Raw genomic sequence first — 57671 nt, 5'->3', positions numbered from 1 at the left:
ATCCCCTTCATCGACACCTTCGACCTGCGCTACAACAACCGCACCAAGGTGCCCAAACCGACCACCCAGGCGGTGATGTTCTGCATCATGGACGTGTCGGGCTCGATGGACGAAGAGAAGAAAGCCACCGCCAAGCGCTTCTTCATGCTGCTGTATCTCTTCCTCACCCGCACCTACGAGCACATCGAGGTGGTGTTCATCCGCCACCATACCGTGGCCAAGGAAGTGAACGAGGAAGACTTCTTCCACTCCCGCGAATCCGGCGGCACCGTGGTGTCGAGCGCCCTCGAGCTGATGAAGGACATCCTCCACGAGCGCTACGCCAACGGCGCCTGGAACATCTACGGCGCGCAGGCCTCCGATGGCGACAACTGGGAGAACGATTCGCCCCACTGCCGCGAGGTGCTCGCCAGTTCGATCCTGCCCTTCCTCCAGTATTTCGCCTACATCGAGATCACCCCCGGCGAGCCGCAGAACCTGTGGCGCGAGTACGAAAAGCTGGTCGGCGCGCAGCCCAACTTCGCGATGCAGCACATCGAAGGCCTGCCCGACATCTACCCGGTGTTCCGCGAACTCTTCAAAAAGAAACTGGCATGAGCACAGCGACCAGAACCAAGCGCAGGAAACCCCTGCCCGCCCCCGGCGAATGGACCTTCGAGCTCATCGAGACCTACCACGCCGAGATCGACCGCGTGGCGCGAGGCTTCGGGCTCGACACCTACCCCATCCAGATCGAGGTCATCACCTCCGAGCAGATGATGGACGCCTACTCGTCCGTCGGCATGCCCGTCAATTACCACCACTGGTCCTTCGGCAAGAGCTTCCTGCAGACCGAAAAGGGCTACCGCCGCGGGCAGATGGGGCTCGCCTACGAGATCGTCATCAACTCCAACCCCTGCATCGCCTATCTCATGGAAGAGAACACCATGACGATGCAGGCCCTGGTGATCGCCCACGCCGCCTACGGCCACAACAGCTTCTTCAAGGGCAACTACCTGTTCCGGCAGTGGACCAACGCCGACGCCATCGTCGACTACCTCCTCTTCGCCAAGAACTACCTCACCGAATGCGAAGAGCGCTACGGCGAAGAGGAAGTCGAACTCCTCCTCGACTCCTGCCACGCGCTGATGAACGTCGGCGTGGATCGCTACAAGCGTCCCGCCAAGCTCTCGCTGGATAAAGAGCTCACCCGCCAGCGGGAGCGCCGAATACCTGCAAAGTCAGGTCAATGACCTGTGGCGCACCCTGCCCGCCCAGCAGCAGCGCGCCGCCACCGTCGAGGCCCGGCGCTTCCCGCCCGAACCCCAGGAGAATCTCCTCTACTTCATCGAGAAGAACGCCCCACTCCTCGAACCCTGGCAGCGCGAGATCGTGCGCATCGTGCGCAAGATCGGCCAGTACTTCTTCCCCCAGCGCCAGACCCAGGTGATGAACGAAGGCTGGGCCACCTACTGGCACTACACCCTGCTCAACACGATGTACGACGAGGGGCTGCTCACCGACAGCTTCATGATGGAGTTCCTCCACTCCCACACCAACGTCGTCTATCAGCCCAGCTACAGCGAACCCTGGTACCGCGGTCTCAACCCCTACGCCCTGGGTTTTGCCATGTGGCAGGACATCCGCCGCATCTGCGAAGCCCCCACCGACGAAGACCGCTACTGGTTCCCGGACATCGCCGGCAGCGACTGGCGCGAGACCTTCGACTTCGCCATGCGCAACTTCAAGGACGAAAGCTTCGTCGCCCAGTTCCTGTCGCCCAAGGTAATGCGCGACTTCCGCCTCTTCGCCATCCTCGACGACGACAAGGACAGCAAGCTCAAGATCTCCGCGATCCACGACGAAAGCGGCTACCGCCGCGTGCGCGAAATCCTCTCCGACAACTACAACCTGGGCAGCCGCGAGCCCAACCTGCAGGTCTGGAACGTCGACCTGCGCGGCGACCGCTCCCTCACCCTGCGCCACCAGATGTACCAGCGCCGCCCGCTAGCCGGCGACAACGACGAAGTCCTCAAGCACGTCGCCCGCCTGTGGGGCTTTGCCGTGAAGCTCGAAGTCGCCCAGGAAGACGGCACCGTGCACTGCATCAACGAATGCCGGCAGGACAGGCGGAAGAGCGACCGGAACTGAGCCCACCCGCTCACCCCCCAACAATCGCCCCCCGCCCACCGGCGGGGCCGATTAAAATGGCGGGATGCCCGCCCGCAACGCCCACCAGATCCTAGGGGTCGATCCCGATGCCACCCTCGCCGAAATCAAGCGCGCCTACAAGCGCCTGGCGATGCGCTGGCACCCGGATCGCAACCCCGACCCCCAGGCCCAGGATCAGTTCCGCCTCGTCCGCCAGGCCTTCGAACGCCTCACCCAAAAGCCCGTCGACGCGTCGGACGACGAAGACACCACCCCGGAACCGCCGCGCAAATCCGCCAAGCCCAAAGGCGAGGATCGTCGCCAGGAGGTTTTCGTCGATCTCCTCGACGCTGCCCGGGGCGCCACCGTCACCGTCACCGTAGAAGGCCGCGAGCCCTGCAACGACTGCAACGGCAGCGGCCACCGCAGCTATGGCCGCACCAGCATGTGCAGCCACTGTCACGGCAGCGGCCGGGTGCGCAGCGGCGGTGGGCTCAAGTCCTGCTCGCACTGCCACGGCAAGGGCTTCACCACCGACACCCGCTGCCCGAGCTGCGAAGGCCGCGGCTGGAACCCGGCTGACCGGCAACTGGCCGTCACCGTTCCGCCCGCCATGCTGCCCGGCGAAGAGCTGCGCATCAGTGGCCAGGGCGGCCCCGCACCCGACGACGGCGAGCCGGGCGACCTCTACCTCACCCTGCGCACCCATCCGCACCCGCTGTTCCGCCTCGACGGCCACGACATCCACGTCACCGTGCCGGTGAGCGTTTTCCGCGTGCTGGCCGGCGGCAGCATCGACGTGCCGACCCTCGACGGCGTGCGCGAGGTGCTGCTCCCTGAAGCCGCCACCAGCCCCGAGATCCGCGTGGCCGGCGCCGGCTTTCCGGGCCGCGGCCGCCGCAAGCCCGGCGACCTGCGCGTCCATCTCGACACCCAGCAGCTCCAGTTCCTCGGCAAGGAACAAAAAGCCATGCTCGAGATGGCCGAGCAGATGCTCCAGAACAACCTCAAGGCCCAGAGCCCGGTGCTGGCCCGCTGGAACGCGGTGGTCGACACCTACCGCTGATCCACCCCAAGGCCCACGACAAGACGGCAAAAATTGCCGCATCCGCCCCCAGGCCATTCCCCGAACAGAGATTCCATGTCCCGCAAAAAACCCGAACTCCTCGCCCCCGCCGGCTCCCTGGCGATGCTCGACACCGCCTTCGCCTTTGGTGCCGACGCCATCTACGCCGGCCAGCCGCGTTACTCGCTGCGCGTGCGTAACAACGATTTCGGCGACCTGCCGGTGCTGGCCGACGGCATCCACCGCGCCCACGCCCAGGGCAAGCACTTCTACGTGGTCGCCAACATCTATCCCCACGGCGCCAAGATCAAGACCTTCATCAAGGACATCGCCCCGGTCATCGCCCTCAAGCCCGACGCGCTGATCATGTCCGATCCGGGCCTGATCCTGATGGTCCGCGAGAACTTCCCCGAGATGCCCATCCACCTGTCGGTGCAGTCCAACACGGTCAATGCCGCCGCGGTGCGCTTCTGGAAGATGGCCGGCATCTCGCGGGTGATCCTGTCGCGGGAGCTCTCCATCGACGAAATCGCCAGCATCCGTCAGGATTGCCCCGACACCGAGCTCGAAGTCTTCATCCACGGCGCCCTGTGCATCGCGTATTCGGGCCGCTGCCTGCTCTCCGGCTACTTCAACCACCGCGACCCCAACCAGGGCACCTGCACCAACTCCTGCCGCTGGGATTTCAAGACCCACGAGGCCAAGACCTGCAGCAGCGGCGACGTCTATCTGCTCGAAGAACCGCAAAAGCGCGCCGGCGACTACATGCCCATCGAAGAGGACGAGCACGGCACCTACATCCTCAACTCCAAGGATCTGCGCGCCATCGAACACGTCCAGCGGCTGACCGAGATCGGCATCGACTCCTTCAAGATCGAAGGCCGCACCAAGAGCCCCTACTACGTCGCCCGCACCAGCCAGGCCTACCGCCAGGCCATCGACGACGCCTTCGCCGGCCGCGGCCTCGACCCGGCGCTGCTGGGCCAGCTCGAGGGCCTCGCCAACCGGGGCTACACCGACGGCTTCTACCAGCGCCACACACCCCACGAGATGCAGAACTACCTGCGCGGCCACTCCGAATCCAACCGCAGCCTGTACGTGGGCGACGTGGTGGGCTACGACGCCGAGCGTGGCCTCGCCGAAATCGCCTCGAAAAACGCGTTTTCGGTAGGTGATCGGCTCGAGCTGATCCACCCTTCCGGCAACGCCGAGATCCGCGTCGAACGCCTGATCGACGCCGCCGGCGAGCCTGTCGAGCGGGTGCCCGGCAGCGATCACCGAGTCTGGCTGCCGCTGCCTTCAGGCTGCGTCGGCGCCTTTGTCGCGCGATTTTTATAAATCTTGCCGGTTTTCTTGCCTAAGGCGCTGAAGTAGTTCAGAATGCTGTGTTTTCCGGGTGGCCAAATTCACCACCCACGTGTACTTCCCAAAGGACCAAGCGATGAAAGCCGATACCCACCCGAATTACAAAGAAGTGCAAGTGACTTGCTCCTGCGGCAACACTTTCACCACCCGCTCCACGATGGGCAAGCCCCAGTACCACGTGGAAGTGTGCTCTGCCTGCCACCCGTTCTACACCGGCAAGCAGAAGATCGTTGACACCGCGGGTCGCGTCGAGCGCTTCCGTCAGAAGTACGGTTCCGTGCAGCGCCTGGGCTAATATTCGCCCAACGCCGGCATCGTCCGAAAAAGGCAGCCGAGGCTGCCTTTTTTATTGCCGGTTGCACACCCACCGCACTCAGATCGAGCACCCATGCCCCACGACGCCCCCCGCCTTTCCCTGCCGGCGCCGGTTACCGGCTGGCCTCTGGCCGTGCTCATCGCCGTCTATCTGCTGGTGGGCACCACCGGGCATCTCCCGTGGCGGGGTGACGATCTCACCCACCTCGGCCCGATCCACGCCATCCTCACCCGTGGCAGCTGGCTGATGCCCGAGATCGCCGGCGAAGCCTTCCACGACTTCCCGCCCCTCTACTACTGGGCCGGCGCCATCTTGGCCAAGCTCCTCGGCGGCCTGCTGCCGATCCACGACGCAGCCCGCCTCGCCAGCAGCCTGTTCACCGCCGCCTTCCTTTACTGGACAGGCATCGCCGCCCGTCGCCTGTATGGCGAAACCGCCTTCGCGCCGGCGATCCTGCTGGCCCTCGGCGCCGTCGGCCTCGTCGTCCACGCCCACGAAACCCAGCCCATCCTCGCCCAGCTCGCCGGCATGGCCGTGTGTTACGCCGGCCTTGGCCAGCTGGCTGAACGTCCGATCCGCGGCGGGCTCCAGGCCGGTCTCGGCAGTGGGCTCGCCTTCCTCGCCGGAGGCCTGCCCGGCGTGGTGCTCACCGTGCCCGTGCTGCTGGTCGCACCCATGCTGTGCCCCAGCTGCCGCAACCGCACCGTCGTCACCGGCATCGCCCTTGGTCTGATGACAGGCTGCGCGATCGCCGGCGCATGGCTGGGCTCGGCCGCCCTGTCCGACCCCGACGCCCTCGCCGCCTGGTGGGCCAACGAACTCACCACCAACACGCCCCACGCCTACCATCTGGCCGATTTCGGCAAGCTGCTCCAGCTGGCCGGCTGGTTCGCCTGGCCCCTGTGGCCGATCGCAGGCTGGGCGGTGTGGCGCAACCGGCACACCCTGGCCACGCCACCGCTGGCGCTTCCGCTCATGGCCAGCCTGCTGGCGATCCTGCTGGTTGCCACCACCGGCAACCTGCGCCCGGCCAACATGCTGCCGGTGCTGCCGCCGCTGGCGCTGCTCGCCGCCCTGGGCGTCTCCAGCCTGCGCCGGGGTGCCGCCAATGCCTTCGACTGGTTCGGCATCATGGCCTTCGCCTTCTTCGCCCTGCTGGTGTGGGCGGGATGGAGCGCGCTGCACTTCGGCTGGCCGCCGGGCCTTGCCCGCTCGGTCGCCAAGATGGCCCCGGATTTCCCCCGCGACAGCCTGGTCGGTGGAACGCTGATCGGCGTGCTCATCAGCATTGCGCTGCTGGTCATGCCGCTGTTCGTGCGCCGCACGCCCGCCCGCGGCACCACCAATTGGGCGTTCGGCATCACCTTGCTGTGGTGCCTTGCCGTCATCCTGTGGCAGCCCTGGTTTGCCTACACCAAGAACTACCAGCCGGTCGCCGCCGAGCTGAAGGCCGCCCTGGCAGGCCAGCCCACCAGCTGCATCGCACGACGCGGCCTGGGTGACACCCAGCGGGCCGCCCTCGACTACTTTGCCGGCATCCGCACGGTGCCCAATGCCAGTGGCGGCGAGTGCAAGCTGCTGCTCACCTACGCCACGAGCAGCCAGGCCCAGAAGGTCCGCGGCGAAGGGAGTCTGATCTGGGAGCGGCGCCTCGGTGGTGGCCGTAAGGCCGAGACTTTCAAACTCTACAACCGTGACTGATCGCGCCCATCTCCGGCTCGACACGAGCCGCGCAGCCCAGGCCCTGCAAGGCCACCGTGATGCCATTGGCGACACCACCATGCGCGATCTCTTCGCGGGTGATGCGACGCGCTTCGAGCGCTTCTCGTGTGCTGCCGACGGCCTTCTGCTCGATTACTCCAAGCAGCGCATCACGTCGTCGGCGATGGCCGAACTGCTCGCCCTCGCCGACGAGGCCGGACTGAAGGATGGCATCGCCGCGATGCTGTCCGGCGAGCCGGTCAATTTCACCGAAGATCGCGCCGCCCTGCACTGCGCCGCGCGCATGTTCGAACTCACGCCGGCCGCAGCCCGGGCTGAGATCGCCGCCACCCGCAAGCGCCTCGATGCCTTCGTGGCGCAGGTGCACGCCGGCGAGTTCGTGGGTGCCACCGGCCAGCCGATCCGCCACGTGGTGCATCTGGGCATCGGTGGTTCGGATCTCGGTCCGCGTCTCCTCGCCGAAGCCTTCTCCCCGTCGCAGCCGACGCGGCTTGAACTGTCGTTCGCCGCAAACGTGGACGACACCGAGATCCGCGCGATCCTCGACCGCGCCAATCCGGCCGAAACCCTGTTCATCGTCGCCTCGAAGAGCTTCTCCACCGCCGAGACGCTCTTCAATGCCCGTGCCGCGCGTGCCTGGCTGGCCGCCGCACTGGGCGCCGATGCCGACCTCAGCCGGCATTTCGTGGCGATCAGCAACAACGTGGCCGCGGCCGTTGCCTTCGGCATCGCCGAAGACACCACCTTCCCGATGCCCGAATGGATCGGCGGACGGTTTTCGGTGTGGTCGGCCATCGGCCTGCCGCTGATGCTGGCGTTCGGCACCGAGGTCTTCGACGACTTCCTCGCCGGCGGTCGCAGCATGGACACCCACTTCGCCAGCGCCCCGTTCGCCGCAAACCTACCGGTGATCACCGCCCTCCTCGGCATCTGGAACGCCACCTTCCTCGGGCTCGACGGTCACGCGGTGCTGCCCTACAGCCACCGCCTGCGCAGCCTGCCGGCCTATCTTCAGCAGCTGGAGATGGAAAGCAACGGCAAGTCGGTGGATCACCAGGGGCAACCGGTGAGCTGGCAGACGGCACCGATCATCTTCGGCGGCCCCGGCACCGTGGGCCAGCACGCTTACCACCAGCTGTTCTACCAGGGCACCCGCAAGGTGGCGTTCGACTTCGTGCTGCCCATCTGTGCAACGCCTTCGGCCACCGACCGCAGCCTGTTCGGCAACGCCCTGGCCCAGTCCGCCGCGCTGATGCTGGGTCGCACGCTGGACGAAGCCCGCGCCGAACTGCGCGCCCGTGGCATCGACGATGCCGAGGTGGAGCGTCTCGCACCCCATCTGGTGTGCGCCGGCAACCAGCCCAGCACCACGCTGCTGATGCCGTCGGTCACGCCTTTCACCCTCGGGCAGATCCTGGCGCTCTACGAGCACAAGGTCTTCGTTCAGGGCTGGATCTGGGGCATCAACAGCTTCGACCAGTACGGCGTGGAGCTGGGCAAGAACATGGCCCGGGACATCGAGGCCAGCTCCGACCGCCAGCGCGACGGCTCCACCGTCGGCTTGCTCGCAGCCATCGAAGCGATGAGCCGCAAGGCGGGTTGATCCCGCGCCCGATCACCCGACACACGAACGAACGCATCCCTGCCCGACGGGCCGGGTGAACTTCACTTCAAACCACTTATTTTTGCTGGGGAGTCTGGACGAAGACTTCGTCCGGCTTGGTCAGACCGAGCTCGAAACGGGCTCGTTCCTCGACGGCTTCGTAGCCTGTCTTGAGATCACGCACCTCGGCATCGAGACCGGTGTTTCGCTGTTCCAGCTTGCGATTGCCCTCTTTCTGGGCCGCGAGCTGCTTTTCCACGTCCCAGACACGCAGCCAACCGCCCTTGCCGATCCATAGCGGATACTGCAAGGCAAGCACGAGCAAGGCGAGGATGAGGGTAGGCCAACGCATGGGAGCAGAACAGGAAAACGGGGCCGACCGGGCGGCCGGCCCCAGGCTACAACTTAGCGGTTACGCAGGTTGTAGAAAGCCGACAGGCCCGGGTAGAAGGCGGTATCGCCGAGATCTTCCTCGATGCGCAGCAGCTGGTTGTACTTGGAGATGCGATCGGAACGGGACAGGGAACCGGTCTTGATCTGCATGGCGTTCAGACCCACCGAGATGTCGGCGATGGTGGAGTCTTCGGTTTCACCGGAACGGTGGGAGATCACCGCAGTGTAACCGGCACGCTTGGCCATCTCGACGGCGGCGAAGGTTTCGGTCAGGGTGCCGATCTGGTTGATCTTGATGAGGATCGAGTTGGCGATGCCCTTGTCGATGCCTTCCTTCAGGATGCGGGTGTTGGTCACGAAGAGGTCGTCACCGACGATCTGAACCTTCTTGCCGAGGCGGTCGGTCAGGTGCTTCCAGCCAGCCCAGTCACCTTCGGCCATACCGTCTTCGATCGAGATGATCGGGAACTTGTCGGCCAGGGTGGCGAGGTAGTCGGTGAAGCCTTCGGACGTCAGCGACAGGCCTTCGCCGACCAGCTCGTACTTGCCGTTCTTGTAGAACTCGGAAGCGGCGCAGTCGAGGGCCAGGACGATGTCGCGGCCCGGCTCGTAACCGGCGTTGGCGGCGGCTTCGAGGATCATGTTGAGGGCTTCATCGGTGCCCGAGACGTTCGGGGCAAAACCGCCTTCGTCGCCGACGGTGGTGGGGTAGCCCTTCTTGTCGGTGAGCTTCTTGAGGTGATGGAAGATCTCGGCGCCACAGCGCAGGGCTTCGCGGAAGCTCTTCACGCCAACCGGCATGATCATGCATTCCTGGATGTCCAGGGAGTTGTTGGCGTGGGCGCCACCGTTGATGACGTTCATCATCGGCACCGGCATGGCCATGCCACCGGAACCACCGAAGTAACGATACAGCGGCAGGCCCGCTTCTTCAGCGGCAGCCTTGGCCACGGCCATGGACACGGCCAGCAGCGCGTTGGCGCCCAGGCGCGACTTGTTGTCGGTGCCGTCCAGGTCGATCAGGGTCTTGTCGATGAAGGCCTGCTCTTCGGCGTCGAGGCCGATCAGCGCTTCGGAGATTTCGGTATTGACGTTCTCGACCGCCTGCAGCACGCCCTTGCCCAGGTAGCGGGCGGCATCGCCGTCACGCAGCTCGATGGCTTCGCGGGAGCCGGTGGACGCGCCGGACGGCACAGCGGCACGGCCCATCACGCCGGATTCCAGCAGCACATCGGCTTCAACCGTGGGATTGCCGCGGGAATCGAGGACCTCGCGGGCAATGACATCAACAATGGCGCTCATGAACTTCCTTTCTTATCACTGAATTTACAGCGGCGACCTTCCGGCCGCCTCTAACTTCGAAACCGGAAAATCGCCTGCGGGCTCAGCCTTTCAGCTCTTCAAAACCCTCACCCTTGACCAGCGCGTCGATCGCCTTGAGGGTCGAGAGCAGAGCCTTGAGTTTGGGCAGCGGCCACGCGTTGGGGCCGTCGGAGAAGGCCTTGGCAGGATCGGGGTGGGTTTCCATGAACAGGCCGGCAATGCCGACGGCGACCGCCGCCCGCGCCAGCACCGGCACGAACTCCCGCTGGCCGCCGGAAACCGTGCCCTGCCCACCCGGCAGCTGGACCGAGTGGGTGGCATCGAAAACCACCGGACAGCCGGTGTCGCGCATGATCGCCAGGGAGCGCATGTCGGACACCAGGTTGTTGTAGCCGAAGGATGCACCGCGCTCGCACACCATGATGGTGTCGGCGCCGCCGTTGGCCTCGCGGGCCTTGTCGACGACGTTCTTCATGTCGCCCGGGGCGAGGAACTGGCCCTTCTTGATGTTCACCGGCTTGCCGGACGCCGCGACCGCGTGGATGAAGTCGGTCTGGCGGCACAGGAAGGCCGGGGTCTGCAGCACATCGACGACAGCCGCCACATGGGGCACTTCGGCTTCGGTGTGCACGTCGGTGAGGACGGGCACGCCGACCTTCTCGCGGACTTCGGCGAGGATCTCGAGGCCCTTCTCCATGCCCATGCCACGAAACGACTTGCCGGAACTGCGGTTCGCCTTGTCGTAGCTGGACTTGTAGATGAACGGGATGCCCAGTTCGCCGCAGATGTCCTTGAGCGCCGTGGCGGTCTCGAAGGCCATCTCGCGGGACTCGATGACGCAGGGCCCGGCGATGAGGAAGAAGGGTTTGTCGATGCCGACGTCGAAGCCGCAGAGTTTCATGGGGTTTCCTTTTACTTGCCCTGCTGGTGAGCGAGCGCTGCCTTGACGAAGGCGGTGAACAGCGGGTGGCCGTTACGCGGGTTGGAGGTGAACTCCGGATGGAACTGGCAGCCGACGAACCACGGATGGACGTCGGACGGCAGCTCGATCATCTCGCACAGGTCGGTGCCCGGCGCGCGACCGGCAACCCGCAGACCCTGCTCTTCGAGCTTGGCCAGCAGGGTGTTGTTCACTTCGTAGCGGTGGCGGTGGCGCTCGGTGATCTCGGCCTTGCCGTAGATCTCGCGGGCCAGGGAGCCTTCGGTCAGATTGCAGACTTGGCCACCCAGACGCATCGTGCCGCCCAGGTCGGAATCCTCGCCACGCTTCTCGACCTTGCCGGAGGCGTCGTGCCATTCGGTGATGAGGCCGATCACCGGGAAGCCGGTGTGCTTGTCGAACTCGGTACTGTGGGCGCCGTTCATGCTGGCCACGTCACGGGCGAACTCGACGACCGCCAGCTGCATGCCGAGGCAGATGCCCAGGTACGGCACCTTGTTCTCGCGGGCATAGCGGATCGCGGCGATCTTGCCTTCGGTACCACGACGGCCGAAGCCACCAGGCACGAGGATCGCATCCATCGACTTGAGCACGTCACAGCCGTTCTTCTCGATGTCCTCGGAATCCAGGTAGTGGATGTTCACCTTGCTGCGGGTGTGCATCCCGGCGTGGTTGAGGGCTTCGATCAGCGACTTGTAGGATTCGGTCAGGTCGACATACTTGCCGACGAAGGCGATGTCGAGGCTGTGGTTCGGGTTGTTCAGCGCGTCGAGCAGGCGCTCCCAGATCGACAGATCGGCCGCACGGGCGAGGATGCCCAGCTTGTGGCAGACGATCTCGTCGAGCATCTGGTCGTGCAGCATGCCGGGGATGCGGTAGATCGAATCGGCATCGAGACATTCGATGACGGCTTCGGGCATCACGTTGCAGAACAGCGCGATCTTGCGACGCTCATCGGCCGGAACCGAACGATCGGCACGGCACAGCAGGATGTCGGGCTGGATGCCGATCTCGCGCAGTTCCTTCACCGAGTGCTGGGTGGGCTTGGTCTTGAGCTCACCGGCGGTCGGGATGTAGGGCAACAGCGTGAGATGGATGAAACAGGTGCCCTGACGGCCTTCCTCGATGCCCATCTGGCGGATGGCCTCCAAGAAGGGCAGCGACTCGATGTCGCCGACAGTACCGCCCACTTCGACGATCGCCACGTCGGCACCTTCGGCGCCACGCTTGACGTAGGTCTTGATCTCGTCGGTGATGTGGGGGATGACCTGCACCGTCTTGCCGAGATATTCGCCGCGCCGTTCCTTCTTGATCACCGCCTCGTAGATCTGGCCGGTGGTGAAGTTGTTGCGCTTGCTCATCTTGGCGCTGGTGAAGCGCTCGTAGTGGCCGAGGTCGAGGTCGGTTTCGGCACCATCCTCGGTCACGAAGACTTCCCCATGCTGGAAGGGGCTCATCGTGCCGGGGTCGACGTTGATGTAGGGGTCGAGCTTGAGGTGGGTAACCTTGATGCCGCGGGATTCGAGAATCGCCCCGAGGGAGGCTGCAGCGATGCCCTTGCCCAGAGAGGACACGACACCACCGGTAACAAAGACGTATTTGGTCATGACACGGGGGACTTCTGGAAAGGGGAATGATAGCCGATCCACCCCCCTCTCTTCAACGGGCGAAGCCCCCGGTCGTGACATCAAACCGCTAGTTGTCCCGGATGAAATCCCGGTTTACTTCCCGAAACAGGTCGGTGGCGCTCTCGTGCAGCCATTCGAAGGCCACCATTTCACGGGTGACGACCTCGATCCCATGGCTGCGCATGCGGGCCAGGGCGGCTTCCCGGTCGGCCGGCTTGCGGGAACCGACCGCATCCGCCACCACGAAGACCTCCTTGCCCTGCCAGCGCAGCTCCAGCACCGTCTGCAGCACGCACACGTGGGCTTCGGTGCCGACCACCACCACCTGTCGGCGCGAATCCACGGCGGTGCCTTCAAGGCAGCCGTCGGCCACGCAGGAGAAGTGCGTCTTGGTGACGACCGGCGCATCGCCCACCGCCGCCAGCAGCGGATCGGCGGTACGGCCGAGACCTTCCGGATACTGCTCGGAAACCACCACCGGCACACCAACCCGCCGGGCGACGCCGGCGAGCCATACGCAGTTGCCCAACACCGCCTCGCCATCGGCGATGGCCGGCAGCAGGCGGGCCTGCACATCGACGACCAACAGGCTGCTCTTGTGACGATCCATCAACATTGCCGCACCTCTCCTTCGGTCAGGATTGCAGTTCAGGCCGCGCGCGGAACTCGTCCAGGGCCGCCGGATTGGCCAGCGCCTCGACGTTCTTCACCGGTTCGCCATGCACTACCGAGCGCACAGCCAGTTCGACGATCTTGCCGCTCTTGGTGCGTGGGATGTCCTTCACCTGCACCACCTTGGCGGGCACATGGCGCGGCGTGGTGTTGTCGCGGATGGTCTGGCGGACTCGGGCGATCAGCGCGTCGTCGAGGGCAAGGCCCTCACGCAGCTTGACGAACAGCACCACCCGCACGTCGGCGGCATCACCCGGCGGCCACTGCTGACCGATCACCAGGGCTTCGACCACCTCCTCCAGCTTTTCGACCTGACGGTAGATCTCGGCGGTGCCGATGCGCACGCCACCCGGGTTGAGGGTGGCGTCGGAGCGGCCATAGATGATCAGCCCGTCGTGGGCGGTGATCTCCGAGTAGTCGCCGTGACACCACACATTGTCGAAGCGCGCGAAGTACGCAGCCCGATACCTGGCGCCGTCGTCGTCCTTCCAGAAGCCGATCGGCATCACCGGGAAGGGGCGCGTGCACACAAGCTCGCCCTTCTCGCTGCGCACCGGCGTGCCGGTCTCGTCGAACACATCCACCGCCATGCCCAGGCCCTTGCACTGGATCTCGCCGGCGTAGACCGGCAGCGTGGGATTGCCGAGGACGAAGCAGGAAACGATGTCGGTGCCGCCCGAGATCGACGACAGGCAGAGGTCGGCCTTGATCTCACGATAGACGTACTCGAAGCCCTCCGGCACCAACGGACTGCCGGTGGAGAACATCGCCCGCAGTTTGGTGAGGTTGTGGGTGGAACCCGGACGCAGACCGGCCTTGGCGATGCCGTCGATGAACTTGGCGGAGGTGCCGAAGTGAGTCATCCCTTCGGACTGGGCGTAGTCGAAGAGAATCGCCCCGTTGCCGATCATCGGTGAGCCGTCGTACAGCAGCAGCGTCGCGCCGGCCGCCAGGCCCGAAACCAGCCAGTTCCACATCATCCAGCCGCAGGTGGTGAAGTAGAACAGCTTGTCGCCCGGCTTCACGTCGCCGTGGAGCTTGAGCTCCTTGAGGTGCTGCAGCAGCACCCCGCCGGCGCAGTGCACGATGCACTTGGGCACGCCCGTGGTGCCCGACGAATACATAATGTAGAGCGGGTGATCGAAGGGCAGCCGCACGAAGGGGATCTCCGTCTCGGCCAGGAAGGGCTTGACGAACTCCGCCAGCACGCGCGCGTGATGCACGTGGGAAAGATCGTGCTTTGCATGCACGTAAGGCACCACCACCACCCGCTTGACCGACGGCAGCCCGTCGGTGATCGCCGCGAGACGATCCAGGCAATCCACGATCTTCCCGTTGTAGTAGTAGCCATCCACGGCCACCAGCACCTTGGGTTCGATCTGGCCGAAGCGATCCAGCACGCCCTGCACACCGAAATCCGGCGACGCGGACGAGAAGATCGCCCCGATGCTGGTCGCCGCGAGCATCACCACGATGGTTTCGGGCAGGTTCGGCATCCACGCCGCCACCCGATCGCCCGGCTCCACGCCCATGTCCTTCAGGGCGGCGGCAAAGTGCGCCACCTGACGATACAGATCGCCATGGGAGAGGCGGTTGTGTACGCGATCCTCGCCCCAGAACACCAGCGCGTCGCTGTCGTCCCGCTGGCGCAGGAGGTTCTCGGCGAAGTTGAGGCGCGCGCCAGGAAACCAGCGGGCGCCGGGCATGCGGTCGCCGTCCTCGAGGACGACATCGCCCCGGCTACCCTTCACCTCGCCGTATTCCCAGATCGACGTCCAGAACTCGGCGGGCTGATCGACGGACCACCCATGCAGCGCGGCGTAATCGGCAAAGCTGCGGCCCCAGCGGGCCTCAGCCTGGCGGGTGAAGGCGGTGATGTTGGCGTCCGCGATGCGGGCCGTGTCCGGCACCCACAGCGGGCGCTCGGCGATGGGATAACTCATGAACTTCTCCTCTTACCTTGTCTTATATGCGGATTCCGGCTCGACGTCCGGTTCCGTTGGCACTCAAGCTACTCAGCTTACCTCGGCGCGGATGTCCTCGGGGAGCGGCACCGACTTGCCGGTCCGGGGGTCCATCCACACCACCTTGGACGAACCCTCGGCGTAGATGCGCTCGTCGCCTTCCACGCCCAGCTCGTACCACGTCATCACGCTGCTGCGCCCCGGCTCTCCGCCGTACATCCGCAGCACCACGGTGGCGGGATAGTTGATGGGAATGAGGAAGGTGCAACTGGCGTTGATGATCACCGGCGCCACCGGGTTGTCGGGCGTGACGGCAGAGCCGGACTGTTCCAGCCACTCCACCCGCGCCTGTTCGCAGTAGCGGAAATACACCGTGTTGTTCACGTGACCGTAGGCGTCCATGTCCCCCCAGCGCACCGGGATGCGGGTGGTCAGAAGCAGTTTTCGGTCAGGGTGTGCGTGCGGGGTCGGGTCATTCATTTCAGGCTGTCTCTCCATCCGTTGTTTTTTGATTGCAGTGCCCGGCAGGATGCTATACAACTGCCCCGCGCGGGCCGACTCAATGTAACATACGCTTGCGTATGTTGCCTGCCATCTCCCATGCTGCAGCAGCCTTGCCGGCGCATCGGGAGAAGGAGAATGCGCGGGCTGTGCGCAGACAGAGAACAAATCAAAACAACTCAGGAGGTGACAGCGATGGAACGCGATTCCATGGAATTCGACGTCCTGATCGTCGGCGGAGGCCCGGCTGGCCTCTCGGCAGCGATCCGGCTCAAGCAGCTTGCAGCAGAAAAAGGTCAGGACTTTTCCGTCTGCCTGATCGAAAAGGCCGCCGAGATCGGCGCCCACATCCTCTCCGGCGCGGTGGTCGACCCCTGCGCCATCAACGAACTCTTCCCCGACTGGAAGGAACGCGGCGCACCGCTCAACACGCCGGTCACCGAAGACCGCGTGATCTTCCTGTCGGAAACCGGCGGCCGCCAGGTGCCCAACGGCCTGCTGCCCGATTCCTTCCACAACGACGGCAACTACATCGTCCGCCTCGGTAACCTCGCCAAGTGGCTGGGCGAACAGGCCGAAGCCATGGGCGTCGAGGTCTACCCCGGCTTTGCCGGCGCCCAGCTGCTGTTTGACGACAAAGGCGCAGTCGCCGGCGTCATCACCGGCGACATGGGCGTGCTGAAGGACGGCACCCAGGGCCCCAACTTCCAGCCGGGCATGGAACTGCGCGCCAGGTACACCCTGTTTGCCGAAGGCTGCCGCGGCCACCTGGGCAAGGAACTCGAAGCCCGCTTCAACCTGCGCGACGGCGTCGATCCGCAGACCTACGGCATCGGCATCAAGGAGCTTTGGGAAATCCCCGCGGCCCAGCACGTCCAAGGCCTGGTGGTGCACACCGCCGGCTGGCCGATGGACACCGCCACCTATGGCGGCGGCTTCTGCTATCACCTGGAAGACAACCTCGTGGCCGTCGGCTTCGTGGTCGGCCTCAACTACAGCAATCCCTACCTGTCTCCCTTCGAGGAATTCCAGCGTTACAAGACGCACCCGGAAATCCGCAAGTTCCTCGAAGGCGGCAAGCGTCTCGCCTACGGCGCCCGCGCCATCGCCGCCGGCGGCCTGCAGAGCCAGCCCAAGCTGGTCTTCCCGGGCGGCGCGCTGATCGGTGACGACGCCGGCTTCCTCAACGCCGCGCGCATCAAGGGCACCCACGCCGCGATGAAGTCCGGCATGCTCGCCGCCGAGGCCGCCTACGACGCCCTCGCGGCCGAGCGCAGCCAGGATGAACTCAGCGCCTACCCGGAAGCCTTCAAGGGCAGCTGGCTCCACGCCGAGCTCCACAAGACCCGCAACTTCAAGCCCTACATGAAGAAAGGCCTGTGGCTCGGCTCCGTCCTGTTCGGCGCCGAGCAGGTGCTCTTTGGCGGCAAGGTGCCCTGGACGCTCCACAACCACGCCGATCACACGGCCCTCAAGCCGGCCGCCGAGTGCAGCCCGATTGCCTATCCCAAGCCCGACGGCAAGCTCACCTTCGACCGCCTGTCTTCCGTCTTCCTCTCCAACACCAACCATGAGGAAGACGAGCCCTGTCACCTGCAGCTGAAGGACGCCTCGGTGCCCATCGCCATCAACCTGGCGAAGTACGACGCGCCCGAGCAGCGCTACTGCCCGGCCGGCGTGTATGAGATCGTCCGCAGCCCTGAAGGCGACAATCCGCAACTGCAGATCAACGCCCAGAACTGCGTGCACTGCAAGACCTGCGACATCAAGGACCCGACCCAGAACATCAACTGGGTCACACCCCAGGGGGGCGAAGGCCCGATCTACCAGGGGATGTAAGTTGCGTCGTACAAGAAACCGGGCCCAGCCCGGTTTCTTTTTGTCTGGCACGCGCCGGATGGGCACAAAAAAACGAGGGGGCCAAAGCCCCCTCGTTTCGTTTTCAACAGTTCAAACCGCCGATCAGTCGACCCACTTGCGCGCATTGCGGAACATCCGCAGCCACGGCGAATCCTCGCCCAGATCAGCCGGGTGCCAGCTCATCTGCACGGTGCGGGCGGTCCGCTCGGGGTGCGGCATCATGATGGTGAAACGGCCATCCGGCGTGGTGAGGCCGGTGATGCCATCGGGCGAGCCGTTCGGGTTGAACGGGTAGCGAGTGGCGATGGCGCCGGTGTTATCCACGTAGCGCAGCGCGATCCTGGCATTGTCCTTGTCGTCCACACCCTGGAACACCGCACGGCCTTCGCCGTGGGACACCACGATCGGCATCCGGCTACCCGCCATGCCGGCGAGCAGGATGGACGGGCTTTCCTGCACCTCGACCATCACGAAGCGGGCCTCGAACTGTTCGCTGCGGTTGCGCTGGAAGCGCGGCCAGCAGTCGGCACCCGGAATGATCTCGGCCAGGTTGGACATCATCTGGCAGCCGTTGCACACGCCCAGCGCGAAGGTGTCGGCGCGGTTGAAGAAGGCTTCGAACTGCGAACGCAGCGCCGGGTTGAAGAGGATCGACTTGGCCCAGCCCTGCCCCGCCCCTAGCACGTCGCCGTACGAGAAGCCGCCGCAGGCCGCAAGACCCTTGAAGCCCGACAGATGCACGCGGCCGGCCTGGAGATCGGACATGTGCACGTCGAAGGGCGCGAAGCCCGCGCGCTCGAAGGCGGCGGCCATCTCGGCCTGGGAGTTCACGCCCTGCTCACGCAGGATGGCGACCTTCGGACGGGCGCCGGTGATGATGAACGGCGCGGCGATGTCGTCGGCCGGATCAAAGCTGAGCTTGACCGACAGGCCGGGGTTGGTGACATCGGCCAGGGCCTCGAATTCTTCCTTGGCGCATTCGGCATCGTCGCGCAGGCGGGCGATCTGGTAACTGGTGGCCGACCAGGTTTGCAGCAGCTCGGCGCGGGGCGCGGCAAAAACGATCTTGGCGTTGCGCCAGAAGCGCAGCTCGTCGCGGTCGTTAGGCTCGCCCACGAAGTGGTAGCTGAGACCGGCGGCACGCAGCGGCTCGGTGAAGCGGCTGCGATCCTCACGGCGGATCTGGATGACGGCACCCAACTCTTCGGCAAACAGCGCCTTGAACAGCATGTCGTTGAAGCGACCCTTGAGGGAATCCGGGCGCTTGTCGAGGCCATCCACGTCATTCATGAACTGGTCGTAGGCCACCGTATCGAGCATCACCGACAGGCCGCACCTGGAGGCGAAGGCCATCTCGCACAGGGTGGCGAACAAGCCACCGTCGGCGCGGTCGTGGTAGGCGAGGATCAGTTCATCCTTGCGCCACTGCTGGATCAGATCGAAGAAAGCCTTGAGCTGGGCGGCATCCACGTCCGGCGCGTGTTCGGCGACGGAGTTGTAAGCCTGGGCCAGCACCGAGCCACCGAGGCGGTTGGCGTTGTTGCCGAGGTCGATGAGGAGCAGCTCGGTCTCGACGCCATCCAGCAGCTGCAGCTGCGGCGTGAGGGTGCGGCGCACGTCCTGCACCGGCGCGAAGGCAGTGACGATCAGCGACAGCGGCGAGACGACCTGCTTGGATTCATCTTCGTCGTGCCAGGCGGTGCGCATCGACAGGGAATCCTTGCCCACCGGGATCGCGATGCCGGCCTGCTGGCAGAACTGCGACACGGCCTCGACCGTCTTGTAGAGCTTGACGTCCTCGCCCCGATGGCCGGCAGCGGCCATCCAGTTGGCGGAGAGCTTCACGTCGCCCAGCGAACGGATGTCGGCGGCGGCGATGTTGGTGATGGATTCGCCGATCGCCATGCGGCCCGAGGCCGGCGCATCCAGCGTGGCGACCGGGGTGCGCTCGCCCATCGCGAAGGCTTCGCCCAGGTAGCCGTGGAAGCTCATGGTGGTGACGGCCACGTCGGCCACCGGCACCTGCCACGGGCCAACCATCTGGTCGCGGGCGGTCATGCCGCCCACCGAGCGGTCACCGATGGTGATGAGGAAGTTCTTGCTGGCCACGGCCGGCATCGACAGCACGCGGCGACAGGCGTCGTCGAGGCTGATGTCAGTCACGTCGAAGGGCGGCACGAAGACCTGACGGCTGGACACGTTGCGGGTCATCTTGGGCGGTTTGCCCAGCAGCACCTGCATTTCCATGTCGACCGGCTTGTTGTCGAAGTGGCGGTCGGAAACGACCAGATGGCCGTCGTCAGAAGCCGAGCCGACCACCGCGAACGGGCAGCGCTCGCGTTCGCAGATGGCCTGGAAGACCGGCAGGCTCTCGGGGGCGATCGCCAGGACGTAGCGTTCCTGGGATTCGTTCGACCAGATCTCGCGCGGGCTCATGCCCGGCTCTTCGATGTGCACTTCGCGCAGCTCGAAGCGGGCGCCCAGCTCGGCGGAATCGGCGAGCTCGGGGAAGGCGTTGGAAAGGCCGCCGGCGCCCACGTCGTGGATCGACAGGATCGGGTTGGCTTCACCCTTTTGCCAGCAGGCGTCGATGACTTCCTGGCAGCGGCGCTGGATTTCGGGGTTGCCGCGCTGGACGGAGGCGAAGTCGAGGTCGGCAGTGTTGGTGCCGGTGGCCATGGACGAGGCGGCGCCGCCGCCAAGGCCGATCAGCATGCCGGGGCCGCCCAACTGGATCAGCAGCGTGCCGGGGCCGAACTTGATCTTGAAGGACTGCTGATCCTGGATGCTGCCCAGGCCACCGGCGATCATGATCGGCTTGTGGTAGCCGCGCACTTCGTCCTGCACGCTCTGTTCAAAAGTACGGAAGTAGCCGGTGAGGTTGGGACGGCCGAATTCGTTGTTGAACGCGGCGGCGCCCAGGGGGCCTTCGATCATGATGTCGAGGGCCGAGGCGATGCGCTCGGGCTTGCCGTAGTGCCGCTCCCAGGGCTGCTCGAAACCGGGGATCTCGAGGTTGGAGACCGAGAAGCCGGCGAGGCCCGCCTTGGGCTTGGAGCCGCGGCCGGTGGCGCCTTCGTCGCGGATCTCGCCGCCGGAGCCGGTGGACGCACCCGGGAAGGGCGAGATCGCCGTCGGGTGGTTATGGGTCTCGACCTTGGCCAGGATGTGGGTGAGTTCGTTGCGGAACTGCCAGGCGCCGTTCTCGTCCGGGTAGAGCTTGTCCACCGCCGCGCCTTCGATCACCGAAGCGTTGTCGGAATACGCGACGACGGTGCCTTCCGGGTGGGCCTTGTGGGTCTCGCGGATCATGCCGAAGAGGGTCTTCTCCATCGGACGGCCGTCGATCACCCAGTCGGCGTTGAAGATCTTGTGGCGGCAGTGCTCGGAGTTCGCCTGGGCGAACATCATCAGCTCGACGTCGGTCGGGTTGCGGCCCATACGGGTGAAGTTTTCAACCAGGTAGTCGATCTCGTCTTCCGACAGCGCCAGACCCAGCTCGGAGTTGGCGATCACCAGTGCGTCGCGGCCGCTGGCGATGATGTCGACGGTGGTGAGCGCCTGCGGCTGATAGTGGTGGAACAGCGCGTGGGCGGCGTCGGGGTTGTCGAGCACCGACTCGGTCATGCGATCGTGGATCACCGGGAAGACGGCTTCGCGGTCGCGGGCGTCGAGGACGCCACGCACATCGAAGGAGAACGCCGTGCCGCGCTCGACGCGGATGACCTTGTCGAAACCGCACTGATGAGCGATGTCCGTCGCCTTCGAGGACCACGGGGAAATGGTGCCCAGACGGGGCGTGACCACCAGCATCGAACCGGCCGGCGCGTCGCCTTCCGGGTGAGCGCCCAGCAGATCCGCGAGCCGGGCCAGTTCGTCCACATCGAGCGGAGCACTGACCTCCGCGAAATACCAGTGCTCGGCCGCCAGCCCCTTCAGGCGTGGCAGGGCGGATTTGACCGCGTCGTTGAGCCGGGCAAGGCGGGAACTGGAGAAGGCGGGCGCACCGCGCAGCTTGAGGATTTCGGACATGGCAGGGATGGGCGCGAAGTTGAAACCGGCCCGGATCGGGCGTGAACGGCGATCCAGACACGTAAAGACCGGGCATTATACCCGAGCACTGCCAGTGCTCCGACCGCGCGTTTGATTGGCGCATTGCAACAACCGCCAAAATGGGAAGCGCCGGAATGTGAGATAATTATCGGTCGCCTCCATTTTACATTCGTGGCCCATGACAACCCGTCGCTCCAACTTCCTGTCGTCGCGCGTTTTCTGGGCCATCGCGGTGGTCTTCTGCGCCATCGAAGGAGCGATCCTCGCCCTGGCCTACGAACGCAACATCGACCAGATCGAACTCTCCGACCAGGTTGCGCTGGTGCGCGAATCGACCATCGTCGTGTGGCGGCTGGTAGCCGGTTCCAGCGTCGTGTCCGGCAGCCAATTCCCCGACAACCCGACCGTCACCGACCCCCAGTTCGTGTGGCTGACCGCAGCCTTGCAGGGCCTGCGCACCGGGGGTGAGGTGCAGGGGCTCGACGGTACCGTCTTCCATCTCTTCCCGATCGAAGCCGCTGACACCCGACACACCCTCACCGACGCCATCGTCCGCTGGAGCAGCTTCCTGCGCCTGCACACCCACGCCCCGGGCTCCAGCACCGCCTACGAAGAACTTCGCGCCCTCGGCCCCACCCTCGCCGGGCTGGGCATCCATCTGGCCGAAAAACGCGACGAGGCGAGCCGCGCCGCCATGCGGCTGGTGATCCTCGCCCTCGGCACCAGCGTGCTGGCCTTCGTGATCGTCGGCACGCTGCTGATCCGCCAGACCCGCCGCTTCGAGCGCTCCGGCCAGCTGATGCGCTCGATGATGAACCAGATCGGCGCGGGGGTCTGCATCCTCGGCAGCACCGACAAGATCGCCGACGCCAACCGGGCCGCCTGCCGGATGCTCGGCCGCCCGCGCCGCGAGCTGCGCGGCAAACGCCTCGACGAGATACTCCAGGAGGAGGACGGCGTCTGGACGGGGGAGCGCCCCGACGGCATGCCGCTGGCCATTGAACGCATACCGGGGATGATCCAGAGCGAGAAAGGCCCGCTGCGCATCGTCACCCTCCTCGACATCACCGCCCGCCACCTCACCAACGAGTGCCTCCAGCATCTGGCCAACCACGACCCGCTCACCGGCCTGCCCAACCGGGGCTTCCTCGAAGGCTACTTCACCCGCGAACTCGCCCGCAGCAGCAAGCAGGGGCTGGTGCTTGGCGTCGCAGCGCTCGACCTCGACGGTTTCAAGCCGGTCAACGACACCTACGGCCACGCGGTCGGCGACGAGCTGCTCGTCCAGATCGCCCAACGCTTCACATCCGCCCTGCGCATCAGCGACCTGATCGCCCGCACCGGCGGGGACGAATTCGTCGGCATCTTCCCCGACGTGGGCAACCGCGAGAGCCTGTCCTTTCTGGGTGAAAGGCTGCTCGGCGTGTTCGACCACCCCTTCCAGGTGAGGGGCCACGTGATCTCGCTCACCGCCAGCATCGGCCTCTCCATCGCGCCGGATGACGGCGAGGATCAGGACAGTCTGGTCCGCGCCGCCGATGCGGCCATGTACCGGGCCAAGCAGTCCGGACGCCGCCGCCTCCAGCTGACCGCCGTCGGCACCCCGGGGCGAGCCGCCTGACGCCTGTTTCGGGGCAGGCCTGGTATCAGGTAAACTGCACTGTTTTGTCGCACGAACCTGCCTTGCAACTGCCCGCCTCCACCGACCACGCCGACCAGCCCGTCCGCGACACCTTCCCGCTGGGTTGGGCGCTCGCGCCTGCGCTCGTCCTCGCCGGGCTTGCCGGCGCAGTGGCCCTGGCCGACAGCAACCAGCGCCTGTTCGTCGAACTCAACGCCGCCAGCGGCAGCCTGCCGCCGCGCCTGTGGGCCATGATCACCGTCTGCGGATCGGTGCTCGGCGCCATTGCCCTCCTCGCCGCCACCATCAAGACCCAGCCCCGCTGGCTGGCCTCGGCGTTCATCGGCGCGCCGCTCGCCATCCTCTTCAGCGAAGGCGGCAAGCGTTACTTCGACGTAATGCGCCCCGCCGGCGTGCTGGAACCCGAGAGCTTCAACCTCATCGGCCAGAAGCTCTACGTCCATGCGTTTCCATCGGGCCACTCGGTCACCGCGTTCTGTGTGGCTGCAGCGATCATCCTCAGCTGGCCGAAACCTGAAAACCGCTGGCGCGCCGGGATCGCCGGCCTCTTGCTGGCCAGCCTCGTCGCCTTCTCCCGGATCGCCGTGGGCGCCCACTGGCCACTCGACATCCTCACCGGGGCGGCCGGCGGCTGGCTTGCCGGCGCCGTCGGCGCGTGGCTCACCACTCGCACTGATTTCCTCCACTCGCCCCGCGGCGCCCGGGTGATGGCCACCATCGCCCTCGCCACCAGCCTGGCGATGCTGTTCATCGACCTTGGCCAGCCGGACGCGCGCCTGTTCCGCATCAGCCTCGCCGCCTGGGGAATCGGCGGCGCCGCCGCAGCCCTGATGAACGACCGGGAGCCGCGCACATGAACCTCAAACGACTTCTCGCCATCGCCGTCTCGGCGGGGCTGCTGGCCTGGCTGATGGCCGACGGCCGCTGGCGCGGGCTTGGCGAGGTGATCCAGCGCCTCAGCGGGCCGACTCTCGCCCTGTCGGCGGCGGGCTTCGCCCTCTCCTACCTGCTGCGCGCGCTGCGCATCTACGACGAATTCCGCGCCCAGGCCGGCGGACGCTTCGGCACCTGCCTGCGCATCACCCTCATCCATAACGCGATGATCAACGTCGTGCCCTTCCGGGGTGGCGAGGCGGCCTTCCCGATCCTGCTCCGGCAGAATTTTGGCGTGCCGCTGCCCCGGGCCATTGCGTCGCTGTTCTGGTTCCGCCTGCAGGACGCCTTCGTGGTGATGGCGCTCGCCGCCGTGGTGTGGCCCGGCCTGCATCCTGCACTCAAGGCACTGGCCGTGGCCGGCGTGCTGCTGATGGCCTGGTGGCTGCCCCGCTGGGCGCGAGCGCCCCACGCCTGGGCCGACGGCAGCGGCCTCACCGCCAAGTTCGCCAAGGTGCGCGATGCCTTCGCGGAAAGCACCAAGCACGCCCGCTACGGCTGGGTGTGGACCATCGCCAACTGGACGGTGAAGCTCGCCGCCCAGGCCTGGCTGCTCGCCGCGCTGATCCCCGCCGCCCTCGACGTGGGCGCGGCCGGCGCCCTTGGGGCCGAACTCGCCGCAATCCTCCCGATACAGGGCGTGGCCGGCTTCGGCACCTACGAGGCTGGCGCCGCCGCGGCCCTGCTGCCCAGCGGCGTGCCCCTCCAGGCCGGCCTGCAGGCGGCCCTGGCCCTGCATCTTTTCGTGATCGCCTGCGCGGTCACCTCGGGGGCAATCGCCTGGCTTTTCCCTGCCGCAGCGGCAGCAGAAACGCGCGCCGAGGCCCCGTCCGACATACAATCCGCCTCGTCCGCCGCCGACGGGGCGCCCACCCGAACTTCAGCCGACTGACCACCATGACCGACGTCACCCAATACGATTCACCGCTCCCGCCCGCCAAGGCGGAGATTCCCGCCGATCTGCTACCCCATCGCCTGTCGGTGGTGGTGCCGCTCTACAACGAGGAAGACAATGTGGATCCGCTCCTCGCGCGCATCCATCTGGCCCTCGACGGCTACCCCTACCCGTGGGAAGTCGTGATCGTCGACGACGGCTCGTCCGACAACACCGTCCCCAACCTCGAGAGGGCCGCCGCCCGCCTCGGCCCGCACGTGCGCATCGTCGCGCTGATGCGCAACTTCAAGCAGACCGCTGCCATGCAGGCCGGCCTCGACGCAGCCCGCGGCGACGTGATCGTGACCATGGACGGCGACCTCCAGAACGACCCGATCGACATCCCGCGGATGGTCGGTCGCCTGCTGCGCGAGGATCTCGACCTCGTCGCCGGCTGGCGCAAGAACCGCAAGGACGGGATGATCCTGCGCAAGATCCCCTCCAAGATCGCCAACCGCCTGATCGCCCGCATCACCGGCGTCAAGCTGCAGGATTACGGCTGCTCCCTCAAGGCCTTCCGCGCCAGTGCGATCAAGAACGTGCGCCTGTACGGCGAGATGCACCGCTTCATCCCGGCGTGGCTGGCTACCGTCACCACCCCGCGCAAGATCGCCCAGGAAGTCGTCACCCACCACGCGCGGATGTTTGGCGAATCCAAGTACGGCATCTCGCGCACCTTCCGGGTGATCCTCGACCTGATCTTCGTGTACTTCTTCATGCGCTTCCGCACCCGTCCGGGCCACTTCTTTGGTGGCATCGGTCTGGGCCTGGGCGCGCTGGGCATCCTGATCCTCACCTACCTCACCGGCCTCAAGCTCTTCACCGGCGCCTCCATCGGCACCCGGCCGATGTTCTTCGGCGGCTTCTTCTTCGTCATCGCCGGCATCCAGATGGTCACCACCGGCGTGCTGGCCGAGCTGCTCACCCGGGTGTATTTCGAATCCGGCCAGAGCCAGGCCTACGTCGCCCGCGAAACCGCACCCCTCGACGACGGTCAGGGCTGGCACACCGCCAAGGCCTGATCCAACGTTTGCCCATGATCGGTCACGCCAGCGCCGAAAGGCGGCTCGCGGGTAGCACCCTCGGCCGCCTGATCCTCGTCCTGCCCTTCATCGCCTTCCTGCTCCGGCTGGGAGGCGCGCCGCTCTTCGACGTGGACGAAGGCGCGTTCTCCGAAGCCACCCGCGAGATGTTCGAACGGGGCGATTTCCTGTTCACCTATCTCAACGGCGCACCGCGCTTCGACAAACCGATCTTCATCTACTGGCTGCAGTCGGTGGGCTACCTGATCTTCGGCGCCAGCGAGTGGGCCTTCCGCCTGCCCTCGGCCCTGGCGGCCATCGTCTGGAGCTACGCCACCTACTTCTTCGCCCGCAAGCGCTTTGGCGAAGAGGCCGGCCTGCTGGCGCTGGCCGTGGCGAGCACGGCGCTGGGCCCCTTCGCCATCGGTCGCGCCGCCACCGCCGACGGGCTGCTCAACTGCCTCCTGGCGCTCACCCTGTTCGACGTATGGCGCCATCTCGAAAGCGGCCAGCGGGCGCCGCTGCTGCGCGCCTTCGTGTGGATGGGCATCGGCGCCCTCACCAAGGGGCCGGTGGCGCTGGTCGTGCCGGGCGCGGTGAGCTTTCTCTTCTGCGCCAGCCGCGGCGAATGGAAGCGCTGGCTGAAGATGCTGTTCGACCCCGCCGGGCTGGCGATCCTCGTTGTCATCGTCGCCCCGTGGTACGCCTACGCCCTGCATCGTCACGGACAGGATTTCATCGACGGCTTCATCCTGCGCCACAACGTGCAGCGCTTCTCGGGTTCCCTCGAAGGCCACGGCGGCAGCGCGTTCTATTACCTGCTCGCGGTGCCGCTGCTGCTGCTGCCCTGGAGCGGCCTCCTGATCGGCGCCCTCACCCGTCTGCGCGCCGGGCTTGCCGACCCGCTGCAACGCTTCCTGTGGATCTGGTTCGGCTTCGTGCTGGGCTTCTTCTCGCTGTCGGGCACCAAGCTGCCCCACTACGTGCTCTACGGCTGCACGCCGCTGTTCATCCTGATCGGCCTCCACGCCCAGTCGATACGCCGGGTGTGGCCGCATCTTCTGCTGCCCGGGCTGCTGTTCATCCTGTTCCCGCTGCTGCCCAATCTGTTCGACGCACTCTCCCGCAGCACCCTCGGCGACGGCTTCTACCGCGCCCAGCTGGCCCGGGCGCTGCCGATGGCCGACAGCTTCTACATCGGCGCCACCATCGCCGGGCTGGTGATCTGGGTGGCCGTCGTGTTCTTCCCACGGATGCCCATGCTCGCCAAGCTGGTGGTGACCGGCGCGATGCAGGTCATCCTGCTGGCCGGCGTCGTGGTGCCCTACGCGGGCGAACTCGTGCAGGGCCCGGTCAAGGCGGCTGGCCTCAAGGCCCGGGAGCTCGGCGGCGAAGTCGTCTTCTGGCGCTTCACCACCGCGCCGAGCTTCAGCGTCTATCGTCAGGCCGTCACCCTGAAGGGTGATCCCAAGCCCGGCCAGCTGGCCCTCACCCGCATCGACCGCCTGGCGCCCGACGCCCCGGTCGACACCGTCTTCCAGCAAGGCGGCGTGGTGCTCGTGAAGGCCCGCCCGTGAACGTTACCGACAGCCGCGCCGCGCCCCTCGCGGTGATCGTCGCCGTGCTCACCGCCTACCGGCTGTGGGTGATCGGCCACCTGGGCATCGACCTCTACGTGGACGAGGCCTACTACTGGGGCTGGTCGCAGAACCTCGACTGGGGTTACTTCTCGAAGCCGCCGGTGATCGCCGCGCTGATCGCCGCCAGTACGGCGATCCTCGGCAACAGCCTGATCGCCATCAAGCTGCCCTCGCTGCTGCTGTACCCCGCCACGGCCTTCGCCCTGTATGCGCTCGGCGCGCGGCTGTATTCGACGCGGGTCGGCTTCTGGGCTGGCCTCGGCTTCATGTCGATGCCGCTGGTGGCAGCCCTCGGGCTATTCGTCTCCACCGACGCGCCGCTGCTCCTGTGCTGGTCGCTGGCGCTGCTGTTCCTGCTGCGGGCGCTTGATGAGGAAGGCTGGGCCAACTGGCTGGCCTGTGGCGCGCTCATCGGCATCGGCCTGATGTCGAAGTACACGATGGCCGCCTTCCTGCCGTCGGCCCTGCTGCTGATCGTCCTGTCGCCGCGCCATCGCCGCTGGCTGGCGCGGCCCCAGCCGTGGGTGGCGTTGCTGCTGGCCGCGGCCATCCTGGCGCCCAACCTGTACTGGAACTGGGCCCACGACTTTCCCACCTTCCGCCACACCGCCGAGATCACCCGCGTCGGCCACGGCGAGCGCGGCTGGCACCCGGGCCAGCTGGGCGAGTTCATCGGCGCCCAGTGGCTGTCCTTCGGCCCGCTGCTCGGCGTGCTGCTCGGCTGGGCACTGCTGCGTTCGGTCAAGCTGTTGCGTAACGACGCCCACCGCACGCTGCTGATCTTCATCGTGCCGCTGCTGCTCCTGGTGAGCTTCCAGGCCCTCACCGGCCGGGCCAACGGCAACTGGGCGGCGCCGATCTTCGTCGCGGCCTGCCTGCTGGTGCCGGCGGTTTTCCTGGCCGATCGTCGGCGCTGGGTGATTGCCGGTGTGGTGGTCAATCTGGTGGCGTCCCTCGGTGCCTACCACTGGCCCGACATCGCCCGGATCGCCGGCATCGACCTCACCGCGAAGAACGACCCGTACAAACGCGCCCGCGGCTGGATCAACCTGGCCGACGGTGTTGCGCCCTACCTCGCCCAGCACCCCGGTGCCATCCTGGTGGGCGAAGACCGCGAGATCATCGCCCACCTCGTCTATCGCCTGCACCCGACCGACTACGCCGCCTGGAACCCCGGTCGGCTTCCCCGCGACCAGTACGAAGTGACCACCACTCTCGCCGACAAGCGCGGGTGCGACGTGCTCTACGTGGGCCGCAAGGCCGAGATCCCCGACATCGCCGCACGCTTCGCCGCCAGCGAGCAGCTCGGCAAGGTGGTGGTGCCGATCCACAAGGATTTCAAGCGGGAGGTGTATGTCTTCCTGCTGAGGGATTTCCAGGGCTATTGAGCCAAGCCGCAACGATCAGCCCTGGCTGTTGTCCGGCAGCGAAGCCGGCAGATCGTCCAGTTGTGCCGCCTCGATGCGCTGAAAATGGGCGCTGATCTTGCGTGACGAGGTCTGCACCTCGGCCACGTCTTCGCCGGCCTGGCGGATGTGGGTGGCGAGTTTCTGCATCCGCTCGTCGAAGCGGTTGAAATCCTTGGCGAGCTTGCCCAGCGCGTCCTTGATGACGTGGATCTGCTTGCGGGTCTCCACGTCCTTCAGCACCGCGCGGGCGGTGTTGAGTACCGCCATCAGGGTGGTCGGCGAGACGATCCACACCCGCCGGCTCATGGCGTAGGCGATCACCTCCGGGTGATAGGCGTGGAGCTCGGCGAACACCGCCTCGGCGGGCAGGAACATCACCGCGCCGTCCGACGTCACCTCGGGCAGGATGTACTTGCCTGCGATCGCATCCACGTGCTTCTTCACGTCGCTCCGGAAGGCAGTCTGGGCCGCACGGCGCTCCAGTTCGCCCACGTCGGTAGCGAACATCCGGTGATAGTTTTCCAGCGGAAACTTCGAATCCACAATCACCATGCCGGTAGGCTCGGGCAGGCGCAGCACGCAGTCGGCGCGGGTGCCGTTGGGCAGGGTGAACTGAAAATCGAAGGCCTCGGGCGGCAGCGCGTTGCGCACCAGCGCCTCCAGCTGGACTTCACCAAACGCGCCCCGGGCCCGCTTGTCGCCCAGCAGCTCCTGCAGGCTCACCACGTTGGTGGTCAGGTCGCCGATCTTCTTCTGGGCCTCGTCGATGGTCGCGAGCCGGGCCATCACGCTGGCGAAGGTCTCGTTGGTCTTGCGAAAGCCTTCGTCGAGGCGCTGATTGACGTGGCCGGTGATCGCCTCGAGGCGCTCGCCCACGGTGCGGTTCATCGCCTCGATGCTGGTGCCGAGCTGTTCGGACGCGCTCATGAGGCCGCTTTGAAGGAGCTCGCGGTCGGCCCGGGCATGCTCGGCGAGGGTCTTGAGCGTCTCGGCCAGCATTTCGCTACGGAGCTTTTCCTGCCCGGCAGCAAAGGCGTTGGCAAGATCCGCCAGGCGCAGGACGGTCTCCTCCTTCTGGCTGCCCAGCTGGCCCACGAGCGCGAGATGAAGCTGCTGCAAAGCCTGGCGTGAGGCAGCCTGCTCGGCGTCGAGCCGATCCCGCAGGTTATCCACCTCGGCGGCCACCAGATCGATGACCCGGTCGCTTCCGGCCACGGACGTGGCCTGCAACTCCTTCACCAGCTGCAACTGCTGATCGGCAAACCCCTGATCGACTCGCCGGCCCAGGCGCCCGATCTGGACGAGCAGCCACAGCACCGCCAACACCAGCACGGCAAAGGCGACGAGGAAGATCAGCAGAAATGCGGCGTCGGTATTCATCGGCCGGAGTATATCGCGACGAACTGTAAATTAGTTCAGTGCGCGCAGACTTGCCAACGGCGGCCGGTAAAGCAGGTGGCGGGTGCCGAGCCAGCCGGCCAGCGTGACGACCGCGCAACCGGCCACAGCCCCCGCCAGCAGCGGCAGCACGCTGGGCACGTAGGGCAGCTTGAAGACGAAATGGGCCAGCGCCCAGCCGATGCCCGTCGCGCCCACGCCCGCCAGCACACCCGCCACCAGCCCGAGGGCGGCGAACTCGGCGAGCAGCGCCCAGCGCAGCTGCCGGTTACGGGCACCGAGGGTGCGCAGGATCGCCAGCTCGCGCTCCCGCTCGTCGTGAGTGGCCTGCAGCGCGCCGAACAGCACGATCACCCCCGCCACCACCGCAAAGCCGAACACGAACTGCACCGCCGCGATCAGTTGATCGACCATGGTCTGGATCTGCCCGATCACTGCCGCCACGTCGATCACCGTGAAGTTGGGGAAGGCCGCCACCAGCCGGTTGGCAAAATCCATCTTCGCCGGCGGCAGGTAGAAGCTGGTGATGTAGCTGGCCGGAAAATCCTCCAGCATCCCGGGCGCGGCGATCACGAAGAAGTTCACCCGCATCGAATCCCAATCCAGCTTGCGCAGGCTGGTGATGCGCGCTTCCGACCGCGTGCCGGCAATCTCGAAGGTCAGCACGTCGCCCATAGCGAGCCCGAGGGTCTGGGCCAGGCCCTGTTCCACCGAGAACTGCGGCTGCCGGCTCTCGCCGTGCCACACGCCTGCCACCACGCTGTTTCCGTCGGGCAGGCGGGCATCGAAGGAAAGGTTGAAATCGCGGTCCACGAGGCGCTTTGCACGCTCCTCGGGGTAATCGTCCGGCCCTACCGGGCGGCCATTCACCGCCACCAGCCGGCCACGGATCATCGGCTGCATCGAGGGCGACATGCGGCCCTCCGCCCGGAAGAACTGGCCCAGAGGCTCCACCTGATCGGGCTGGATGTTGATGACGAAGCGGTTGGGCGCATCCGCCGGCGTCGCCTGCTTCCAGTTGGCGAGCAGATCGCTCCGAACGAGCGTGAGAAGCAACAAGGCCGTCAGCCCCATGCCGAGGGCCAGCACCTGCACGAGGCTCGCCACCGGCCGCCGGCGCAGCGCCGCCAGGCCGTAACGCCAGCCGCTGCCTGCCACCGCCCGCATACGGCCCAGCAGCCGCAGCACCACCCAGCCCACGCCGCCATACACCGCAAAGGCCAGCGCAAAGCCGCCCACCACCCAGGCACCGAGCAGCCAGTCGCGCGCGATGCCCACCAGCAGGCCGGCCAGCACCAGCGCGCCAACCGCCCACGCGAGGCCTTCCCGCGCGGCGATGCCATCCCATTCGCGGCGCAGCACCCGCAGCGTGGGCACCCGCCCCAGGCGGATCAGCGGCGGCAGCGCGAAACCCAGCAGGAGCAGCAGGCTCACCGCCAGCCCGTGGGCCACCGGCCACCAACCCGGCGCCGGCAGCGGAAAGCCCACCAGATCGCCCAGCAGGCCATTGAGCACGAACTGCACCGCAAAGCCCAGCGCACAGCCCACCACGCCGGCAAACAGCCCGAGCAGCACGAACTCGCCGATGAAGAGCCGCAGCAGTTGCCCCTGCCTGGCCCCCACGCAGCGCATCACCGCGCAGCCATCGAGATGCCGTTCGACGAAACGCCGGGTGGCGAGCCCCACCGCCACCGCCGCCAGCACCACTGCCAGCATCGCCGCAAAACGCAGGAAGCGCTCGGTACGGTCGAGGGTGGAGCGCACCTCGGGCCGGGCGTTATCGACGGTCTCGAGGCGCTCGCCCCGCTGCAGCCGTGGCTTGGCCCAGGCCTCGAAGCCCGCCACCGCAGCCGGTTCGCCCGCCACGTGCAGATGATAGAAGGCCCGGCTGCCGGGCTGGATCAGCCGGGTTGCGGGCAGGTCGGCGGCGTTGATGACGAGCCGCGGCAGCAGGCTGAAGAAGTTGGCGCCCCGGTCGGATTCAAAACTCAGCACCGCCGCCATCTTCATCCGCTGGGCGCCGAGGCCGATCTCGTCGCCCACCTTCGCGCCCAGCGCGCTGGCGAGCCGTTCGTCGAGCCACAGCGTACCCGGCGCGGGGATGCCGCGCGCCGGCGCGTCCGGCTGGTTGAGGCCCGGCGCGATGCGGATCGAACCCCGCAGCGGATGGCCGTCCTCCACCACCTTCACCCCCGCCAGCTGCGCGCCCTCGCCCAGACTGGCCATGCTGGTGAAGGTGGCAGAAACCACGGACTTCAGCCCGCGCCGGGTGGCTTCGTCCCGATAGGCCGGATCAAGGGAGTGATCCGACACCAGCACCAGATCGCCGCCCAGGAGCTGGTTGGCCTCGCGCTTGAGGGCCTGGGCGACCCGGTCGGTGAAGAAGCCGACGCTGGTCAGGCTGGCCACGGCGATCACCAGGGCCATCACGAGCAGGCCCAGCTCGCCGGCGCGCAGATCGCGCCGGAGCATCCGGAGGGAAAGGGAGAACATGGGTCAGGCGGGAAGCGGCAACCAGCGTTGGAGCGGGCGGCTGCATAAAAGTGCCCGCCCCGGAGTGGCGGTTATCAGGCGTCGGCCAGCCAGCGTTCCACCAGGCGCACCCAGTAGGCCACGCCGTAGGGAATCGCGTCGTCGTTGAAGTCATAGTGGGGGTTGTGCAGCGTGCAGCCGCCCTCCCCCGGACCGTTGCCGAGCCACACGTAGCAGCCGGGCTTTTCCTGCAGGAAGTAGGCAAAATCCTCGGCGCCCATGCTGGGTTTGGGGTCGATGAGGGTGTTGCCCTCGCCGCACACATCGCCCGCCACCCGGGCGCAGAACTCCGCCTCGGGCACGGTGTTGATGGTCGGGGGATAGCCGCGCCTGTAGCTGAAATGCACGTTGGCGCCGAAGGCCGCGCCGATGCCCGCGCACACCCGCTGCATGGCGTCCTCCACCTGGGCCCGGATGTCCGGCCGGAAGGCCCGCACCGTGCCGCCGATGCGCACCACGTCGGGGATCACGTTGTAGGCGTCGCCCGCGTGGAACTGGGTGACCGACAGCACCGCCGAATCTGCCGGGTCCACATTGCGGCTCACCACCGACTGCAGCGCCTGCACCAGCGACGCGCCGCACAGCACCGGGTCGATGCCCTGATGGGGCATGGCGGCATGGGCGCCGTGGCCACGGATCTCGATATCGAAGCGGTCGGCGCAAGCCATCACCGGCCCGCGATGCACGGCGATCTGCCCCACCGGCACACCGGGCCAGTTGTGCATGCCGAACACCGCCTCCATTGGAAAGCGCGTGAACAGCCCGTCGGCGATCATCTCCGGCGCGCCGCCCTCCCCTTCCTCGGCAGGCTGGAACAGGAAGTACACCGTGCCGTCGAACGCCGGGTTGCGCGCGAGGTGCGCCGCCGCCCCCAGCAGCATCGCGGTGTGGCCGTCGTGGCCGCAGGCGTGCATCTTGCCGGGGTGGCGCGAGTGGTGGGTGAAGTCGTTCTTCTCCTGGATCGGCAGCGCGTCCATGTCGGCCCTGAGGCCAATGGCACGCTTGCTGGTGCCCGCCCGCAGCACGCCCACCACGCCGGTCTTGCCGACGCCCCGGTGGGTTTCGATGCCCAGCGCCTCGAGTCGCTCGGCCACCAGCGCGGCGGTGCGATGCTCTTCAAAGGCGAGTTCGGGGTGGGCGTGGATGTCGCGGCGGATTGCCGTGGTCGCGGCCTGTTCGGCACGGATCTGATCGAGTAGGTTCATGAGGCGTCCCCGATGCGTCGAGAATCGGCCCTGCGGCCGGAATCGCGAAATAATAGCAGCGGCGCCGCTTTCGCCCCACCGCGCCAAACCACAATTGCGCTGACGATCCACAATGAAACTCTTTTACGCCGACCACTTCGTGCTGCCTCTGCCGCCGGGCCACCGCTTTCCGATGGAAAAGTACAGCCGCCTGCGGGAACGCCTGCTGGCCTCTGGCCACTTTGCCGCCGACGACTTCCGGGTGCCCGACGCCGCCAGCGACACCGAACTCCTGCGCGCCCACGACGCCGGCTACGTGCAGCGCGTGGTGCGCGGCACGCTCGGCCACGACGAAGTCCGGCGGATTGGCTTCCCGTGGTCCGAGGCGATGGTCGAGCGCTCGCGGCGCTCGGCGGGCGCCACCCTCGCAGCCTGCCGCGCCGCGCTGGCCGAAGGCTGGGCCGCCAACCTCGCTGGCGGCACCCACCACGCCTTCCGCGACCGGGGCGAAGGCTTCTGCGTGTTCAACGACGCCGCCGTCGCGGCCCTCGCGATGCGTGCCGAAGGCCGCGTAGCGCGCGTGGCGATCGTCGACTGCGACGTGCATCAGGGCAACGGCACTGCGTCCATCCTCGCCAACCGGGCCGACTGCTTCACCTTCAGCATCCACGGCGCGCGCAACTTTCCCTTCGACAAGGAAACCAGCGATCTGGACGTGGAGCTGCCCGACGGCACCAGCGACGCGGCCTACCTCGCGGCCCTCGACGACGCGTTAGCACTGGTCTTCCGCCACCAGCCCGATCTGGTGATCTACCTCGCCGGCGCCGATCCGTTTGAAGACGACCGCCTCGGCCGCCTCAAGCTCACCAAGGCCGGTCTCGCCGCGCGGGACGAGCGCGTGCTCGGCGAATGCCGGCGGCGCAGCCTGCCCGTCGCCATCGCCATGGCCGGCGGCTACGCTCGGCAGATCGACGACACCGTGGCCATCCACGCCACCACCATCGACACCGCCCGCCGGATTTTCGCCGCCGCGCCGCCGCTATAATTGACGCAAACGTCAACGTCACCCCCGCCCCCGAGAGGAATCCCCCATGCGTTTCGAAGGCTCCGAGAACTACGTCGCCACGCCCGACCTGATGCTGGCCGTCAATGCCGCGATCCGGCTGCAGCGGCCGCTCCTCATCAAGGGCGAACCGGGCACCGGCAAGACCATGCTCGCCGAAGAAGTGGCCGCCGCCCTGGGCATGCCGCTTTTGCAGTGGCACATCAAATCCACCACCAAGGCCCAGCAAGGGCTCTACGAATACGACGCCGTGTCGCGCCTGAGGGACTCCCAACTCGGCGACGACCGGGTGAAGGACATCGGCAACTACATCGTCAAGGGCACCCTGTGGCAGGCCTTTGACGCCGACGCGCCCTGCGTGGTGCTGATCGACGAGATCGACAAGGCCGACATCGAGTTCCCCAACGATCTCCTGCGCGAACTCGACCGCATGGAGTTCTTTGTGTACGAAACCCGTGAGCTGGTGAAGGCCAGGCACCGCCCCATCGTCTTCATCACCTCCAACAACGAGAAGGAGCTGCCCGACGCCTTCCTGCGCCGGTGCTTCTTCCACTACATCAAGTTCCCCGACCGGGACACCATGCACAAGATCGTCGACGTGCACTTTCCGGGCATCAAGCAGTCGCTGCTGAAGGAAGCGCTGGAAGTCTTCTTCGGCCTGCGCGACGTGCCGGGGCTGAAGAAGAAACCCTCCACGTCCGAGCTCATCGACTGGCTCAAGCTGCTGGTGTCCGAGGACATCCCGCCCGAAGCCCTGCGCTCGCCCGATCAGAAGGCCATCATCCCGCCGCTCCACGGCGCACTGCTCAAGAACGAGCAGGACATGCACCTCTTCGAGCGCCTGGTGTTCATGGCCCAGCGCAACCGCTGACCGCCACCGGAGCGCCGCGATGCTCATCGACTTCTTCCTGCACCTCAAGGCCCGCAAGCTGCCGGTGTCCACCAAGGAATTCCTGACCCTGCTCGAAGCCCTGCAGGCCGGGCTGGGCAACCACAGCCTGGACGACTTCTACTTCCTGTCTCGCGCCACGCTGATCAAGGACGAATCCCAGTTCGACCGCTTCGATCAGGCCTTCGGCGAATACTTCAAGGGCGTCGAATCGGTGCCCGGGCTGGAAGTCGATCTGCCCGAGGAATGGCTGAAGGCGATGATGCAGAAGCACCTCACGCCCGAGGAGAAGGCCAAGCTGGAAGCCCTCGGCTGGGACAAGCTGATGGAGGAGTTCAAGAAGCGCCTCGCCGAGCAGAAAGGCCGCCACCAGGGCGGCAGCAAGTGGGTCGGCACCGGCGGCACCTCGCCCTTCGGCAACAGCGGCTACAACCCGGAAGGCATCCGCGTGGGCGGCGAATCCGCCGGCAACCGCACCGCGGTCAAGGTGTGGGACCAGCGCGAGTATCGCAACCTGGACGACACCGTCGAGCTCGGCACGCGCAACATCAAGGTCGCCCTGCGCCGCCTGCGCAGCTTCGCCCGCCTGGGCGCGCCGGACGAGCTGGATCTGGACGGCACCATCGCCGCCACCGCCCGCAACGCGGGCTACCTCGATCTGCTGATGCGCCCCGAGCGCCACAATGCGGTGAAGGTGCTGATCTTCTTCGACGTGGGCGGCTCGATGGACCCGTACGTGAAGGTTTGCGAGGAGCTGTTCTCGGCCTGCCGGGCCGAGTTCAAGCACCTGGAGTACTTCTACTTCCACAACTGCGTGTACGACCACGTGTGGCGCGACAGCTACCGCCGCCACTCCGAGCGCACACCCACGCTCGACGTGATCCACAAGTACGGGCCCGACTACAAGCTGATCTTCGTGGGCGACGCGACCATGAGCCCCTACGAGATCCTCCAGCCCAATGGCTCCATCGAGTACAGCAACACCGAGGCCGGCGCGGTGTGGCTGCGCCGCCTGGCCGAGGCCTATCCGGCCGTCGCGTGGCTCAACCCCGAACCCGAGCGGATGTGGGATTACCGGCAGTCCATCGGGATCATCCGGCAGATCCTCGCCGAGCGGATGTTCCCGCTGACCCTCGACGGCCTCACCCGCGCCATCAGCCAGCTGTCCCGCAAAAACTGAGGCGGGCCGGAGCCCGCCTCGTTTCACCCATCGCCGGACAACGCCGCCGCTTACGGCACCCGGTAGAAATCCTGGGTCAGCAGATCGACGCCGCAGGGCAGCTGCTCGATCCAGTCGAGGAAGCGATTGACCATAGCCTTGCCCTCGAAACGGCAGCCGTGCTGAGGCACGATCATCTCCACATCCATCTGACGCACCATGTTCACCCAGAAGCGGCAGATCTTGTTGGAGATCATGTAGCGACGGTGAAAGCCGATCATCGTGGCGATGTGCTCGTCGAAGTTGGTGACCGGCTTGGAGGCCTGGTCGTGATCCACGAGGGACGCGCCCATGTCGCCGGTGAACAAAATCTTCGAGACCGGGTCATAGAACTGGAAGTTGCCTTCCGAGTGCATGAAGTGCGCCGGCACCGCCTTGATGGTGTTGTTGCCGAGCACGATGTTCATGCCTTCGTCGGGGATGCCGATGATCCGGGCGGTGTAATCCTTGCCGGTGGTGAAGTGGGGCACGAAGCGCGTCCACAGGCGGGAGATCATCACCTTGCAGTGGGTGGCGACCATCCACTTGTTGAGGGACGCGATGATGTCCGGATCAGCGTGGGTGGCGAAGATGAAGTCCAGCCCGCGGGACGGGAAGAAGCGCTGCATCGACATCAGCAGACCGGTGTAGGTCATGTTGCCGCCCGGGTCGATCAGGGCGCCATGCTGGCCGTCGACAATGAGGAACTGATTGCACTGGACGGCGTGGTCGGCCTCCTCGTCCACCAGGTCATAAAAGGCCAGACAGGCATGCGTGCCATTGTTGAAGAGTTCGACAGCCATGTTGTGGAATTCTGCAATATCGGTGGGACCGACACTTTATCCGACAAAATGACATATCGAAAAGGTGACAGTGATTTACATTGACGATTATCAAACTATGTCCTCGTCAGCCTTGCGCGTTTTGGAGTATGTTGCCCATTTTTGCCCTGCAGCAAAGAGGCCCCCGCCTGTGAAGAAATCCGCCCTGCTATTCCTTGCCCTGGCTTGTCCCGTCCTGTTCTCCGCACCTCCTGCGGCCGCGCTGGGCACCGCGCCCCAGGCGAGCGCCTCGAGCCGCTCGCAGCAACTCGGGAGGATGAACAAGACCGTCCCCTTCGGTGGCGCGCACTCCGCCTACAAGGACACCCGCCGGGCCACCGAGGTCAGGCCGCCCAGCTCGACGATCTGCGCGCTGCGGGAGCAGACTCAGGGCATCGGCACGACCCGCCAGGACGCCTCTGGCAAGATCCAGGTCTTCAACGACCCTCGCACCCAAAAGGGCTCCAGCGGTGACATCTACGGCGACTGCAACCGCAGCCTCTCCGGACGCATCTCGCCGCGCACCATCGCCAAGCCCAAGACGGCCTACAACGCCCGCACAAATACCCTCAACGCGGCGAGCGACGGCTACGTCAACCGCTCGGCCACCCGTTCGATGATGCCCAAGAAGCTGCCCTCGATGTACGACCCGGCCACCGGCACGCTGCGGGCCAACAAGCGCCCCAACGCCTACCAGATCTACCAGGAATGAAAACGGGGGCGCACACCCAACGGTATGCGCCCCCGCTCGAGACCGCGCCAGCCGCGGCCTGAAACCCCGGCGTGGCAGATCGTCAGTTCCCGTTCATCGCCAGCATCAGCTGGTTGATGCGCTTCACGAAGCTCGCCGGGTCATCCAGCGTGCCGCCTTCGGCCAGCAGGGCCTGATCGAAGAGCACCGCCGCCCAGTCGTCGAACTGCTTGTCCTCGTACTTGAGGCGCAGCACCACCGGGTGAGCCGGGTTGATCTCGAGGATCGGCTTGGAGATCGGCATGGTCTGGCCGGCGGCCTTCATCAGGCGCGCCAGGTTCATCCCCATGTCGTGCTCGTCGGCCACCAGGCAGGCGGGCGAATCGGTCAGGCGATGAGTGACGCGGACTTCCTTCACCTTGTCGCCGAGGGTGGTCTTCATCTTGTCGAGGAGATCCTTCAGCTCTCCGGTTTCCTTTTCGACGGCGGCCTTCTCGGCTTCGTCTTCCAGCTTGCCCAGATCCAGCCCGCCCTTGGCCACGGAGGCCAGCTGCTTGCCGTCGAACTCGGTGAGGTTACCCACCACCCACTCATCCACGCGGTCGGACAGCAGCAGCACCTCGATGCCCTTCTTGCGGAAGATCTCGAGGTGCGGGCTGTTCTTCGCGGCGTTGAAGCTGTCGGCAGTGACGAAGTAGATCTTGTCCTGGCCTTCCTTCATGCGGCCGATGTAGTCGGCCAGCGACACGGTTTCCTCGGCGGTGTCGGCATGGGTGGACGCAAAACGCAGCAGGCCGGCGATCTTTTCCTTGTTGGAGTGATCCTCGCCGACGCCTTCCTTCAGCACCTTGCCGAACTCCTTCCAGAAGGTGACGTACTTGTCCTTCTGGTTCTCGGCGAGATCTTCGAGCAGGCCCAGCACCTTCTTCGTGCAGCCGGCGCGCAGGGTGTCGATGTCCTTGGATTCCTGGAGGATCTCGCGGGACACGTTGAGCGGCAGGTCGTTGGAATCCACCACCCCGCGCACGAAGCGCAGGTACAGCGGCATCAGCTTCTCGGCGTCGTCCATGATGAACACGCGGCGCACATACAGCTTCACACCGTGGCGGGCCTGGCGGTCCCACATGTCGAAGGGCGCGTGGCCGGGCACGTAGAGCAGCTGGGTGTACTCGTGGCGGCCTTCCACCTTCGAGTGGGTCCAGGCCAGCGGCTCTTCGTAGTCGTGGCCGACGTGCTTGTAGAACTCGGTGTATTCCTCGTCGGTGATGTCCGACTTCGACCGCGCCCACAGGGCGTTGGCCTTGTTGACGGTCTCGTCCTCGTCGGTGACAACCTGCTCCTTCTTCTCCTCGTCCCACTGCTCCTTCTTCATCACGATGGGCTGAAGGATGTGGTCGGAGTACTTCTGGATGATCGAGCGGAGCTTCCACGACGACAGCAGGTCGTCCTGGTCTTCACGCAGGTGCAGGGTGATCTCTGTGCCGCGGCCGGCCTTCTCGATCGGCTCGACGGTGTATTCGCCGGCGGTGTCGCCGGTCATCGAGCATTCCCACTGCACGCCGTCGGCGGCAGCCAGGCCGGCGCGGCGGGTGCGCACCGTCACCTTGTCGGCCACGATGAAGGCCGAGTAGAAGCCCACGCCGAACTGGCCGATCAGGTGGGCGTCCTTCTTCTGGTCGCCGGTGAGCTTGCCGAAGAATTCCTTGGTGCCGGACTTGGCGATGGTGCCCAGGTTGGTCACCACCTCGTCGCGGCTCATGCCAATGCCGTTGTCGGCGATCGTCAGGGTGCGGGCGGCCTTGTCGTAGGCCACGCGGATCTTCAGCTCGGCGTCGTCCTCGAACAGCCCGCCGTTCTCAAGGGCTTCGAAACGCAGCTTGTCACAGGCATCAGAGGCATTCGAAACCAGCTCCCGCAGGAAGATCTCGCGGTTCGAATACAGCGAATGGATCATGAGGTGCAGCAGCTGCTTCACCTCGGCCTGGAAGTTCAAGGTTTGCGCGGACGTTTGCTCGACAGTCATAAAGCTTGCTCCATAAGGACCGTTAACGCTCCCCATATGGGTGCTGCCTTCCAGCTTTCAAGCCCCCCACACCGTCGATGGACCGAGCCCGCCTGCCATCATCCCTGCTGTCGCACCTGTACCTGCCGACAGACCAAGGCGCCCCGGGCACGTTCCGCCCGATGCGCCGGCTGCGCGCGGCCATCTGGCTGGCCTTCGGGCTGCTCGCCACGCTGATCGTCGTCGTCGCCGTCTCGCTGATTCGCTTCGATCACCGCGCCGCCCTCCAGCAGACCGAATCCGAACTCCAGAGCCTCACCCGCGTCTTCGAGGAGCACGTGGCCCGCAGCTTTGGCGAGGCCGAGAGCGCCGTCACCGAGATCGCCGGGCTCGTCGCCACCCGCAGCGGGGCCGACAGCTTCGCCGAGCGCGAACTCCAGAACCTCCTGCGCGAACGCGCGGCCAATCTGCCGGAAGTCGAGAACCTGTTCGTCGAACGGGAAGACGGCAGCCTCGCCGCCCAGTCCCACGACGGGCGGACCGCCAGCGAGACCGCCACCGCCTCGCCCGAACGGCGCAACCTGCCCCTGCGCATCGACGAAGGCATCACCATCGGCAGCCCGACCCGCAGCGCCAACACCGGCAAATGGATCACCCCGGTCACCCGCCAGGTCTTCGACCCCAGCGGCAAATACGTGGGCACCGTGGGCGCCGCGATCAGCCATGCCTACTTCGAAGGCATCTACCGGGACATCCGCTTCGCCGAGGGCGACACCATCCTGATCCTCCACGCGATCCGCGCGATCACCCTGATCCGCCACCCCCAGGTGGATGCGCTGGTCGGCCGCAGCGTCACGGATTCGCCGGCCATCGGGCCCGAGCCGGCATCCCGCAGCATGGTGGTGACCAGCCCCCTGCAGGGCGAGAGCGAAGAACGCATCACGGCCTACCGCCGTCTGGCAGACCGTCCGCTGGTGGTGGGCACCAGCCGCCCGATCGCCGGGGCGCTGGCCGGCTTCCATGAACACCGCCGGCGCATCCTCGCCGCTGCCGGGCTGATGCTCACGCTGCTCGGCGCCCTCGCCCTGCTGCTCCACCGGGACACCCGCCGGCGCGACGAGGAAGGCCTGGCCCTGGCCGAGCTCAACGCCACCCTGGAAGACCGCGTGCGCCTTCGCACCGAGGAGCTCGAACAGACCAACCGCGAACTCCTCAACTTCAGCTACTCCATCTCCCACGACCTGCGCGCGCCGCTACGGGCCATCAACGGCTTCGCCCACGCCCTGGAAGAAGACTACGGCGATCGCCTCGACGACGCCGGCCGCAACTACGTGAGCCGGCTGCGCAAGGCCAGCCTGCGGATGGGCGACCTCATCGACGAGCTGCTCAAGCTCGCCAGCGTCTCCAACCGCCCGCTGCACATCGAATCCACCGACATCTCGGCCATCGCCCGGGAGATCCTCGACGACCTCGCCGAGCACGATCCGGCGCGGCTGGTCCACATCCACGTGGATACGGGCCTCGTCGCCGACGCCGACGCGATCCTGATCCGCAAGGCCCTCGAGAACCTGCTGGGCAACGCCTGGAAGTTCTCCCGCGACAGCCACCCGGCGTTCATCCAGGTGGGCGGCCGCCTGCATGGCGAGGAGCACCTGTTCTACGTCACCGACAACGGCGTGGGGTTCGACATGGAACACGCGACGCACCTCTTCCAGCCCTTCCAGCAGCTTCACCGGAACAAGGGCTTCGAGGGTTCGGGGATTGGCCTCGCCAGCGTGCGACGGATCGTCGAGCGCCACGGCGGGCGGATCTGGGCGGAATCGGCGCCGGGCACCGGCACCACGATGTTCTTCACCCTGCCGCGCACGCCGGCGATGGTCCGCCGGCCGCGGGAAAGAATGCGGGGCTGACACGCCCCACGGCGTTCACACGTAACGGATTTCCAGCACTTCGATCTCGCGCAGCCCGGCCGGGCTGGCAAAACGCACCACGTCGCCCTCCCGTGCCTTGAGCAGCGCCCGGGACAAGGGCGCGATCCAGCTGATACGCCCTTCAGACGCATTCGCCTCATCCACGCCGACGATCTGGTAAGTCTGCTCGGTGTCGCCATCCACATCGCAGACGGTCACCGTCGCGCCGAAGAACACCTGCTCGGTGTTCTCCTGCTCGGACGGCGTCACCACCGTCGAATTCTCGAGCCGCTTGATGAGAAAGCGGATGCGCCGGTCGATCTCACGCAGGCGCTTCTTGCCGTAGATGTAATCGCCGTTCTCGGAGCGGTCACCATTACCCGCCGCCCAGCGGACGGTTTCGACCAGTTTGGGGCGCTCGTCGCGGACGAGTTGATCCAGCTCCGTGCGCAGGATCTCGTAACCACGACGGGTCATGTAATTGGTGGTGCCCGGCGGCAGGCTCGGCGCCCCCGGCGGCGCATCGTCGTCGTCCTGGTCGTTTTCCTTGACGAAAGCCTTGTTCACCCTGAAACGCTCCGCTCAGCCAAAATGGGACGGCTATGTTAGGAGCCGTCCGGGCCACTGGCAAGACAAGCTTTCAGTGATAGACGGCCGGCTGATTGAACAGGCTGCCATAGTCGGCAATCAGGCTCTCGAAATCGTCCATCTCGGTGGCGGATTCGGCCACGTCGCGCAGCTCGCGCTTGAAACGCACGGCCGCCTCGTCGCGAAACAGCGTTCCCACGCCGCGACGCTTGTCGATCACTTCGACCGCGTCGAAGCCCGGATAGTCCACCACGTACAGCACTGGATTGTTGAGTACCACGTTCATGACAGGTCTCCTGGATAGCGGATTGGCCTTGTGGGCATCAGTGCTTCAGTAGATGGGAACGTTCCTCCCCGCTTCAAGTTCCCCGACACCGTTGTATTTCGCTTCGCCCGGGCCTAAGATTCAACGCATCCTGTCCGTTTTCGGGCTATCCATTCATCACAGGCATGAACGACAGCAACGACCCGAACGCCGACGTCTCCAGCCTGACCGCAAGGCTGGCGGTCCTCACCACCGAACACCGGGATCTGAACGCGATCATCGACCAGATCGCGATGGCCCCGCCTCCCGGCGACGACCTGCTGCTCCGCCGCCTCAAGAAACGCAAGCTGCTGCTGAAGGATCGCATCGCGATCATCCAGCACCTGCTCGATCCCGACGTACCCGCCTGAACCTACCGCCAACGCACTCCATGCCGATCCACCGAAACGCCGGGGCCGACACGCTCGCCCTGCACGCCGGCCAGACCCCGGACGCCACCCACCGCTCCCGGGCCACCCCGATCCACTTCACCACCAGCTACGTCTTCGAGAGCAGCGACCACGCCGCCGCCCTGTTCAACCAGGAACGCGCCGGCCACGTCTATTCGCGCATCTCCAACCCCACCAACGCCGTGCTCGAAGAGCGCATCGCGGCGCTGGACGGCGGCGTCGGCGCAATCGCCTGCGCCAGCGGCCAGGCCGCGCTGATGCTGGCCATCACCACGCTGATGGGCAGCGGCGGCCACATCGTCGCATCCCGCTCGCTGTACGGCGGCTCCCACAACCTGCTGGCCTACACCCTGCCCCGCTTCGGGATCACCACCACCTTCGTGCCGCCACGCGACATGCAGGCCTGGCGCGACGCGATCCGTCCCGACACCCGCCTGCTCTTCGGCGAAGCCATCGGCAACCCGGGCCTTGAAGTCCTCGACATCCCCACCGTCACCGGCATCGCCCACACCGCCGGCGTGCCGCTGCTGGTGGATGCCACCCTCGTCACCCCGGCGCTGCAGTGCCCCATCGATCTCGGCGCCGATCTGGTGATGCACTCCGCCACCAAGTTCCTCGGCGGCCACGGCGTGGCCATCGGCGGGCTGCTGGTGGATGGCGGCGGCTTCGACTGGGAAGCCACCGGCGGTCGCTTCCCCACCCTCACCGAACCCTACGACGGCTTCCACGGCATGGATTTCGCCGAGGAATCGCCCATCGCCGCCTTCCTGCTGCGCGCCCGCCGCGAAGGCCTGCGGGATTTTGGCGCCTGCCTGTCGCCCATGAACGCCTTCCAGATCCTCCAGGGTATCGAGACCCTCGGCCTGCGCATGGAGCGCCACGTGGCCAACGCCCGGGCGCTGGTAGCCCATCTTGCCGCTCACCCGATGGTCGAATCCGTCTCTTGGCCCGAGCTCGACAGCCACCCCGACCACGCCCTCGCCGCGAAACTGCTGCCCAAGGGCTGCGGCGGCGTGTTCAGCTTCAGCCTGAAGGGCGGCCGCGCCGCCGGCGCCACCTTCATCGAGGCCCTGCGCCTGTTCTCGCACCTGGCCAACGTGGGCGACGCCAAGTCGCTGGCGATCCATCCGGCCAGCACCACCCACTTCCGCATGTCGCCCGACGCACTCCTCGCCGCCGGCATCACCGAAGGCACCATCCGCCTGTCGGTGGGCCTCGAGAACGCCCCGGATCTCATCGAAGATCTCGAACGCGGCCTTACCGCCGTCGCCAAGGCCAGCCAGACCGGAGGTGCCCGATGAAACTCACCCTCGCCGGGCGCGACACCTACGTCTACACCGGCGGCCGCGCCTTCGACGCCGCCCGCCCCACCATCGTCTTCATCCACGGCGCCGGTCACGACCACAGCGTCTGGACGCTCCAGAGCCGCTACTTCGCCACCCACGGCTGGAACCCGGTGGTGCCCGATCTCCCCGGCCACGGCCAGAGCGCCGGCCCGCAGCTCACGTCCATCGAGGCAATTGCCGACTGGGTGCTCGCCCTGCTTGACGGGCTGGGCGTGGCAACCGCCACCCTCGCCGGCCACAGCATGGGCTCACTGGTCGCCCTGCAGGCCGCATCCCGAGCGCCAGAGCGCGTCCGCAGCCTCGTGCTGGTCGGCTCGGTGGCCCCGATGCCCGTCGCCCCGCCCCTCCTCGACGCCACCCTCGCCGCCCGCGACAAGGCCCACCGGATGATCAACCAGTGGTCCTACGCGCCGGGCTCGCAGCTGGGCGGCAGCAGCATTCCGGGGCTCAACCTCACGGCCATCAACGAGCGCCTGATGCAGCGCGCGGCCCCCGGCGTGCTGCACACCGACATGTCGGCCTGCAACGCCTACACCGGCGGCTTCGACGCCGCCGCCAGGGTGACTTGCCCGGTGCTCCTCCTCAGCGCTGCCCAGGACCGCATGACACCGCCCAAGGCCATCGCCCCGCTGGCAAATGCCTTCACCTCAGCCAGAAAGGTCAATAAGGTTGTCCTTTCCGGTGCCGGCCACGCGATGATGGCCGAAGCCCCCGGCGCCGTGCTCGACGCCATCTGGCAGTTTGCCGATTCCAACCGCAGTTCCGAGGCCGTTCCATGACCTGAACCAAATCCGCAGGCCATTCATCAAACAACCAAAAACGGAGACAAAAATGGCTCAGCAAACACCCCCGACAGAAGAGCAGGCAGCGTCCCTGCCCTTCCCCACGATCCGCAACATTGGCATCGGCGCGCCTTTTCGCTGGATCGCCCGCGGCTTCTCCGACCTCAAGGCCTGTGCCATCGCCAGCCTGTTCTACGGCTTCTGCTTCACCGGCATGGGCCTGCTGGTCACCTTTGTCTTCTCCCACGCCTACCAGTACACCTCGGCCGTCACCACCGGCTTCCTGCTCCTCGCGCCCTTCTTTGCGATGGGGCTTTACGAGCTCTCCCGCCGACGCCAGCTCGGCGAGCCCTGCGCCCTCGGCCCGACGCTCACCGTCTGGCGGCGCAACCTGGGCAACATCGCCCTCTTTGCCGCCGTGCTCACGGTCATCTTCCTGATCTGGGCGCGCGCCTCGCTGGTGGTCTTCGCCATGTTCTACACGCAAGAGCTGCCCAGCCTCAGCGGCTTCCTGAGCCAGGTAGTGTCCCTGGAAAACCTCGAGTTCCTGGTGGTCTACTTTGGTGTCGGCGCAATCTTCGCCCTGCTGGTTTTCGCGGTGAGCGTGGTGTCGATCCCACTGATGCTCGACCGCAACCAGGACGCCATCACCTCGATGATCGCCAGCATCCGTGCGCTGGCCGAAAACCCGCTGCCGCTGCTGGTCTGGGCCTTCCTGATCGTCAGCCTGACCATCGTCGGCTTCCTGAGCTTCCACCTCGGGCTGGCGGTGCTGATGCCGGTGATCGGCCACGCCACCTGGCACGCCTATCGGGATCTGGTCGAACCGCTGCCGGATTGAGCTGAACCAGTACCATCCCGCGCGAGGGCGATCACCGCGCCGAGCACGATCGCCCCGCCGATGATCTGCCCCAGGCTCACCGCCTCGCCGAGGAACACCGCGGCGAGGATGAAGGTCACCACCGGCTCCAGGGTCGACAGCGTCGCCGCGTCGGCCGCCCCCAGGCGCTGGATGCCGGCAAAGAAGGTCGCCATCGCCACTGCAGTGGAAACCAGCGCGATCGCCACGCAGGCCATCCACGCCGCCGGACCAACCGGGAAACGCGGGCCAGTCGCCAGCACCAGCCCGCCAAACACCAGCGCCGCCGCCAGCATCACCACCGTGGATGACGCCAGCGCATCCTCGGCCGCCAGCACCCGGCTTCCGGCCACGATGTAGATCGAGTAGATCACCGCTGTCGCCACACCCAGCGCCACGCCGATCCCGCTGCCGCCGAGCCCTTCACCCAAGGTGAGCGCCGTGCCCACGAGGGCGGCCCCCATCGCCAGGCTGCGCCGGTGGGTCAGCCGTTCGCCCAGAAAAGCCACGCCGATCAAGGCCACCAGAAACGGGTACAGGTACAACAGCAGCGCCACCAGTCCGGCCGACGCAAAGCGCAACGCGCTGAAAAAGCACATCGACTGCGCCACATAGCCAACCCCGCCCATCAGCGCCAACACCGTGGCGTTCCGCCGGGACGGCCAGCGCCGACGGGTTGCGAGGGTGAGCGCCGCCATCGCGACACTCGCAATCGCAAATCGCAGGAAGAGCACCGCGGTCACGTCAGCGCCACCGGCGTACGCCACCCGGGCGAAGATCGCCATCGCACCGAACGACGTCGCCGACAAGGCCACCAGCCCCGCTCCAACCCACCGCGCACTTGCCATCTGATCGCTATTCCCGCCCGCAAAGCGGCCGATCGTGCCGCCCGGCCGCGCCCCGGTCAAGCCGGAATGTGCGTTTCGGCGACACTCCGGCGGGCTCCGGCAGCGCTTATTTTCATTCGCCCTTTGCAATCCGCCCCGGGCTGTGGCGAAAATGCACGATGCAACTCCGTCGTATTCACCGAAAGGCCCTCATGAAAATCCGCTCGCTTCGTCCGCTGGCCCTCGCGCTCCCGCTTGCCTTGTGCTTCGCCGCCGCCCACGCGGCCGACGCGCCGTCGCTGCCCACCGCCGACATCGCCGTCGAAAGCAGCCGCTCGGCCCCCAACGACCAGTTCCGCGCGCAGGTCTACACCGAAGCCACCGACAGCAACCCGGCCGAACTCGCCCGCAAGATCAACAACACCGTCGCCCAGGCCCTTCAGACCGCCCGCGCCTATCCGGCGGTCAAGATCCGCACGGCCGGCAACAACACCTACCCGATCTACGCCAAGACTGGCCGCAGCATCGAATCCTGGCGGATGCGCTCCACTCTCGCCCTCGAAAGTAAGGATGCCGGCCAGCTTTCCGAACTCATCGGCAAGCTCCAGCAGACCATGGCCATCGGCGGGCTCTCTGCCGCCCCGTCGCCCGAAACCTGGAAGAAGATCGAGGACGAAGCCATCACCGACGCCCTCGCCGCCTTCGAGGCCCGTGCCAAACTGGTCGCCGCCAGCCTCCACAAGAAGTGGCGGATCAAGCACGTGTCGGTGAACACCAGCGGCTACCAGCCCCGTCCGCCGGTGATGCCGATGGCCCGCGCCGCCATGGCCGTTGCCGACGCCGCGCCGCCCGCCCCCATCGAGGCCGGCGACAGCCCGGTGTCGGTGTCCGTCAATGGCCAGATCGAACTGCTCGAATGATTGCCCTGATCCAGCGCGTCCTCGAAGCCCGCGTCACGGTTGACGGGCGCACGGTCGGCGAGATCGGCCCCGGCCTGCTGGCGCTGGTGGCGGTCGAGCGTGGCGACCAGCCCGCCAACGCCACGCGGATGGTCGAGCGGCTGCTCGGCTATCGGGTGTTCTCGGATGACGACGGGCGGATGAACCGGTCGCTGGTCGATACCGGCGGCGGCCTGCTGCTGGTGTCGCAATTCACCCTCGCCGCCGACACCAGCAAGGGCACGCGGGCCAGCTTCACCCCCGCCGCGCCACCCGACGAAGCCGAGAAACTGTTCAACCAGGTCGTCACCCTCGCCCGCAGCCGCCATCCGGTGGTCGAGACGGGCGAGTTTGGCGCCGAAATGTCGATATCGCTCATCAACCATGGCCCGGTCACTTTCCGTCTCACCGCTTGAACGCCGGCTGGCCGCGCTGGCACTGCTGGCGTTTCTGGCCGGCTGCAGTCAGACGCCCCAACGCCCGGCGTCCAGCACATCCGTCCCCCGCGCCACCGCACCGGCGCGCGGCTGGTTCGCCCTGCCGCGGGACGACCACGCCCAGGAAATGGTGATCTTTGCGCTGGGGCTGCTCGACACCGGCTACCGCTTCGGCGGCAAGAACCCGGAAGCTGGCCTGGATTGCAGCGGGATGGTGAGCTACGTGGTCGAACAGGTGAGCGGAAAGCGCCTGCCCTACAACGCTGCAGGCATCGCCGAGCGCACCCGGCCGATTCCGTCGAACTCCGTCCGGCCGGGCGATCTGGTGTTCTTCAACACCCTCGGCCGCTCGTATTCGCACATGGGGATTTACGTGGGCGACGGCAAGTTCGTGCACGCCCCCAACAGCCGCGGCAAGGTGCGGGTGGATCGCCTCGACAACCGCTATTACGCCGATCGCTTCGAGGGTGCCCGCACCCTGCTGCCGGAGGGTTGATCCGGCAGCGTTCGCCTCAGCTTACGCGTCTTCCTTCAGCCAGCGAGCGGCATCCAGCGCGTAATAGGTGAGGATGCCGTCGGCACCGGCGCGCTTGAAGGCCACCAGGGCTTCCAGCGCGCAAGCCTTCTCGTTGAGCCATCCGTTGGCCGCGGCAGCCTTCAGCATCGCGTACTCTCCGCTCACCTGATAGACGTAGGTGGGCACCTGCAGCTCGGATTTCACCCGACGGACGATGTCGAGATAAGGCATGCCGGGCTTCACCATGAACATGTCGGCGCCTTCCGAGATGTCGAGGGCGACTTCACGCAGGGCCTCGTCGGAATTGGCCGGGTCCATCTGGTAGGTGTATTTGTTGCCCTTGCCCAGATTGCCGGCCGAACCCACCGCGTCACGGAACGGGCCGTAGAAGCTCGACGCGTACTTGGCCGAATACGCCAGGATTCGGGTGTAGATCTGGCGGGCGGCATCGAGCTCGGCGCGGATGCGCGCGACGCGGCCGTCCATCATGTCGGAAGGCGCCACCACGTCGGCACCGGCCTGGGCGTGACACAGCGCCTGTCTGGCGAGCACTTCCAGCGTCTCGTCGTTGAGCACGTAGCCGGTGTCGTCGATCAGGCCGTCCTGGCCGTGGCTGGTGTAAGGGTCGAGCGCCACGTCGGTGATGATGCCCAGATCGGGGAAACGTGCCTTCAGGGCCTGCACCACACGGGGCACCAGGCCGTCCGGGTTGTAGGCCTCTTCGGCGCCGAGGGATTTCTTGGCGTCTTCGACCACCGGAAACAGCGCCAGCGCCGGCACGCCGAGCGCCACGGCTTCTTCGGCGACGCGCAGCAGGTTGTCGAGGGAAACGCGGCTCACGCCCGGCATGGAGGCCACGGGCTGGTTGATCTGCTCACCCTCGAGGACGAAGACGGGGTAGATCAGGTCGTCCGCAGACAGCCGATGCTCGCGCATCAGGCGGCGGGAGAAATCATCGCGGCGCATGCGGCGCATGCGGGTGGACGGGAAGGCGGAATGAACAGGCTTCATGGGCAATCTCGGGGTGCTTACATCTGGAAACGAATTGAACCCGGAACTTTCGTCCGGGTTGCCAAGACTAACACGCAGATGGTGACGAACCGTCTCCCGCTATACCTCCCTGAGCGGGTGCCTTGAGCAAGCAAGGCATTTTTGGCCCCCGGCAACCCCTCGCCGGGGGTTTTTTATTTCATCAGCGCCGCACGACCCGCCGCACCACCGCACCTACCTCCGCGCCCACCGGGTGACGGGTGACCACCACCCCGATCACCCAGCCGATGGACGAAGCGATGATGCAGCCCACTACGCCGAAGAACGGCGCCGCGTGAGGAAAGGCCAGCTTGAAGGCGAGGCACGACGTGGCCGCGCACAGAGCCACCAGCAGTGACGGCCCCAGGGCCTCGCCGACGCGGCTGAGATCAAAACCCAGCAGACGGCGCAGCACCAGCAGGGTGTAAGCGGTAATCAGCAGATCGCCAACCGCAATGCCCGCGGCTACGTGATCGAGGCTGTACATGCTGCCGATGAGGATCAGCACCACCTTGATCGGCTGCCCGACCAGCTGGAAGCGCAGGGTGTACTTCGACTTGCCGGTGCCGCTTACCACGGCCGCGCCGGTCACCGCGATCGTCAGCGCCGCCGAACCCACGCAGAGGATGCGCGCCGGCTCGATGATCCGCGCCCACTTCTCGCTATAGAGCAGCAGCACGATGGAGTCCATCGCCAGCGCCATGCAGGCGAAGAGCGGAAAGGCCAGTGCACTGAGGTAGCAGATGCTCTTGAGGAACTGATCGCCAACGCTTTCGCCGTCCCGGTGGGTGCGGGCGAAGGCCGGCATCAGCACCGGCGTCAGCCCTTCCATGATCGAGCGGAAGGCCAGCCCGACGACGCCCAGGGAACGTGCCAGATAACCTGCGGTTTCGATGCTCATTGCCTTGCCGACGATCATTTCGGGCGCCGACAGGCCGAACTCCCACAGCAGCGACGATCCGCAGAAGCGGCCGCCGGTGCGCAGGATGTGGCGCCATTCGGAGAACTCGATCCGCATCGGCACTTCGCGCTTGGTCATCAGCACGGTCATGAGCACCGTGAGCGTGGTGCTCGCCACCGCGCCCCAGGCGAGGCCGATGAAGCCGACCCCCATCGAGCACAGCCCGATCGACACCGTTGCCTGAAGCGTGCCCGATGCCAGGTTGATCCGCACCACCTTGTCGAAGTTGAGGTTGCGCTTGAGGATCGCCATCGACACCGACCCGAAGGGCAGCAGGAAGAAGTTGATCGACAGCACATGCATCACCAGCCCGATGCCCTCTTCCCGGTAAAACGCCGCCACCGGGCCGCTCGCCACCCAGGTGAGCAAACCGAGGGTCCAGCTCATGATGACGGCGATGGTCGCCGCCGTCTGGAGGCGCACCGGGGTGAGATCGCGTTCCTGGATGAGGTAGCTGGTGATGCCCAGATCGCGCAGGGCGTGGGACATGGCGAGGATCAGGCTTCCGATGGAAAAGATGCCGATCTCTTCGGGGGAGAGCAGTCGCGCCAGGACAACCGACGAGACGAACTGAATGACAAACACGATGGCTTTCTCTCCGACGGAGAGAAAGACCGCTTTCTTTACATTAGCCATGGGTTACGGACGCGAGCCTCGCCCCTGAGAATCCGACTGAAGCATCAATGATTTCAACACAAGTGAATGGATGGACGGCGCGCGCCATCTTGGAGCTGTGCATTTGATCGAGTCGGTGGGGTTAAGCTTCGAGCGCGAAGCATCACACAAATCATTGGTGCGCCACGATGAAGCTGTGCACGGGTGTGCAAACAATTGTTCTTTTCTCACAGCATTCCGTCTGGTTTCACGCGGCCGGACCCTTGAGCCCATAGCGCCCGCTGCCGCGATTCGCAGCATCCATCATCAGCGCATCGGCGTAGAACTTGGTGGCCCAGTTGGGCAGCTGCCAGGGGTGGTAACCGCCGTTGATGGGATGGGCGCCCTTGATGGCGCCGATCATCTCGCGCTCGTCGCCGGCGAGACGCTGGGTGCGCTTCACGAAACCGAGGATCCGCGTGGTGGCGTCGCGGTAGCGTGTGTCGCCGGTGATCTGGAACAGGCGCCCCCAGTTGATGCCCAGCTGGCAGTCGCCGGTGAGGCACGACCACTTCACCGTCGGGCGCCAGTCCTGGTCAAAACGGCCCGGCATGAAGCCATCGGCCGGCAGGGCCGCGATCATCGCATCGCCGATCTGGCGGGCGGCCTGGATGAAATCCTCCCGGCCTGCGTAATCGCCGATCTCGAGCAGGCCGCGCATGGCGTAGGCGATGGTGTGGGTGAAGGGCTGGGCGTTGTCCTGCAGGCAGTTGGTGTCGAGCCAGCCGTTGGACCGCGCCTGGGTCAGCGCCCATTCGCAGTTGCGCACCGCGGCGTCGAGAAAGCGATGCTCGCCGGTGATCTCATGGGTGCGGGCGAGGCTCCACGCCGAGCGGGTGTTGTAGGTATTGACCGACTTGCCGGTCATCGGCGAGCCGAACTGCCGCCAGCAGCCGTCGTCGTCCATGATGTCGCACAGCCACGCGGACGCGCGCACCGCGGCATCCCGATAGGCTTCGTTGCGCTCTTCCTCGAAGGCGCGCACCCAGCCGAAGATCACCTGCCCGGTGTTGAACACCGTGGGCTGGTCCGAATCGCCCAGGGCGCCGGCGAGCACGCCGCCGCCGGGCAGCTGGATGTCGATCTCCCAGTCGGCCATGCGGCGCGCCCGGACGCGGCAGTCGTCGTCGCCGGCCAGCGCCGCGTAGCGGTACAAGGTGGGGATGATGTAGCCGGTGGTCTCGGGGTAGGACGGGGCCCAGCGGCGCGAGCGGACCAGGAAGGTCTGGGCGACGCCCCCGTTGCCCGTCACGTCCTGAGCGAGCTTGAGCCAGGCGATGGCGGCATCCAGGTGGACGCGATTATCGACGGGCGTCGTCATGCCGATGCCGAGGGTGTCGCGCAGCACGAGTCCCTTCTGGCGGAGAGTTTCACTGAGGCTCATCGTTGGTTTCCGGGCTTCATGCGGTCATGGGCGGCTCAGGGCCGTGCGCCTGCCGTTTCGGGGAAGTCGAAGAAATGGGCGCCGCCCGCCACGAAGCGGGCCGATTCGCGGCTGTGGTCAGCCGCACGGATCCAGGTAAGGCGCGTGTTGCCGACCTTGCCGTGGTGGAGCACCCCGACTTTGTCGAGATGGGCCACCAGCCGGGGTTCACGGCGCAGCTTGTTGGCCTGGGCGGCGAGCACCCGCACCGTGCAGGTGTGCCGTTCGCCAGCCCGGTCGATCACCACGCCGGTGTGCAGATCCGGCTCGTAGAGCGGGAAAGGCAGCGTCGCGGCAAGCTGGTCCTCGACGAAATGGGTGTAGGTGAAGGTGGAGAACGGCGCGTCGAAACCGAGGATCAGTGCGTTGCGTTCGAGCAGCCGCGCAAAGGGCGATTCGCCGCCGAAGGGCTTATCGGCCGCCTCGTGGCCAGCCACAAAGGCCTCGGCGTCGCGGCCCCAGGCCAGGAGTGGATGGGTCACGCTCAAGCTGCGCACCACGCCCGCGCTGCGCCGGAAGACCTCCGACACGATACCCATCATCGACGGGCTGCGGGCGACGTTCATGGGCTTGCCGGTGGCGAGCCACTGGGCCGAGCTCATGTTGTGATACGGCATCGACATCATCACCAGCAGCCCTTCAGGCCCCACGGCTTCCTTGAAGGTGCGCACCACATCCGCCGGCTTGCCCTTGAAACCGTTGAGCGGCAGCCAGGACGAATGGACAACCAGCGTCGAGCCGGGCGTCACGCCGATCTCCCGCAGACGGGCAGCGAGCTCCTTCGGGCCATAAGCCCAGATGGTCTTCGCCGCGGCTTCCTTGACCCACTGCTTGAGCGCGCCGAGGCTCATCGCCCTGCCCTCCCCGGCTGTCCGGCGACCACTTCGTCCAGCACCCGGGCGAAGCGCTCGGTGATGGCCTTGCGGTCGAACTGGGCGAGATAGGCGTCGTCGGCCTGGACGGTTTCGGGCACCGGTCGGGCGAGCCACTCGCGCAGCATCGCCTCGCAGGCGTCCACCGATTCGGCCGGCACCGTCTTGCCGAGGCCGGCCTTGTCGATGATCTGCTGGGTCGCGCCCGGGTCGCACAGGGCGAAGATCGGGCGGCGCACCGAGACGTACTCGAAGAGCTTGCCCGGGATCACCCCGTCGGAGGTCTCGCCGGTATCGACGATCAGCAGCAGGTAGTCGCAATTGACCTGGGCGTCCATCGCTTCGCCATAGCTCACATCACCGACGAAGTCATAGAGATGGCCGATGCCGTACTCGGCGATGATCTGGTCGTAACGGCGCTGGATCTCCGGCTCGACGCCGCCGATGATGCGCACGCGCGCCCGCCCGGCCAGCGCCGGATCGGAACGGTGAATGCGCCCGAGGGCTTCGGCGAAGGCGTAGCCCTTGCGGTTCTTGAACAACCGGCCGGTGTAGACGAACTCGATCGTCTCGCCGTTGAACGGCCGCGTACGCTGACGACTGCCGTAGAGCTCGGTGTCGTAGCCGTTGGTGAGCGTCTCCCAGCGGGCCTTGAGCTGCGGATGCAGACGCTGCATGTAAGCCGTCTTGGGCTCGGAGACCGTGACGATCACGTCGGCCCGGCGCAGCAGCCGGCGCTCCATCCGGAACTCCATCTTCTTGCGCCACTCGGGCATCCACTCGCGCAGCACATCGCCGTACCACAGGTCGCGGTAGTCGGCGATCCACGGCAGGCCGGTTTCCTTGCGCAGCTCGTGGCCGACGTGAAGACTGGAGAACGGCGGCAGCGTGGTGTAGATGGCGTCGATCTGGCGTTCGGCGCACAGCGCGCGGCACACCTTGAGGGCATCCTGCGCCCAGGGGCGGAAGTCGTCGGGTACGTTCACGAGGGTGCGCAGCACCCAGCGGATCATGCCGTGGGCCTTGTCCATCAGCCCGCCGCCCGACTGCGCCACAGGCGCCCGGGTTGCAGCAGGCGCCGGCTTTGTCGCTGGTGCCGCAGCAACAGGCGCTGGCGCGGCGGGCTTGCGGCCCAGCAGGCGCTTGACCGTATCGGCGATCTCGACCTCGAGATTGCGCAGCGGCAGTCGGATGATCTCGTCGCCATCGACGATCTCAGCCATCAGCGCCTCGTCGTAGTTGCCCTCACGGCCCGAGGGCTGCAGCGTCACCACAATGCAGCGCCAGCCAAAGCGGCGCAGGTGCTCGACGAACTTGACGGTGCGGATCCGGCCGATGGTCTTGAGGGGCGGAAACTCGCCGGCGATGACCAGCAGCGTGCGGGGTTCAGCCATGCTTGCCTCCCTTGTTCTGCAGGCGCTCGCAGAGATTCTGGAAGATCTGGACGCTGTGCTCCCAGCTGTGGGCCTGAGCATGGGCCAGGGCGCCAGCTTCGAGGCGGGCCCGGAAGGCGTCGTCACCAAGCACCCGCAGGATCGCGTCGGCGATCTCATCGACCCGCTCGCCATTCACCAGCAGCCCGCTGACGCCATCCTGAACGGCCTCGACCGCCCCGCCCGCGCGGCCGCCTACAACAGCCCGGCCGCAGGCGTTGGCTTCGAGGAAGGTCAGCCCGAAGCCTTCGGTGTCGCCGTCCGGCATCGTGCGGTTGGGCATCGCGAACAGCACCGCGCTGCGATACGCAGACAGCAGGTCGGCGTCGCTCAGGGCGCCCGCGAGGGTGATGCTGTGGGCCACGCCGGACTCGTCGACCAGCGCCTGCAGCGAAGCCCGCTGAGGGCCGTCGCCGATGATCAGCAGATGGCAGTCGGGGTGGGCGGCGAAGACCTGGGGCCAGGCACGGATGGTCTGGTCGAAACCCTTGCGGGCGATCAGCCGGCCAACGGCCACCACGATCCGCTTGCCCGCGAGCCCGAAGCGCGCGCGGAACGCGGGGTCGTCCGGGCCGGGCGAGAATCGTTTCGTATCGACGCCGTTTTCGATGAGGCACACGCGATCCGGGGCAATCCCCATCTCATCCACCAGCACCCGCTGGGTGAAGCGGCTCACCGCGACCACCGCATCGGCGGCGCGCAGGTGGGTTGCCCTGCTGGCGCCGAAGGAACCGGCGTCGAAGCGGGTGGTGATTTCCTCGCCATGCACGTAGATCACCATGCGCTTGCCGAAGACCCGCTGGAAGAACTCGCCCAGCCAGGCGGTGGAAGCCAGTTCGCCGATGCAGATGACCTCGATGCCATGCCGGCGGATGAGCTTCCAGACCGTCCAGATGACCCGGAGCCGCAGCGGAACGTCGATGGTGAGGAAGCGCCAGGCAGCGATCAGCTTGTGGGCCGGCCGGCTGATCCGCGGCCGGAGCAGATCCAGCCGGTACACGGGAAAGCCGCAGTTCTGGTCATGGGCGCGCCAGCCCGCGATCTCGGCACCGTCGTTGTAGTCGCGCCGGGTCGCCAGGGCGACCATCCGCCCCTTAGGGGCGTAACGGCACAGGTTCGAATAGACGGTCGCAGACCCTCCCTGGATCGGCGTGAAGATGCTGGCAACGATGAGGCATGCGCCAACCGACGCGTTTCGGGTCATGCGTCCTTATTTCCGGTCGGCGGTCGCGGTGCGTTCGAGATCGGCCAGGATCCCGGCAATGTGCTCGTTCGCGAAGGCCGCCGTCCTGACACGGGCAGCCTCGACGCTGTCGGGGCTGTAGGCGGTGATCGCCACCGCAGCAGCATCGTCGCCCCGGCCACGGAGCCGCGACAGGGCTTCGAGGATCTTGCTGGTGAAATCGCTGGTGGTGGTCATGCCATTCACCCAGTAGAAATGATAGACGGCAGCATGGACGCCTTTCTTCACGAAGCCTTCGAGCCGC

48 protein-coding genes and 1 pseudogene (2 of these 49 running past the window's edge) are annotated in these 57671 nt (G+C 66.4%); 26 read left to right on the top strand and 23 right to left on the bottom strand.

What is annotated here, in order from left to right:
* The 7 genes and pseudogenes from GH681_RS08525 to pgi all read left to right on the top strand — a co-directional run.
* On the top strand, positions 1-597 hold the final stretch of the coding sequence (locus GH681_RS08525) for a YeaH/YhbH family protein (RefSeq protein WP_153161038.1). It extends 672 nt beyond the left edge of the window; only the last 597 of its 1269 coding nucleotides appear in the window; its start codon lies beyond the left edge, outside the window; it ends in the stop codon at positions 595-597.
* Positions 594-2130: pseudogene (locus tag GH681_RS08520) on the top strand (SpoVR family protein). The gene GH681_RS08525 and the pseudogene GH681_RS08520 overlap by 4 nt, the downstream one beginning before the upstream one ends.
* 64 nt (positions 2131-2194) lie before the next feature.
* Positions 2195-3196 carry a DnaJ C-terminal domain-containing protein gene (locus GH681_RS08515; protein WP_153161037.1) on the top strand — a complete coding sequence of 334 codons (1002 nt, stop codon included), beginning with the start codon at positions 2195-2197 and terminating at the stop codon, positions 3194-3196.
* 75 nt (positions 3197-3271) lie between these two features.
* Positions 3272-4534 (top strand): U32 family peptidase, encoded by a 1263-nt coding sequence (locus GH681_RS08510; protein WP_153161036.1) that lies wholly within the window; start codon positions 3272-3274, stop codon positions 4532-4534.
* 103 nt (positions 4535-4637) lie between these two features.
* Complete coding sequence (gene rpmE, locus GH681_RS08505; RefSeq protein WP_153161035.1) at positions 4638-4856, top strand: 50S ribosomal protein L31; 219 nt, start codon at positions 4638-4640, stop codon at positions 4854-4856.
* Positions 4857-4949: 93 nt separating this feature from the next.
* Entirely contained in the window at positions 4950-6578 is a 1629-nt protein-coding gene (locus tag GH681_RS08500; RefSeq protein WP_153161034.1) for a glycosyltransferase family 39 protein, read from the top strand.
* Positions 6571-8202 carry a glucose-6-phosphate isomerase gene (gene pgi / locus GH681_RS08495; protein ID WP_194271182.1) on the top strand — a complete coding sequence of 544 codons (1632 nt, stop codon included), beginning with the start codon at positions 6571-6573 and terminating at the stop codon, positions 8200-8202. Before GH681_RS08500 ends, pgi begins: the two co-directional genes overlap by 8 nt.
* A 76-nt stretch (positions 8203-8278) precedes the next feature.
* On the opposite strand, the gene ftsB is transcribed toward pgi, so the two are convergent.
* From ftsB to GH681_RS08460, 7 genes are all read right to left on the bottom strand, one after another.
* The gene (gene ftsB / locus GH681_RS08490; RefSeq protein ID WP_153161032.1) at positions 8279-8554 is read right to left on the bottom strand and encodes a cell division protein FtsB; all 276 of its coding nucleotides are present in this window, start codon (positions 8552-8554) and stop codon (positions 8279-8281) included.
* Positions 8555-8607: 53 nt separating this feature from the next.
* Entirely contained in the window at positions 8608-9897 is a 1290-nt protein-coding gene (gene eno, locus GH681_RS08485) for a phosphopyruvate hydratase (RefSeq protein ID WP_153161031.1), read from the bottom strand.
* A gap of 82 nt (positions 9898-9979) precedes the next feature.
* Positions 9980-10819, bottom strand: coding sequence for a 3-deoxy-8-phosphooctulonate synthase (kdsA, locus tag GH681_RS08480; protein ID WP_153161030.1), 840 nt, complete (start codon positions 10817-10819; stop codon positions 9980-9982).
* Positions 10820-10830: 11 nt separating this feature from the next.
* Complete coding sequence (locus GH681_RS08475; RefSeq protein WP_153161029.1) at positions 10831-12465, bottom strand: CTP synthase; 1635 nt, start codon at positions 12463-12465, stop codon at positions 10831-10833.
* An 88-nt stretch (positions 12466-12553) separates the two neighbouring features.
* Positions 12554-13102, bottom strand: coding sequence for a hydrolase (locus tag GH681_RS08470; protein WP_153161028.1), 549 nt, complete (start codon positions 13100-13102; stop codon positions 12554-12556).
* 19 nt (positions 13103-13121) lie between these two features.
* The gene (locus GH681_RS08465; RefSeq protein ID WP_153161027.1) at positions 13122-15101 is read right to left on the bottom strand and encodes an acetoacetate--CoA ligase; all 1980 of its coding nucleotides are present in this window, start codon (positions 15099-15101) and stop codon (positions 13122-13124) included.
* A 72-nt stretch (positions 15102-15173) separates the two neighbouring features.
* Positions 15174-15602 (bottom strand): thioesterase family protein, encoded by a 429-nt coding sequence (locus GH681_RS08460; protein ID WP_153161026.1) that lies wholly within the window; start codon positions 15600-15602, stop codon positions 15174-15176.
* A gap of 216 nt (positions 15603-15818) precedes the next feature.
* On the opposite strand from GH681_RS08460, the gene GH681_RS08455 reads away from it, so the two are divergent.
* A complete protein-coding gene (locus tag GH681_RS08455; protein WP_153161025.1) occupies positions 15819-17462 on the top strand; it encodes an electron transfer flavoprotein-ubiquinone oxidoreductase in 1644 nt (547 codons plus the stop codon).
* A 123-nt stretch (positions 17463-17585) separates the two neighbouring features.
* On the opposite strand, the gene purL is transcribed toward GH681_RS08455, so the two are convergent.
* Positions 17586-21515, bottom strand: coding sequence for a phosphoribosylformylglycinamidine synthase (gene purL / locus GH681_RS08450; RefSeq protein ID WP_153161024.1), 3930 nt, complete (start codon positions 21513-21515; stop codon positions 17586-17588).
* Positions 21516-21714: 199 nt separating this feature from the next.
* Here purL and GH681_RS08445 point away from each other — a divergent pair, with 199 nt between their 5' ends.
* The 6 genes from GH681_RS08445 (at position 21715) to GH681_RS08420 (ending at position 29095) form a co-directional block, all read left to right on the top strand.
* A complete protein-coding gene (locus GH681_RS08445) occupies positions 21715-23157 on the top strand; it encodes a diguanylate cyclase (RefSeq protein WP_153161023.1) in 1443 nt (480 codons plus the stop codon).
* Between the two features lie 62 nt (positions 23158-23219).
* Positions 23220-24035 carry a phosphatase PAP2 family protein gene (locus GH681_RS08440; protein ID WP_153161022.1) on the top strand — a complete coding sequence of 272 codons (816 nt, stop codon included), beginning with the start codon at positions 23220-23222 and terminating at the stop codon, positions 24033-24035.
* Positions 24032-25003: a lysylphosphatidylglycerol synthase transmembrane domain-containing protein gene (locus GH681_RS08435; protein WP_153161021.1), complete on the top strand. Its 972-nt coding sequence runs from the start codon at positions 24032-24034 to the stop codon at positions 25001-25003. The genes GH681_RS08440 and GH681_RS08435 overlap by 4 nt, the downstream gene beginning before the upstream one ends.
* A 5-nt stretch (positions 25004-25008) precedes the next feature.
* Positions 25009-26067: a glycosyltransferase family 2 protein gene (locus GH681_RS08430; RefSeq protein ID WP_153161020.1), complete on the top strand. Its 1059-nt coding sequence runs from the start codon at positions 25009-25011 to the stop codon at positions 26065-26067.
* Between the two features lie 14 nt (positions 26068-26081).
* On the top strand, positions 26082-27644 hold the full coding sequence (locus GH681_RS08425) for a glycosyltransferase family 39 protein (protein WP_153161019.1): 1563 nt from the start codon (positions 26082-26084) through the stop codon (positions 27642-27644).
* On the top strand, positions 27641-29095 hold the full coding sequence (locus tag GH681_RS08420; RefSeq protein ID WP_153161018.1) for a glycosyltransferase family 39 protein: 1455 nt from the start codon (positions 27641-27643) through the stop codon (positions 29093-29095). The genes GH681_RS08425 and GH681_RS08420 overlap by 4 nt, the downstream gene beginning before the upstream one ends.
* Positions 29096-29110: 15 nt before the next feature.
* On the opposite strand, the gene rmuC is transcribed toward GH681_RS08420, so the two are convergent.
* From rmuC to GH681_RS08405, 3 genes are all read right to left on the bottom strand, one after another.
* Positions 29111-30496, bottom strand: coding sequence for a DNA recombination protein RmuC (rmuC, locus tag GH681_RS08415; protein WP_153161017.1), 1386 nt, complete (start codon positions 30494-30496; stop codon positions 29111-29113).
* Between the two features lie 30 nt (positions 30497-30526).
* Complete coding sequence (locus GH681_RS08410) at positions 30527-33007, bottom strand: ABC transporter permease (protein ID WP_153161016.1); 2481 nt, start codon at positions 33005-33007, stop codon at positions 30527-30529.
* 74 nt (positions 33008-33081) lie between these two features.
* Complete coding sequence (locus GH681_RS08405; RefSeq protein ID WP_153161015.1) at positions 33082-34251, bottom strand: M20 aminoacylase family protein; 1170 nt, start codon at positions 34249-34251, stop codon at positions 33082-33084.
* A gap of 112 nt (positions 34252-34363) precedes the next feature.
* On the opposite strand from GH681_RS08405, the gene GH681_RS08400 reads away from it, so the two are divergent.
* The 3 genes from GH681_RS08400 to GH681_RS08390 are packed head-to-tail and all read left to right on the top strand — an operon-like array spanning position 34364 to position 37362.
* Positions 34364-35275, top strand: a complete 912-nt coding sequence (locus tag GH681_RS08400; RefSeq protein ID WP_153161014.1) for a histone deacetylase — start codon at positions 34364-34366, stop codon at positions 35273-35275.
* Between the two features lie 46 nt (positions 35276-35321).
* Positions 35322-36164 (top strand): MoxR family ATPase, encoded by an 843-nt coding sequence (locus tag GH681_RS08395; protein WP_153161013.1) that lies wholly within the window; start codon positions 35322-35324, stop codon positions 36162-36164.
* A 19-nt stretch (positions 36165-36183) separates the two neighbouring features.
* Positions 36184-37362 carry a VWA domain-containing protein gene (locus tag GH681_RS08390; RefSeq protein ID WP_153161012.1) on the top strand — a complete coding sequence of 393 codons (1179 nt, stop codon included), beginning with the start codon at positions 36184-36186 and terminating at the stop codon, positions 37360-37362.
* Between the two features lie 50 nt (positions 37363-37412).
* Here GH681_RS08390 and GH681_RS08385 read toward each other — a convergent pair whose 3' ends face one another.
* On the bottom strand, positions 37413-38183 hold the full coding sequence (locus tag GH681_RS08385) for an MBL fold metallo-hydrolase (protein WP_153161011.1): 771 nt from the start codon (positions 38181-38183) through the stop codon (positions 37413-37415).
* A 295-nt stretch (positions 38184-38478) separates the two neighbouring features.
* Here GH681_RS08385 and GH681_RS08380 point away from each other — a divergent pair, with 295 nt between their 5' ends.
* On the top strand, positions 38479-38913 hold the full coding sequence (locus GH681_RS08380; RefSeq protein WP_153161010.1) for a hypothetical protein: 435 nt from the start codon (positions 38479-38481) through the stop codon (positions 38911-38913).
* A gap of 82 nt (positions 38914-38995) precedes the next feature.
* Here the strand turns inward: GH681_RS08380 and htpG are convergent, their stop codons facing one another.
* Positions 38996-40915, bottom strand: coding sequence for a molecular chaperone HtpG (htpG, locus tag GH681_RS08375; RefSeq protein ID WP_153161009.1), 1920 nt, complete (start codon positions 40913-40915; stop codon positions 38996-38998).
* Positions 40916-40992: 77 nt separating this feature from the next.
* Here htpG and GH681_RS08370 point away from each other — a divergent pair, with 77 nt between their 5' ends.
* Positions 40993-42804: an ATP-binding protein gene (locus tag GH681_RS08370; protein WP_153161008.1), complete on the top strand. Its 1812-nt coding sequence runs from the start codon at positions 40993-40995 to the stop codon at positions 42802-42804.
* Between the two features lie 15 nt (positions 42805-42819).
* Here the strand turns inward: GH681_RS08370 and greB are convergent, their stop codons facing one another.
* Together greB and GH681_RS08360 are read right to left on the bottom strand one after the other, a co-directional pair.
* Positions 42820-43371 (bottom strand): transcription elongation factor GreB, encoded by a 552-nt coding sequence (greB, locus tag GH681_RS08365; RefSeq protein WP_153161007.1) that lies wholly within the window; start codon positions 43369-43371, stop codon positions 42820-42822.
* A gap of 73 nt (positions 43372-43444) precedes the next feature.
* Positions 43445-43678 (bottom strand): DUF3567 family protein, encoded by a 234-nt coding sequence (locus GH681_RS08360; RefSeq protein WP_153161006.1) that lies wholly within the window; start codon positions 43676-43678, stop codon positions 43445-43447.
* Positions 43679-43842: 164 nt separating this feature from the next.
* On the opposite strand from GH681_RS08360, the gene GH681_RS08355 reads away from it, so the two are divergent.
* From GH681_RS08355 to GH681_RS08340, 4 genes are read left to right on the top strand one after another with little or no spacing between them, the layout of a single operon-like run.
* Positions 43843-44067 (top strand): DUF465 domain-containing protein, encoded by a 225-nt coding sequence (locus tag GH681_RS08355; RefSeq protein WP_153161005.1) that lies wholly within the window; start codon positions 43843-43845, stop codon positions 44065-44067.
* Between the two features lie 20 nt (positions 44068-44087).
* Positions 44088-45407: an O-acetylhomoserine aminocarboxypropyltransferase gene (locus GH681_RS08350; protein ID WP_153161004.1), complete on the top strand. Its 1320-nt coding sequence runs from the start codon at positions 44088-44090 to the stop codon at positions 45405-45407.
* Positions 45404-46231, top strand: a complete 828-nt coding sequence (locus tag GH681_RS08345) for an alpha/beta fold hydrolase (RefSeq protein WP_153161003.1) — start codon at positions 45404-45406, stop codon at positions 46229-46231. The genes GH681_RS08350 and GH681_RS08345 overlap by 4 nt, the downstream gene beginning before the upstream one ends.
* Before the next feature lie 52 nt (positions 46232-46283).
* Positions 46284-47075 carry a DUF2189 domain-containing protein gene (locus GH681_RS08340; RefSeq protein ID WP_153161002.1) on the top strand — a complete coding sequence of 264 codons (792 nt, stop codon included), beginning with the start codon at positions 46284-46286 and terminating at the stop codon, positions 47073-47075.
* Here the strand turns inward: GH681_RS08340 and GH681_RS08335 are convergent.
* Entirely contained in the window at positions 47042-47941 is a 900-nt protein-coding gene (locus GH681_RS08335; RefSeq protein ID WP_153161001.1) for a DMT family transporter, read from the bottom strand. The two genes, GH681_RS08340 and GH681_RS08335, sit on opposite strands and share 34 nt — an antisense overlap.
* Before the next feature lie 191 nt (positions 47942-48132).
* Here GH681_RS08335 and GH681_RS08330 point away from each other — a divergent pair, with 191 nt between their 5' ends.
* Genes GH681_RS08330 through GH681_RS08320 form a run of 3 tightly spaced genes read left to right on the top strand, consistent with a single transcriptional unit; the run spans position 48133 to position 49791 of the window.
* Positions 48133-48840 carry an SIMPL domain-containing protein gene (locus GH681_RS08330; protein ID WP_153161000.1) on the top strand — a complete coding sequence of 236 codons (708 nt, stop codon included), beginning with the start codon at positions 48133-48135 and terminating at the stop codon, positions 48838-48840.
* Complete coding sequence (gene dtd, locus GH681_RS08325; RefSeq protein ID WP_153160999.1) at positions 48837-49274, top strand: D-aminoacyl-tRNA deacylase; 438 nt, start codon at positions 48837-48839, stop codon at positions 49272-49274. The genes GH681_RS08330 and dtd overlap by 4 nt, the downstream gene beginning before the upstream one ends.
* Positions 49243-49791, top strand: a complete 549-nt coding sequence (locus GH681_RS08320) for a C40 family peptidase (RefSeq protein WP_153160998.1) — start codon at positions 49243-49245, stop codon at positions 49789-49791. The genes dtd and GH681_RS08320 overlap by 32 nt, the downstream gene beginning before the upstream one ends.
* Before the next feature lie 21 nt (positions 49792-49812).
* Here GH681_RS08320 and hemB read toward each other — a convergent pair whose 3' ends face one another.
* From hemB to xrtA, 7 genes are all read right to left on the bottom strand, one after another.
* Positions 49813-50823, bottom strand: coding sequence for a porphobilinogen synthase (gene hemB, locus GH681_RS08315; RefSeq protein ID WP_153160997.1), 1011 nt, complete (start codon positions 50821-50823; stop codon positions 49813-49815).
* Positions 50824-51004: 181 nt separating this feature from the next.
* Positions 51005-52438: a lipopolysaccharide biosynthesis protein gene (locus tag GH681_RS08310; RefSeq protein WP_153160996.1), complete on the bottom strand. Its 1434-nt coding sequence runs from the start codon at positions 52436-52438 to the stop codon at positions 51005-51007.
* Between the two features lie 226 nt (positions 52439-52664).
* Positions 52665-53840, bottom strand: coding sequence for a hypothetical protein (locus GH681_RS08305; RefSeq protein ID WP_153160995.1), 1176 nt, complete (start codon positions 53838-53840; stop codon positions 52665-52667).
* Between the two features lie 35 nt (positions 53841-53875).
* Positions 53876-54730 carry an AAC(3) family N-acetyltransferase gene (locus tag GH681_RS08300; protein WP_153160994.1) on the bottom strand — a complete coding sequence of 285 codons (855 nt, stop codon included), beginning with the start codon at positions 54728-54730 and terminating at the stop codon, positions 53876-53878.
* Entirely contained in the window at positions 54727-56145 is a 1419-nt protein-coding gene (locus GH681_RS08295) for a glycosyltransferase (protein ID WP_194271180.1), read from the bottom strand. Before GH681_RS08295 ends, GH681_RS08300 begins: the two co-directional genes overlap by 4 nt.
* The gene (locus GH681_RS08290; RefSeq protein ID WP_153160992.1) at positions 56138-57388 is read right to left on the bottom strand and encodes a glycosyltransferase family 4 protein; all 1251 of its coding nucleotides are present in this window, start codon (positions 57386-57388) and stop codon (positions 56138-56140) included. Before GH681_RS08290 ends, GH681_RS08295 begins: the two co-directional genes overlap by 8 nt.
* 6 nt (positions 57389-57394) lie before the next feature.
* Positions 57395-57671 carry the final stretch of an exosortase A gene (gene xrtA, locus GH681_RS08285; protein WP_194271179.1) on the bottom strand. Its footprint extends 1262 nt past the window's final position, so only the last 277 of its 1539 coding nucleotides appear in the window; its start codon lies beyond the right edge, outside the window; its stop codon occupies positions 57395-57397.

It is taken from the genome of Zoogloea sp. 1C4 (assembly GCF_009469605.1).
Lineage (GTDB): Bacteria > Pseudomonadota > Gammaproteobacteria > Burkholderiales > Rhodocyclaceae > Zoogloea > Zoogloea oryzae.
This window is presented reverse-complemented; position numbering and strand designations above follow the sequence as displayed.

Bases quoted from the DNA above. Each gene is read 5' to 3' on its own strand.
- GH681_RS08430 (WP_153161020.1), top strand. From the start codon at position 25,009: ATGACCGACGTCACCCAATACGATTCACCGCTCCCGCCCGCCAAGGCG.
- GH681_RS08500 (WP_153161034.1), top strand. From the start codon at position 4,950: ATGCCCCACGACGCCCCCCGCCTTTCCCTGCCGGCGCCGGTTACCGGC.
- GH681_RS08290 (WP_153160992.1), bottom strand. From the start codon at position 57,388: ATGACCCGAAACGCGTCGGTTGGCGCATGCCTCATCGTTGCCAGCATC.
- rpmE (WP_153161035.1), top strand. From the start codon at position 4,638: ATGAAAGCCGATACCCACCCGAATTACAAAGAAGTGCAAGTGACTTGC.
- GH681_RS08465 (WP_153161027.1), bottom strand. From the start codon at position 15,101: ATGAGTTATCCCATCGCCGAGCGCCCGCTGTGGGTGCCGGACACGGCC.
- dtd (WP_153160999.1), top strand. From the start codon at position 48,837: ATGATTGCCCTGATCCAGCGCGTCCTCGAAGCCCGCGTCACGGTTGAC.
- GH681_RS08385 (WP_153161011.1), bottom strand. From the start codon at position 38,183: ATGGCTGTCGAACTCTTCAACAATGGCACGCATGCCTGTCTGGCCTTT.
- GH681_RS08350 (WP_153161004.1), top strand. From the start codon at position 44,088: ATGCCGATCCACCGAAACGCCGGGGCCGACACGCTCGCCCTGCACGCC.
- rmuC (WP_153161017.1), bottom strand. From the start codon at position 30,496: ATGAATACCGACGCCGCATTTCTGCTGATCTTCCTCGTCGCCTTTGCC.
- GH681_RS08380 (WP_153161010.1), top strand. From the start codon at position 38,479: ATGAACAAGACCGTCCCCTTCGGTGGCGCGCACTCCGCCTACAAGGAC.
- purL (WP_153161024.1), bottom strand. From the start codon at position 21,515: ATGTCCGAAATCCTCAAGCTGCGCGGTGCGCCCGCCTTCTCCAGTTCC.
- GH681_RS08370 (WP_153161008.1), top strand. From the start codon at position 40,993: ATGGACCGAGCCCGCCTGCCATCATCCCTGCTGTCGCACCTGTACCTG.
- GH681_RS08455 (WP_153161025.1), top strand. From the start codon at position 15,819: ATGGAACGCGATTCCATGGAATTCGACGTCCTGATCGTCGGCGGAGGC.
- GH681_RS08395 (WP_153161013.1), top strand. From the start codon at position 35,322: ATGCGTTTCGAAGGCTCCGAGAACTACGTCGCCACGCCCGACCTGATG.
- GH681_RS08405 (WP_153161015.1), bottom strand. From the start codon at position 34,251: ATGAACCTACTCGATCAGATCCGTGCCGAACAGGCCGCGACCACGGCA.
- GH681_RS08445 (WP_153161023.1), top strand. From the start codon at position 21,715: ATGACAACCCGTCGCTCCAACTTCCTGTCGTCGCGCGTTTTCTGGGCC.
- GH681_RS08320 (WP_153160998.1), top strand. From the start codon at position 49,243: ATGGCCCGGTCACTTTCCGTCTCACCGCTTGAACGCCGGCTGGCCGCG.
- GH681_RS08510 (WP_153161036.1), top strand. From the start codon at position 3,272: ATGTCCCGCAAAAAACCCGAACTCCTCGCCCCCGCCGGCTCCCTGGCG.
- GH681_RS08345 (WP_153161003.1), top strand. From the start codon at position 45,404: ATGAAACTCACCCTCGCCGGGCGCGACACCTACGTCTACACCGGCGGC.
- GH681_RS08310 (WP_153160996.1), bottom strand. From the start codon at position 52,438: ATGGCTAATGTAAAGAAAGCGGTCTTTCTCTCCGTCGGAGAGAAAGCC.
- GH681_RS08515 (WP_153161037.1), top strand. From the start codon at position 2,195: ATGCCCGCCCGCAACGCCCACCAGATCCTAGGGGTCGATCCCGATGCC.
- GH681_RS08295 (WP_194271180.1), bottom strand. From the start codon at position 56,145: ATGGCTGAACCCCGCACGCTGCTGGTCATCGCCGGCGAGTTTCCGCCC.
- GH681_RS08300 (WP_153160994.1), bottom strand. From the start codon at position 54,730: ATGAGCCTCGGCGCGCTCAAGCAGTGGGTCAAGGAAGCCGCGGCGAAG.
- GH681_RS08475 (WP_153161029.1), bottom strand. From the start codon at position 12,465: ATGACCAAATACGTCTTTGTTACCGGTGGTGTCGTGTCCTCTCTGGGC.
- GH681_RS08410 (WP_153161016.1), bottom strand. From the start codon at position 33,007: ATGTTCTCCCTTTCCCTCCGGATGCTCCGGCGCGATCTGCGCGCCGGC.
- GH681_RS08460 (WP_153161026.1), bottom strand. From the start codon at position 15,602: ATGAATGACCCGACCCCGCACGCACACCCTGACCGAAAACTGCTTCTG.
- GH681_RS08400 (WP_153161014.1), top strand. From the start codon at position 34,364: ATGAAACTCTTTTACGCCGACCACTTCGTGCTGCCTCTGCCGCCGGGC.
- GH681_RS08435 (WP_153161021.1), top strand. From the start codon at position 24,032: ATGAACCTCAAACGACTTCTCGCCATCGCCGTCTCGGCGGGGCTGCTG.
- GH681_RS08330 (WP_153161000.1), top strand. From the start codon at position 48,133: ATGAAAATCCGCTCGCTTCGTCCGCTGGCCCTCGCGCTCCCGCTTGCC.
- GH681_RS08470 (WP_153161028.1), bottom strand. From the start codon at position 13,102: ATGTTGATGGATCGTCACAAGAGCAGCCTGTTGGTCGTCGATGTGCAG.
- GH681_RS08355 (WP_153161005.1), top strand. From the start codon at position 43,843: ATGAACGACAGCAACGACCCGAACGCCGACGTCTCCAGCCTGACCGCA.
- kdsA (WP_153161030.1), bottom strand. From the start codon at position 10,819: ATGAAACTCTGCGGCTTCGACGTCGGCATCGACAAACCCTTCTTCCTC.
- GH681_RS08390 (WP_153161012.1), top strand. From the start codon at position 36,184: ATGCTCATCGACTTCTTCCTGCACCTCAAGGCCCGCAAGCTGCCGGTG.
- htpG (WP_153161009.1), bottom strand. From the start codon at position 40,915: ATGACTGTCGAGCAAACGTCCGCGCAAACCTTGAACTTCCAGGCCGAG.
- hemB (WP_153160997.1), bottom strand. From the start codon at position 50,823: ATGAAGCCTGTTCATTCCGCCTTCCCGTCCACCCGCATGCGCCGCATG.
- GH681_RS08340 (WP_153161002.1), top strand. From the start codon at position 46,284: ATGGCTCAGCAAACACCCCCGACAGAAGAGCAGGCAGCGTCCCTGCCC.
- ftsB (WP_153161032.1), bottom strand. From the start codon at position 8,554: ATGCGTTGGCCTACCCTCATCCTCGCCTTGCTCGTGCTTGCCTTGCAG.
- GH681_RS08335 (WP_153161001.1), bottom strand. From the start codon at position 47,941: ATGGCAAGTGCGCGGTGGGTTGGAGCGGGGCTGGTGGCCTTGTCGGCG.
- GH681_RS08305 (WP_153160995.1), bottom strand. From the start codon at position 53,840: ATGAGCCTCAGTGAAACTCTCCGCCAGAAGGGACTCGTGCTGCGCGAC.
- GH681_RS08360 (WP_153161006.1), bottom strand. From the start codon at position 43,678: ATGAACGTGGTACTCAACAATCCAGTGCTGTACGTGGTGGACTATCCG.
- eno (WP_153161031.1), bottom strand. From the start codon at position 9,897: ATGAGCGCCATTGTTGATGTCATTGCCCGCGAGGTCCTCGATTCCCGC.
- GH681_RS08425 (WP_153161019.1), top strand. From the start codon at position 26,082: ATGATCGGTCACGCCAGCGCCGAAAGGCGGCTCGCGGGTAGCACCCTC.